We start from the raw sequence: 57,671 nt of genomic DNA, 5'->3' as shown, positions 1-57,671 counted from the left end.
TTCCTGGCTTAGAAAAAGCAGAAATGATGCGTGCTGGCTATGCTATCGAGTACGATGCAATCGTGCCAACACAATTGTGGCCAACTTTAGAAACAAAACGTATTAAAGGTTTATATACTGCTGGTCAAATCAACGGAACATCTGGTTACGAGGAAGCGGCTGCTCAAGGCTTAATGGCTGGGATAAATGCTGCTGCTAATGTACTTGGTAAACAAGAACTAATCTTAAGTCGATCAGATGCTTATATTGGTGTATTAATTGATGATCTAGTAACAAAGGGAACAAATGAACCATATCGCTTACTAACATCTCGTGCAGAATATCGTTTACTACTTCGTCATGATAACGCTGATTTACGTTTGGTAGAGCTAGGTTATAATGTGGGAATGATTACTGAAGGAAGATATGCAACTTTCAATGAGAAAAAAGAGCTAATTGAAAACGAAATTGCACGTCTTCGTGAAGTTATTATTAAACCAAATGAAGCAACACAAGCTACTATTCGCTCTGTAGGTGGCAGTGAGCTTAAAGATGGTATTCGTGGAGCAGATTTATTAAAGCGTACAGAAATGCATTATGATTTAATTTCTTCGTTAATTCCAGCAGACATAGAGCTTTCGGATGAAGTGAAGGAACAAATTGAAATTCAGCTTAAATATGAAGGTTATATAGAAAAAGCATTGCAACAAGTTGAAAAGCTTCATAAAATGGAAAATAAAAAAATCCCTGAAAATATTGATTATGACGCTATTTCAGGTCTAGCAACAGAAGCTCGACAAAAATTAAAACAAGTTACACCACTTTCCATTGCCCAAGCATCGCGAATCTCTGGTGTAAACCCAGCAGATATTTCAATATTACTTGTTTATATTGAGCAAGGTAAAATTGCACGCGTCAGCGGCGAATAATTAAGGACAGTTAAGTGAATAAGAGGCGGGCATACCTATGTGCCCGCTTCCTATTTTTAGTCACTTTTCAGCGGGTGTCCAAGCATCTACTGAAATAGAGGAACTCAGTCTAAGAACGCCACGTCCTGTGGCAACGACTGAGTGACCAACTTCATGTAGTTGCTGTCGCTTCGCTTTCGCACAAAAAACATCTGCAAGCCTAAGCACAAAGCCGATTCTGGACGCAATTATGCCGAGGCATAATTGATGGCTATGCTATTTTTACATAGTTGATTTTAGGAGCGAGCGAATACATGCTTACAAGTCAATATAGGGATAGTAAAGCCATATAGAAAAAGGAGACTTTACATGAACGAACAACAATTTATAGAGGCTTTAAAGGAGAAGGGCATCGAACTTTCTGAAAAACAGATTGCTCAATTCAAAAAATACTTTGAGTTACTTGTTGAGTGGAATGAAAAGATGAACTTAACGGCTATTACCGACTTAGAAGGTGTTTATTTAAAACACTTTTATGATTCCATTAGTGCCTCTTTCTATTTTGATTTTTCAAAAGTGACGACAGTGTGTGATGTTGGAGCAGGTGCCGGTTTCCCAAGTATTCCAATTAAAATCTGTTTCCCACATTTACATGTAACAATTGTCGATTCTTTAAATAAAAGAATTACATTTTTAAATCATTTAAGTGATGAGTTACAATTAGAGAATATGCATTTTGTACATGCCCGTGCTGAGGAATTTGCTCAAAATGCGAAATATCGTGAGCAGTTTGATGTTGTAACAGCTCGTGCAGTAGCCCGATTATCGGTCTTATCAGAATTATGTGTACCACTAGCAAAACAAGGTGGCTATTTTGTTGCTTTAAAAGCAGCAGCTGGTGCAGAAGAGTTAAAAGATGCAAAAAAAGCATTGGCAACATTAGGAGCTGCACTAAAAGAAGAATTTTCTTTCCTGCTACCTGTTGAAGAAAGTGACCGCACTTTATATATCTTTGATAAAATAAAAGGAACACCGAAAAAATATCCGCGTAAACCAGGTGTACCAAATAAATCGCCGATTCAATAATTAGTGTTTCATGTGAAACTTCTCAAAGTAGAAAATATTTTTTCTATTTTGAGCATACATACTAGTTATGGATGGTTCACGCAAATGACATCTACGAACTATATACATTTTAAGAAATATAATAAATAATAATAGAAATGAAACAGAGCAAGATAGTTACTTAAAGGTGGTGCCACTTGGATGAAAAGTCCTTTTTCACGTTTTTTTGGAGGCGGGAATAAAACTGAGCCTATTGTGAAAAATGAAGTAGAACAAGCAGAGACGGTTCATGCAGCAGAAGAAGTTATAAAGCTGCCAATAGATCAAATTGTGCCTAACCGTTTTCAGCCACGTACTATTTTTGATGATGAAAAAATTGAAGAATTATCAAGAACCATTCATACGCATGGTGTAATTCAGCCAATTGTTGTACGTAAAACAGCAGAAAATCGATATGAAATCATTGCTGGTGAGCGTCGTTATCGAGCAATGAAAAAGCTACAATGGACAGAAGTTCCGGCAATTATAAGAAATTTAACTGATAAGGAAACAGCCTCTATCGCGTTAATTGAGAACCTACAGCGTGAGGAGTTAACAGCAATTGAAGAAGCAGTTGCCTATCAAAAACTATTAGAGCTGCATGAGCTTACACAAGAAGCTCTAGCCCAACGACTTGGAAAAGGACAATCCACGGTAGCCAATAAATTACGTTTATTAAAGCTGCCTGTAGAAGTGCAGCGAGCTATTATGAAGCGTGAAATCTCTGAACGACATGCACGTGCATTAATTGCAATTAAAGATCAGCCATTACAGCTAGAAGTTTTACAACAAACGATTGAAAATGATTGGAATGTTCGTCAGCTAGAAGAACAGATTTATTCTTTATTACATCCGGAGGCAGAAGCTCAAGAAGAAGCGGAGCCAAAGAAAGTAAAACCGAAACGTAAGGCCATTAGTAAAGACGTACGCATTGCTTTAAATACGATTAAACAATCGTTATCTATGGTAACAAAGAGCGGTATAACAGTTAAGACTGAAGAAGAAGACACAGAGGAATATTATCAAATTACAGTGAAAATACCTAAAAAGAAAAAGTCTTAGTACGTGGTGCAAAGTTATTTTTAAAAAATAATTAATTAATTTTTATATCTCATTACCAAATGTTGAGGGTGACATTTGGTCAAACGCATGCTGTTTAAATAAGTTGATTGGAGTGGAAACTGGGTGCCTCCAAGAAAGCGCTCGGTCTGAACGGAAATCAACCCCACATGATGGTCATAAGCCACTTTTATATCTTTATAAAAAGGAGACATCTCAGTAATCTTTCTGAGATGTCTCCTTTTTTGCATATATTCTTAATATTTTATACAACTATTTTCTGTTTTTTTGATAGAATGAAAGTAAGATAGAGTATTGAACAGTGATTTTACAAATGATTTGTCAAAGTGAACTTTGATAGATGAAAGCAGGTGCTTTTAAATGGGTAGAATTATAGCAATCGCCAATCAAAAGGGTGGCGTAGGAAAAACAACGACATCGGTCAATTTGAGCGCTTGTCTAGCATACTTAGGGAAGAAAGTGCTCTTAATCGATACTGATCCACAAGGAAATACAACAAGCGGACTTGGCGTTAATAAAGGAGAACTTCAAGGCTGCATCTATGATGTATTAATTGATGATGAAAACGTTGAAAATGTCATTCAACAAACAAATGTAGAAAACTTAGCAATCGTTCCAGCAACCATTTCACTAGCAGGAGCAGAAATTGAGTTAGTTTCGACAATTTCCAGAGAAGTACGTTTAAAGCATGCGCTTCAAGATGTAAAAGAAGACTATGATTATATTATTATTGATTGTCCGCCTTCGTTAGGGCTACTAACAATTAATGCTTTAACTGCTTCAGACGCGCTTATTATTCCTGTACAATGCGAATATTATGCACTAGAAGGGTTAAGTCAGCTATTATCAACTGTCCGTTTAGTGCAAAAACATTTAAATCAGCAATTATACATTGACGGTGTATTATTGACGATGCTTGATGCACGAACAAACCTAGGCTTACAAGTTATTGATGAAGTAAAAAAATATTTTCAAGATAAAGTATACAAAACTATAATTCCTCGTAATGTGCGATTAAGTGAGGCTCCAAGTCATGGGCAGCCAATTATCATTTATGACGCAAAATCAAGAGGTGCAGAAGTGTATTTAGAGATGGCGAGGGAAGTGATTAAAAATGGCTAAAGGTTTAGGAAGAGGCATTGGTGCATTATTTCCTGGAGAGTCTTTAGAACAAAGTGGGCAAGTGGAAGAAATACAATTAGAACTTATCGTCGCAAACCCATTTCAGCCTCGTAAAATCTTCGATGAAGAAACTTTACAAGAATTAGCGGACTCTATACAAGAACATGGTATTTTACAACCAATTGCTGTACGAAAAAAAGGACGTAAGTATGAAATTGTTGCTGGGGAACGCCGTTATAGAGCAACTCAATTAGCAGGGTTAGAGGTTATTCCAGCTATTATAAAAGAGCTATCAGATGCGCAAATGATGGAACTAGCTATTTTAGAAAATCTGCAGCGTGAAGATTTGACAGTTATTGAAGAGGCTGAGGCATATCAAAGCCTAATGGAAAACTTACATTTAACACAGGAGGAGCTATCCAGGCGATTAGGAAAGAGTAGACCACATATTGCCAACCATGTTCGTTTACTCGCATTACCAGAGGAAGTTCGTGAGTTTATGAACGATGGAACACTATCGATGGGACAAGGACGAGCATTACTTGGCTTGAAAAATAAAAGAAGAATATCTGAAGTGGCAAATAAGGTCATTAAACAAGGTTTAAATGTGCGGCAAGTTGAAATGTTAGTACACAGCTTAAATGAAGAAGTTTCACGTGAAACAACTCAGCCAAAGAAAAAGGATATTTTTGTTGCAGCTAAGGAATCACAATTGCGTGATCATTTTGGTACAAATGTACAAATTAGGAAAACTAATAATAAAGGAAAAATTGAAATTGAATTTTACTCTGAAGATGATTTAGAACGCATTTTAGAAATACTAAATTTACAGGAAGAGTAAGAGCAATATTAATAACGTAATCAGAGCGCCGAACTACAAGGCGCTCTCTATTTTTCTAGAGAGAAGGAAGGTTAGGACGTGGTATTACTAGGGGCATTAATTAACGCCATGCTTATTATGGCAGGTGCATTAGTAGGACGCATTTTCAAAAATATTCCTGAATCGATGAAGTCTACTGTTTTATCGATCATTGGTTTAGCAGTAGCACTTTTAGGGATTAAAATGGGCTTTGAGAGTGATAATTTTATTATTTTAATGATAAGTTTAGTAGTAGGTGCAGTAATTGGTGAGTGGTTAGATTTAGATAAGCAAATGAATAGAATTGGACAATGGGTAGAATCTTTATTCAGTAAAAATCGTACTGATAATAATCAAATTAGCATAGCGGAAGGTTTTGTAACGGCCTCTTTAATATTTGTAGTTGGTTCTATGGGCGTAATTGGTGCACTCGATAGTGGTCTGCGTAATGATCATAATGTACTGATTACGAAAGGATTAATCGATGGATTTATATCGATCATATTAACATCTACATTAGGTATTGGAGTGCTGTTATCTGCATTACCTGTATTCGTCTATCAAGGATTAATTGCACTTTTTGCAGGTGTTATCAGCTCTTTTATACCAGATGCTGCACTACAAATGTTTATTCATGAAATGACTGCTGTAGGCGGTGTTATGATTTTTGCCATTGGTTTAAATATTGCAGGCTTAACTAAGATCAAGGCTGCTAACTTGTTGCCAGGTATCATCGTTGTCGGTATTGTGGTTGCTATTTTCTATATTTTTCAATGAGTAACGATGTGCAGCGAGCAATAGAGCTCTTGAAAGTTTTTCAGCCATTGCATAGGAAATATGAAGTCTTGTATTTTGTAAAACAAGCATTTCCATAAAGCCTCCAACATTGACTATTCCTTTAATGGAAATGTCACCGATTGGAGGTAATTGTTTTTTTACAGCTTTTCCCGGAAAAATAGGTCCACTCTGTACAGAAATATGTCCAACATTTTGTTCACTTCCAAGACATGCATCAATCGCAATAATGAAAGGTTTTATAGTATGATTGTGTAGCTGTTGCATAGTAGTGTCTAAATTAAGAGCATGCAAAGGATTATCTAAAGAGCCTACAATTTCATATGGAAAACTAACAGACTTATTTAGGAAGCTACCTGTTAACGGCCCGAGTGTATCACCTGTACAACGGTCACTTCCAATACAACAGAAAATAAGGCGTTCATGATGAAAGGGTATATGTTCTAAAAATAATGTACTTAACTGCCAAACGGTATTTTTACTTTCATGATGAAGAGAATAAGGGAGTAACAATTTTGGTATAGTATTCATAAAAAAACTCACTTTCCTTTTTATTTGTAAGAAGTGCTCGATTTTTATGCAGTATACGCAAATTTTTAGCAAGTTATTCAAGAGGTGGTATTAATGGATTACTTTAATGAAAAGGTATTAAAGTACTATTGGGACAAGATGACGTCAGAGGAGTTGTGGCAAGAAGTAATAAATGCTTCAATTAAGATTACGATTATTTTGATAGCATCGTGGCTAGCTGTACGATTTGGTAAAAAATTTATTAAAAAAGTGTTTTTAATGCGAATGAGTTCACCTTTAAACCACTCAGAACGCCGACAAAAAACAATTTCAAGATTATTACAAAGTGTCATCTCCTATGTCGTTTATTTTTCAGCAATCATTGCTATTCTTTCTATCTTACACATTAAGATAGCAGGGTTATTGGCGGGAGCAGGGATTGTCGGTTTAGCCATTGGTTTCGGTGCACAGAGCTTAGTGAAGGATGTCATTACTGGATTCTTTATTATTTTTGAAGATCAATTTGGCGTTGGAGATTATATAAAAATAAATGCAGCAGAAGGAACTGTTGTAGAAATCGGTTTACGTACGACAAAGATTAATGGTTCTACAGGAGAGCAGTTTATTATTCCAAATGGTTCAATTGGTGAGGTTGTAAATTACTCTATAAATAACTCTAAAATTTTTATAGATTTACAAATGATGACTGATGCAGATTTTGAAAGGGCAGAAGCTATTATTAAAAAATATTTAGAAACTCTACCAGATATTCATAAAGAGCTTGTAGCAGTACCAGTCTTTTTAGGTGTACAAAGTGTTAAGGGTACAGAGGTAACTATTCGTATAGTCGCAGAAACATTGGCACAACAACAATATGGAGTGGCGCGTGCAATTCGTCGTGATGTTACAAGACTCTTTGAGGAAAATAATATACCAATGGCTCATCCGAAAATGATGTTGTATGGTATTAATGGAAAGAATGAGGGGGGGAGTGAATGATATGGAAGCGAAAAAATTTGGTCTAAATGATATCGTTGAAATGAAAAAACAGCATCCATGTGGCACAAATAAGTGGAAAATTATTCGTATGGGGGCAGATGTACGTATTAAATGCGAAGGCTGTCAGCATAGTGTCATGATTCCACGCCGCGAATTCGAGAAAAAAATGAAAAAGGTTTTAATTTCGGCTAGTGAAGACTAGCTTCGATGTGTATTAGACTTTTTATGAGTGAATCAATATAATAGATAGGGTTATACAGTGATTAATCTGTGAGGCATTCTGTAACCTCACAGTATCCGTTAGTACGGGAGCAAATTTGAACAGATCATAGAAAGGTTGTGTCCATTCATGGCATTAACAGCTGGAATCGTTGGTTTACCTAACGTTGGAAAATCAACATTATTTAACGCAATTACAAAAGCGGGCGCATTGGCTGCAAACTATCCATTCGCAACAATCGATCCAAACGTCGGTATTGTTGAAGTACCAGATGCACGTTTAGATAAATTAACAGAATTAGTAACACCTAAAAAAACAGTACCAACAGCATTTGAGTTCACAGATATTGCTGGGATCGTAAAAGGCGCTTCAAAGGGTGAAGGGTTAGGGAACAAATTCCTTGCTCATATTCGTGAAGTAGATGCAATTTGCCAAGTTGTACGTTGTTTTGTTGATGAAAATATTACGCACGTATCAGGTGGAGTAGATCCAATTGACGATATTGAGGTCATTAATTTAGAGCTTGCACTTGCTGATTTAGAATCTGTTGATAAGCGATTACAACGTGTTGGCAAAATGGCAAAGCAAAAAGACAAAGAAGCAATGATTGAAGAACCAATTCTTGTAAAAGTTAAAGAACAATTAGAAAACGGACGACCAGCACGTGCTGCAGAGCTTTCAGAAGACGAGCTAAAGGTTATTAAAGGACTTCATCTTTTAACAATTAAACCTATGCTTTATGTGGCGAACGTTTCAGAAGATGAAGTTGCTGACGCAGATAATAACGAATATGTGCAAAAGGTACGCGAGTATGCAGCTACTGAAGGAGCTCAAGTTATCACAATTTGTGCAAAAATTGAGGAAGAAATTTCTGAACTTGATGATGAAGAAAAAGCAATGTTCTTAGAAGAACTAGGCATTAAAGAATCTGGTTTAGACCAATTAATCCGTACTTCATATGATTTACTAGGGCTAGCAACTTATTTCACTGCTGGGGTACAAGAAGTACGTGCATGGACGTTCCGTAAAGGCATGAAGGCACCACAATGTGCTGGAGTCATTCATACAGATTTCGAACGTGGATTTATTCGTGCAGAAACAGTTGCTTTCGATGATTTAGTTGAAGCTGGATCTCAACCTGCTGCTAAAGAAGCTGGTAAAGTACGTCTTGAAGGTAAAGAGTATGTCGTGCAAGACGGCGATATTATGTTATTCCGTTTTAATGTGTAAAATACAAAAAAAGGCAATCTTTTTATGGATTGCCTTTTTTGTATATGTACTTATCTGAATTTTCAATCCGGAGGTTAGTATGAACATATTACAAATAAAAGATCGTGGTTTAGAAATTGAGCAGCTAGGTAGATTACCAGAAGATATATTAGAGCTTATTTATGAGCATCAATTGTTTAAGTTATTCACAGCCAAGGAATTAGGCGGTAAAGATTTAGATCTACTAGAGGGCATTAAAGTATTCCAACAGATGTCTGCACTTGATGGCAATTTTGGCTGGCTTGTCACAATAGGGACAGGTGGAAACGCATTTATTCCAACATTGAACAAAGAGGTTTGTGAAAAAATATTTTTACCAAGAAATGCAGTCATAGCAGGTAGCGGCTATCCCACGGGCACAGCAGTAAAAATAGATGGGGGTTATCGTGTAACAGGTCAATGGAAGTATTGTAGTGGAGCAGATTATGCTACAACTTTTACGATGAATTGCTTTGTTGAGAATGAGGGTATTAGAACAGATGAAATCATTAGTTGCTCAGTGAATGTTGATCAAGTAGAGGTTCTTAACGATTGGCGAGCAATGGGCTTAAAAGCGACAGCTAGTCATACGATTCGTCTGCAAAATGTTTGGGTGCCACAAGAGGAAACGTTCCAATTGGGCACAATTAAAAACAAGTATGAAAGTGCAGTACATAGTTTTCCGTTTGGCGCATTTGCGGAAGCTTCTTTTTTAAGTGTTTGCCTTGGGATAACAGAAAACTTCTTAGAAGAGACAGCTATTTTAGTAAAGGATAGAAACCATGACCCAAGCCGTACTGAACGTATGGGTGCCATACAATTTTTATTGATGCAGCAACAGAAGAACTTTAGACAGCTTGAAGAGCAATTTTATTTAATGTTGAATAAATACTGGCAAAAACATAAAGAAGGTCATGAGTTGGTTGATGAAGAACTACAACTATTTTCACGAATGAGTAAAGATATTGCAGCAGCTTGTGTAGACATTACCAATAGTTTAATACGTAGACTTGGTATGGATGCAATTACGGAGACATCTTCGATTAATCGTATTTGGAGAAATTTATATACGGCTGCACAGCATGGTTTTTTAACGCCATAACTTTGTTTCAATAATAGAATCTGCTTGGATTCAAGCAGATTCTATTTGTAAGATGACTTCCCTCAAAGTTATCACTTTTCATCAGGCATATATACATAAAGCTTAGGTAAATGAGGATCATCCTTTATTAACGCATTTTTGGGATATTTGCGCAATTCTTTATACATGGAAAAATCACCTATAGCTCCAGCTATTAAAAAAGCCCCCACTAATACTAAAACAGTACTGTTAAAGTAGAAACCAGCAATTGTCGGGAGGACACCGGTTGTCCAGAACGGAAGTAATAAAGCTTTTTTCATTGCATGATTTGGTAACGGTTGATCGGTTGTTGCGTACGCTATGCCAAGTTCTAAATTCAGGCCATATTTTAACGATTTAAAGGGCACGCCTCCGAAGACCATAAAACCAATTAAATGAAAGGCTTCATGTAAGACGATGAAAACAATATACAGAATGACAAAAAGAATGGATCCAATAATCATATTCCAAAATGAAAAATCAAAGTCTTTTAAGCAAATATATTGAATAGCTACAAATAATATGACAAGACCACTTGTGATAACAATATTGTCCATCATTAGTTTTTTTATATCCAACTCTATTACGATTGGTTCTTTATCTGGTAGCATGAAAGATCCTCCTTTCATTCATGAATTAAGTTCATTATATAGAAAGAATTGTTTGTTTGCGACTTGAAAGACATGCGTCTATATGTTACAATTCATTGATGTGAGTAATATTATTACTTGCTCCTTGCTCCCTGTGTACAGGAGAGCCTAAGTCCATAAGGAGGTGTAAACAGATGAGAAAATACGAATTAATGTACATCGTACGTCCGAACATTGAAGACGAAGCGAAGAAAGCTTTAGTTGAACGTTTCAACGAAATCTTAACTTCTAACGGTGCAGAAGTCATCGAATCAAAAGAGTGGGGCAAACGCCGCTTAGCTTATGAAATTCAAGACTTCCGCGAAGGTTTCTACCAAATCGTGAAAGTAAACGCTACTTCAGATGCAATTAACGAATACACACGTCTTGCTAACATCAGCGAAGATATCATTCGTCACATTGCGGTTCGCCAAGAAGCGTAATTATTTATTTTTAACAAAATGCTGAAAAGGAGGTTGCATTTCTGATGATAAACCGTGTCGTATTAGTTGGAAGACTAACAAAAGATCCTGAGCTACGCTATACGCCTAATGGTATTGCGTCTACAAGATTTACAGTTGCTGTGAATCGAACATTCTCAAACCAACAAGGTGATCGCGAAGCTGATTTCATTAGCTGTGTTGCTTGGCGCAAACAGGCTGAAAACCTTGCGAACTTCATGCGAAAAGGAAGTTTAATTGGAGTGGAAGGCCGCATTCAAACAGGCAGTTATGAAGGACAAGATGGTAAACGAGTATACACAACAGATGTAGTGGCAGATAGCGTACAGTTTTTAGAACCTCGTAATGGCGGCGGTGCTCCTGCATCACCTCAATACGGTGGACAGACATACGGTAATAACCAACCGTCATATGGCGGTGGTCAACCACAACAACAGTTTGGTGGTGCTATGCCAGGGCAGGGTTCATTTGGCGGCGATGCTTATCAGCAAAATCAACCACCTATGAATCAGCCGAATTATACACGTGTAGATGAGGATCCATTTGCTAATAGCAAAGGACCGATAGAAGTATCTGAGGATGATTTACCGTTCTAATACTTCTAAAATAAAAAATGATAAGGAGGAGACACACTATGGCACCACGTCGCGGAGGCCGCAAACGCCGTAAAGTTTGCTACTTCACTGCTAATAACATTACGAATATCGACTATAAAGATGTAGATTTATTAAAAAAATTCATCTCTGAGCGCGGTAAAATCTTACCACGTCGCGTAACTGGCACTAGCGCTAAGTACCAACGTAAATTAACTTCAGCTATCAAAGTTTCTCGTATCATGGGATTACTTCCATTCGTAGCAGAAGACAAATAAGATATAAATAAAGGCACAACAAGGTTTAATCGCTTTGGTTGTGCTTTTTTTATTTGTAAAATCAGGTACGTTGATGAATCATTTTTATCCATACTAATTAATTGCTCCGTGCAGGGTCTCGTCTGTCTGGCTTTCCTCGCGGGAGTCGAGTAGCCTTACGCTACAATCAGTTAAAAATGGGTATACATTAGCAGAATAATAATCCCGCTCTATATATTACCATTTGCCATTAGTATAAGAATTTATTACACTTTTAAGTGACATGAATAAAGAAAAAATAAAATGTTAGAGATTGAGAAACAAAATGCTATCGTATTTCTGAAACGTATGAATGAGAAGAACAATCGACTAAGTAACATTTTTAAAAACAAAACGGCTTATAATCATTTCGATTAAAAGCTTTTTTTTATGTATGAATAACTGTCGTAAGCTGCTCGTTTTTTTGTAGTTCAATATATAAGAATCTATATCAATGAATGAATTTGTTATGCTTTTTCGGTAAAAAATCTCCTATATAGCTATGTATTTTAAGCTTTAGTCATTGGTTCTACAAAATTAATGACAAAGCATATAGTTGTTCTTAGCGTTTTTTGTTCACTAACCCGAAAAAATGGTACAATAAAGGTCAGTAAGTTTGACTGAAAAAAGGAAGGTTTTCAATGCCGAATAATCAAACAAAGGCGCTTGTACAAGGCTCAATGATGGTCGCAATCTTTACGATTCTAATGCTGATTTCTGCATATGTACCATTCATTTTTATAGTAGGTCTCATGTTTGCTCCACTACCGATTGCTTGGTATAGCGCAAATTACAAGCGTTCCTCATCAATACTCGTAGCAGTAGTAGGCTGTATCTTAACCACTTTAACGAGTGGCATAACTATGTTACCATTTGCCTTTATTTTGGCATTACTTGGTGTCGTAATAGGAAGTGCAATTAATCTAAAGAAGAGCAAACTTTACCTATTCATGTCATCTGGAGTTGCCGTTCTTCTGTCAATGGCAATTGTCTATGTAGCTTATGTTCAATTTGCTGGTATCAATATAATTAGCATGAGCACAGAGCTTTTACGCGAAAATTATGAGCAATCAAATGAACTTGCAAAAACTGTGACAGGTCAAGTAATGTTTCAGCCAGAGATAATTGAGGCTATGTTAAAAACAATTGAGCTGACAATACCTGCAACAGTAACAATCTCTGCATTTATGACAGCATTTATTATTATAACGTTAAATTTACCTGTATTAAAACGTCTTGGTTTAGACGTACCAAAATTTGCACCGTTCCAAAACATGCGTCTACCACGATCTATTTTATGGTATTACATGATTGTTATATGCGTTAATTTATTTGTGCGTCCAGAATCTGGATCTACATTAGGTATTATTGTTTTAAATGTTTCTTATATTTTATGGATGTTATTAATTCTGCAAGGGATTTCCTTTTTACATTACTTTATTTCTAGAAAGGGAATGCCCGATGGTGTCAAATGGATTGCTACTTTGTTAGCCTTACCACTATCATCCTTTATGATATTGATAGGCATTGTAGATTTAGGTTTCGACGTACGTTCACTTGTGAAAGGGAAAACTAAAGAATGAGGGGCTGATGTAATGGGGACTTTTAGAAAACGACCAATCCGCTATCCGCTTTTTGTTCTTTCCATTTTTGGCATTGTGACGTTCGTGCTTCTATGTATTTGGAATATCGGGATAGGTATCGGTTATGGAGTAGGTTTTGTTCTATTAATGGCCTATACGTGGAAGGTAGAAAAGGTTACCTTTGATGAAACAGAAAGGCATATTGAATCCATCTCTTTCCGCATGAAAAAAGTAGGGGAAGAGGCATTACTTGAAATGCCAATTGGGATTTTACTTGTCAACGATCAATATGAAATAGAATGGTCGAATCCATATATGCAAGGCGTTTTAAATATGGAGAATTTAGTGGGTGAAGGGATCGTTAATATATCTGACGACATTTACGTGCTAATGAAGACCGAGGAGACAAACGAAGAAACGATAACGCTCCGTGATCGTAAGTATCGAGTTTATTATAAAAAAGAAGAGAATTTATTATATTTCTTTGATATCACTGAGCAGATAGCTATTGAAAAACAATACTTTGCAGATCGTACAGTTATTGCAATTTTATTTGTTGATAACTATGACGAAATTACGCAAGCAATGGATGATCAGCCACGTAGTTTAACGAATACGATGGTGACATCAATTGTTAATGATTGGGCGGCAGAGCAAGGGATATTTGTGAAGCGAATATCATCCGATCGTTTTTTAGCTGTATTAAACGAATCTATTTTAATGGAACTTGAAAAGAAAAAATTCGCTATTTTAGATACAATTCGAGAAAAAACAGCACAAAAAAATATGTCATTAACATTAAGTATTGGAGTTGGCGCAGGATCATCTTCATTAGTAGAGCTTGGTGAACTAGCACAATCAAGTTTAGATCTTGTTTTAGGCCGTGGTGGTGATCAGGTTGCTATCAAGCAACCTTCAGGGAAGTTAAAATTCTATGGCGGGAAAACTAATCCTGTTGAGAAACGTACACGCGTTAGAGCACGTGTTATTTCCCATGCATTACGTGATTTAATTCAGGATAGTGACCAAGTATTTGTTATGGGACATAAAAACCCTGATATGGACTCTATTGGTGCCTCTGTTGGTGTACGTAAAATGGCACAAATGAATGATGTGAAGGGCTATGTGATCGTAAATTTTGAAGAATTAAACGGAAGTGTAACACGTTTAATGAATGAAATTGAGAGTAAATCGGATTTCTATGAACATTTCCTAACACCAGAGGAAGCTGCGGCAAAAATGACAGAAAAATCATTGCTCGTAATTGTCGATACGCATAAACCGGATTTAGTCATAGATTCACACCTATTGAGGTTGGCAGAAAAAGTTGTGGTAATTGATCACCATCGTCGAAGTGAGGATTTTATAGAAAATCCAACGCTTGTTTATATGGAGCCATATGCATCGTCCACTGCTGAACTTGTGACAGAGTTACTCGAGTATCAACCAAAACGTGCGAAGATTAATATGCTAGAGGCTACTGCATTGCTGGCAGGAATTATTGTCGATACGAAGAGTTTTACATTACGTACAGGAGCCCGTACGTTTGAAGCGGCTTCTTATTTACGGACAAATGGTGCCGATACAGTGCTAGTACAGAGATTATTAAAAGAAGATGTAGATACGTATATTGAACGTTCTAAAATAGTGCAAACTGTTAAGTTCGTGAAACCAGGTATTGCTATTGCTGTAGGTGAGGAAGCGAAAGTGTATGATTCTGTGCTAATTGCGCAAACAGCAGACATTTTACTAACAATGAAGGATGTTGGTGCTTCTTTTGTCATTGCGCATCGTTCAGATGGCAAAATCGGCATAAGTGCAAGATCACTTGGCGAAGTAAACGTGCAGCTTGTTATGGAGAAGCTAGGCGGCGGCGGGCATTTAACTAATGCAGCTTGCCAAGTCGAATCAAATTCCATTGCTGGAGTAAAAAAATATTTAGAAGAGGCCATAAATGAGGTACTCGAAGGGAGTTCTGAATCATGAAAGTAGTATTTTTAAAAGATGTTAAAGGAAAAGGGAAAAAAGGAGAAATAAAAAATGTAGCTGATGGCTATGCACAAAACTTCTTGATTAAAAATGGTTATGCTGCTGAAGCAAATGCACAAGCATTAAGTCAATTAGATGGTCAAAAGAAATTAGAAGCTAAAAATGCAGCAGCAGAATTGGCTGAAGCGGAAGCATTAAAAGAAAAATTAGAAGCTTTAACAGTAGAGTTAAAAGCAAAATCAGGTGAAGGTGGTCGCCTATTTGGTTCAGTATCTTCAAAGCAAGTTGCCGATGCACTTCAAAAAACGCATGGCATAAAAATTGATAAACGTAAAATGACTTTAAGTGATGGAATTCGTGCACTAGGCTTTACAAATGTACCTGTAAAACTACACCATGAAGTATCTGCAACATTAAAAGTTCATGTAACGGAAGAATAAGGGGCGACGATCCATGAACGAACCGATGATGGATCGCGTTCCACCGCATAACCGGGAAGCGGAGCAATCGGTTATCGGTGCAATTTTCCTCGATCCTCAATCGTTAATCACTGCATCTGAAATTTTGCTAGCAGATGATTTTTATCATAATGCACATAAGACAATTTTCGAAACGATGCTACGTTTAAGTGATCAAGGAAAAGCGATAGATGTTGTAACAGTTACTGAAGAATTATCAGCTAAAAAAGAAATTGAGGATGTTGGCGGGCTATCGTATTTACTAGAGCTCGCCAATGCTGTCCCTACGGCTGCTAACGTCGCACACTATGCGAAAATTGTCGAAGAAAAGGCTCTATTACGTCGTTTAATTCGTGTAGCTACTAAAATAGTAGAAGATGGCTATACACGTGAGGATGAGGTAGAGGCATTACTAGGTGAAGCAGAGAAGAAAATGATGGAGGTAGCCAATCGTAAAAATGCGGGTGATTTTAAGCATGTTAAAGACGTTTTGGTGGAAACCTTTGATAACATCGAAAAGCTTCAATCACAAAAAGGTGATGTTACAGGTATTCCGACAGGCTTCCGTGACTTAGACAATATAACAGCTGGCTTCCAGCGCAACGATTTAATTATTGTAGCGGCACGTCCTTCTGTAGGGAAAACAGCCTTTGCATTGAATGTCGCACAAAGTGTTGCCGTTCAAGCACGTGAAAATGTTGCGATCTTCTCATTAGAGATGGGTGCTGAGCAACTAGTTATGCGTATGCTTTGTGCAGAGGGAAATATAGATGCACAAGTTTTACGTACAGGTGCTTTAACAACGGAAGATTGGGGTAAACTAACTATGGCAATGGGGAGTTTATCGAATTCCGGAATTTTTATTGATGATACACCAGGTGTACGTATCAATGAAATTCGAGCAAAATGTCGACGTTTAGCACAGGAGAATGGCCTCGGGATGATTTTGATTGATTATTTACAGCTCATTCAAGGTAGTGGTAAGCCAGGGGAGAACCGTCAGCAAGAGGTATCTGAGATTTCACGTTCATTAAAAGGCTTAGCACGTGAGTTAAAGGTTCCAGTTATTGCATTATCACAGCTATCTCGTGGCGTTGAGCAACGTCAAGATAAACGACCAATGATGAGTGACTTACGTGAATCGGGAAGTATTGAGCAAGATGCTGATATTGTTGCCTTCTTATATCGTGATGATTATTACGATAAAGAATCTGAGAGTAAAAATATGATTGAAATTATTATTGCTAAACAGCGTAACGGTCCAACGGGTACAGTTACACTTGCGTTTAAAAAAGAATTCAATAAATTCATTAATGTGGATTGGTCGCAAATGCCGCCACCACCGCCACGTGATTAAATATTTATTTGGCTCATCACCAATAGTTGGAGATGACATTTGTTAAAACGTCTGTCATGTATATAAGTTGATTTTCGTTATGGTAATGAGATAAATGCAAATATAGTTCTTTTCATGTTTGGCCAAACACTGATTGAAAAAGAGGAATTTAATGTTTGCGATTATGCCGAGACAGAATTAATCTGAATGTTAGATAATATTCATATCATTCTGTTATTAAACACGAACGTTGAATCATATTTTTTGATTTTATGTTCGTGTTTTTAAGTATTTTTGTTGACTAGGCGTTTCTATCATTGTTACAATAATTAACGGCTTAAAAATTGAGATACAAATCGTATCTAACGGAGGTGCTGACTATGACATCAGTTGTAGTTGTAGGAACACAGTGGGGAGACGAAGGAAAAGGTAAAATTACGGATTTCCTTTCACAAAAAGCCGATGCAATCGCTCGTTTTGCAGGCGGTGATAATGCAGGACATACTATTAAATTTGATGGTGAAACTTATAAGTTACATTTAATTCCATCAGGTATTTTCTATAAAGAAAAAACTTCAGTAATAGGAAATGGTTTGGTTGTTAATCCAAAGTCATTAGTTACTGAGCTTAGAGGCTTACAAGAGCGTGGAGTTGATACAGATAATTTACGAATTTCTAATCGTGCGCATGTTATTTTGCCATATCATATAAAGCAAGATATCGCTGATGAGGAAAGCCGAGGCGATAATAAAATTGGTACAACTTGTAAAGGGATTGGACCATGTTATCAGGATAAAGTAGCACGTATCGGTATCCGTATGGCTGATTTACTAGACAAGGATGTATTTGAAGAAAAACTACGTCAAAATTTAGTAATTAAGAATAAATTATTTGAGAAATTTTACGAAGTTGAAGGCGTAACATTCGAAGAAATTTTCGAGGAATATTACAGCTATGGACAAGAAATCGCAAAATATGTAACAGACACGTCGAAAATCTTAAATGATGTATTAGATGAAGGCGGAAAAGTGTTATTTGAAGGAGCACAAGGTATTTTACTTGATGTCGATCAAGGTACGTATCCATTTGTAACATCATCAAATCCTGTTGCCGGCGGTGTAGCGATTGGTGCTGGTATTGGTCCTTCACGAGTTTCAAATGTTATTGGTGTATCTAAAGCCTATACTTCTCGTGTTGGCGATGGACCGTTCCCAACTGAATTATTTGATGAAGTAGGTCAACAAATTCGTGAAGTTGGTCGTGAATACGGTACAACAACTGGCCGCCCACGTCGTGTAGGTTGGTTTGATACGGTAGTTGTGCGCCACTCACGCCGAGTAAGTGGTATTACGCATCTTGCGCTTAACTCAATTGATGTTTTATCTGGTTTAGAAACAGTTAAAATTTGTACAGCGTATAAATATAAAGATCAAACTATTACTGAGTATCCAGCAAATCTTCATATTATTGAACAATGTGAACCAATTTATGAAGAGCTTCCAGGCTGGTCAGAAGATGTTACAGGCTGCAAAACATTAGAAGAGCTACCTGAGAATGCACGACGCTATGTAGAACGCGTAAGTGAATTAACTGGTATTGAAATCGCTACTTTCTCTGTTGGTCCTGCACGTGAACAAACGAACGTTTTAGTGGACGTTTGGGAAGCATAATAATTGTAATTAAAAAGGACGTGCCATAAACGGTACGTCCTTTTTTATAGTATTGAAAACAAAATGTTCAGGGGAATATTGTCTATAAGTTGTAGCGATTTTTATATTTGTGTAGCTACGCTTTGCAAAGAACATCTTTTATGAACGCTATGTTTTCCTATATTATCACTATAAATTAGAGTGAAACTATGCTAGAAGATACAATGCTAAGTGAAGCGGCTTATCGGACGCCCCAGGAAGCGCGAAAGCGAAGCGGCAGCGATAAAAGCGCTCAGTCAGAACGGAGATCAACCACTCGTTTTGCCGAAGAGCCATACTTTATTTGATAGATGTTACAACATTAAAAGGTCGTGCCATATACGGTACGACCCTTTTGTCATTAGTGAATATCTCTCTTCTTGAAGCGACCGCCTTTAACCTCTGCAATATTACCAATTGCTAGGAATGCATGATCATCAATTTCAGCGACGATTGATTTAAGCTTCGATTCCTCTAATCGAGTAATGACAGTAAAAATAACTTTTTTATCATTACCAGTATAAGCCCCCTCACCATGAAGGAATGTTACACCTCGACCAAGTCGGTCCATAATGGTCTGTCCGATTTCATCAATTTCGTCACTGATGATATAAACAGATTTTGATTCCTCCATTCCTTGAATAACGATGTCAATCATTTTATAAGCAATATAGTATGCCAGGATAGAGTACATTGCTTGTTCCCATGTGAATACGAATCCTGCTACCGTAAAGATAATTAAATTGAAGAACATAATAATTTCACCAACAGAGAACGGTGTTTTTCTGTTAAATAAAATAGCTAAAATTTCTGTCCCATCTAACGAACCACCATAGCGAATGACGATGCCTACACCAATACCTAAAATCATGCCTCCAAAAACTGTGGCCAATAGCGTATCTTGAGTAAACGGGTGAATGTTATGTAAGAAAAGTGTTGTTAATGAGAGTACTGTAATTCCGAGTCCTGTGGAAAGTGCAAAAGTTTTACCAATTTGTTTATAGCCTAAAAAGATAAAAGGTAAGTTTAAAATGAAGATGAAAATACCAAGAGGTAAATTTAATAAATGAGAAGTGATAATGGAAACACCTACGATTCCACCATCCATAATGTGATTTGGTACTAAAAATAGCTCCAGCCCTAGTGCCATAATGACTGCACCTAAAGCTACCATAATGGTCCTAATTATAAGTTTACGAACTGTATTCTTACGGTGAGGCTTTCTTTCTTTAGGGGTTATTCCAGAGGTTTGTGAATCATTCAAATTAATCGCTCCAATCAACTAGTCTATCCTACTTCTATTTTATCTGAATATTACAAAAGTAAAAAGTAATAAGTCTAAAATCATAGTAAAAATAAATGAATAGAATACACGGGTTTATTTAAACGCTACAAAAATAGGAATTATGTAACAATTAGTAGAGAAATAATACATTTACATTACAAAAAGATGAAAAAAGTCAAACCATATTTTCTTTATGGTACATTATAGTGGTGCAAAAAATCTTTGTGGGTAATTAATCCTACAATAGGTTAAAGTTGGAAGGAGCTTTATTGATGAGTTCGTCTTGGTTTCGAAAAAAGAAAAACAATAGATTCAATGACAATTTTTCTTCAATTAAAAAGGTATCAATTATTACAGTTTTAATGACAAGTTTAACGTTAAATGTAGGTTTTGCAAAAGAAAATCATAAAGAAGATTTAAATAAAATTTATCACGTTTATGTGGGAAATAAATATATAGGTGCAGTCTCTAATGAGAAAGCTATCGAAGAAATCATTTCTTCAAAGGAAAAAGAAGCAAGTCAACAATACAAAGAGCTATCTATCGATGCTAGTTCTTCTGTTAAAATAATCCCAGAAAAAGTATTTAGTAATCAAACTAAAGACGTGGAAATTTTGAAGAAATTTGAGCAATCTTTAGTGATTCAATCTCCAGCTTTCACATTATTTGTAGATAATAAGCCTATAGTTTCTTTGAAAGATGCAAAAGCCTATGAAGATACTATTCGTATGCTAAAGCTACAATATGTTTCACAGCAAGAGCTAAATAGTTTATATGTTAACCAGCAATCTACGAGTATTCCACCTTTACAGACTGGTGAAGAGCGACTTTTAGATGTTTCTTTTAAACAGGATGTATCTGGTGTGACACAAAAAGTAGCACCAAATACTATTGTAACGCCTGAGGAAGCTGTGAAATATGTAATGACAGGCTCTCTTGAGCGAGAAACTTATAAAATCCAATCAGGTGATGTTTTAGGCTCGGTTGCCCAAAAACATGGATTAACTACAGCTGAGCTATTAGCGTTAAATCCTAGTATCACTGTTGATACAGTTTTACAGATCGGACAAGCATTAAACGTTACAGTCGCTAAACCATTTGTAACGCTTGAAGTAAAGCAGGAGAAGAAAGTTACTGATAAAATTCCGTTTAAGAAAATAATTGAAGAAGATCCGACAATGTATAAAGGTGAAAAAGTGATAAAACAACAAGGCGTTAATGGAAAAAAAGAAACATCTTATTTATTAACGTCTGAAAATGGCACTCGTATATCCAAAGTAGCGTTAAAAGAAGAAATCATACAACAACCCGTAGAGGAAATTGAAGTAGTTGGTACGAAAGTGATTTCTTCACGGGGTACAGGTGAATTTACTTGGCCAACAGTAGGTGGCCATATTTCAAGTGGGATGGGTCAACGTTGGGGCGAATTCCATCGTGGTATTGATATTGCCCGTCCTAGTAATTATAATATTTTAGCTTCAGATAATGGTGTTGTTGTCGCAGCTGGTGTCTCTGGTAGCTACGGTAATCGTATCGTGATTAATCATAATAATGGCTATACAACGCTTTACGGACACCTATCTTCAATTAAAGTGGAAGTAGGACAAGTGGTAGAAAAAGGTTCTGTTATAGGTATTATGGGCTCTACTGGAAATTCAACAGGTACACATCTACACTTTGAAGTTGAGAAAAATGGCTCTTTAGAAAATCCATTATCATATGTAGGGCGTTAATCAATTCGAATAGAAGACAGTCCAAAATAGGGCTGTCTTTTTGTATACTTCGTATATAAATTTATTTTATTTCCCGAGAAATATTTGTCGAAATATAGTTCGATACAATATCGTATAATGTCTTATGATTTAGAATAATGCATAGAAGCTAAAAGCATGGTAGAGTTAAGAGTAGTAACTTTAAAAATACACAACGTTTAATAATAGATAAATAACGAAAGGGAGAAGAGAATATGGACAAAACAATTTTAGTTGTTGATGATGAAAAACCAATCGCAGATATTTTACAGTTTAATTTAATAAAAGAAGGCTACAAAGTTATTTGTGCCTATGATGGAGATGAAGCACTAGTAAAGGTTGAGGAAGAGCAACCAGATTTAATGCTTTTAGATATAATGTTACCTAAGCGTGATGGAATGGAAGTTTGTAGAGAAGTGCGAAAAAAATATGATTTCCCTATCATTATGCTAACTGCAAAAGGCTCTGAGATTGATAAAGTATTAGGACTAGAAATGGGCGCAGATGATTATGTAACAAAGCCATTTAGTACACGTGAGCTTATTGCGCGTGTAAAAGCAAATATGCGTCGCTTACAGGTAGTAGCCCCTACCGCCGAAGATGCTGAAGAAGAATCCAATGAAATTGTAGTAGGCTCTCTTGTTATTCAGCCAGATGCTTACTTAGTATTGAAGCGTGACGAAGCAATTGAACTAACGCATAGGGAGTTTGAACTATTACATTACTTAGGTAAGCATATCGGTCAAGTCATGACGCGTGAACATTTACTACAAACTGTGTGGGGCTATGACTATTTCGGCGATGTACGAACAGTAGATGTAACTATTCGTCGTTTACGGGAAAAAATAGAAGACAATCCTAGTCATCCAGCTTGGATTGTAACACGCCGTGGTGTAGGTTATTATTTACGAAATCCTGAACAGGAGTAAAAAGGAATGCAGAAAGTAAGCTTCTTTAAATCAATTCATGTCAAGTTAGTACTAATTTATATTTTATTAATCCTGCTTGCTTTGCAAATAATAGGTATCTATTTTGCACGTGAATTAGAACAAAATTTAAAAACCAATTTCCGAGAATCCATTTTTCAACGAGTTGATTTGATGCAATATAGCATTCGTGAAGAAATGTTAAAAGAACGCGATGAAAGTATGCCAACTCTTGAAGAGAGCTTAAAAAAAATTGTAATGGAGTTTTCCACGGGGTTGAAAGAAGTTTCTAATGGAGATATTTTAGAAATCCGTGTCATCGATAATAGACAGCGTATTCGAGCCACATCTGAGATAGACAATCAAAATTTGATTGGACAGCGCTCGAACAATGACCTCGTACGTCGTGCAATTTCTGCAGAAACATTATTTGAAAACATCAAACTTGATAATAAAACAAGGAATCGAGTGTGGGTGTTAGCTTCGCCAATTCGAGATGGCGTAGGTCCTGATGATGAAATTATTGGGGTACTCTACATTGAAGCTAATATTGAATCTGTTTTTGAACAAGTGAATGACATTAACCGTATTTTCCTTGGTGGTACAGCAGTGTCCTTGGTGATTACAATCTTTTTAGGAATCTTAGTGGCACGAACAATTACACAGCCAATTGCAGATATGCGTAAGCAGGCACAAGCGATGGCAAAGGGTAACTATTCCCGAAAAGTGCGGGTTTATGGTACAGATGAGATAGGGCAGCTAGCTATTACCTTTAATCATTTAACCAATCGCTTGCAGGAGGCGCAATCTACTACAGAGGCAGAACGACGAAAGCTCGATTCGGTCCTTAGTAATATGACGGATGGTGTTGTTGCGACAGATCGAAAAGGGCGCATCATTCTTATTAATGATCCCGCACTAGAGCTGCTGCATATTTCAAGAGATATTACATTAGGTCGTCCGATTGCATCTGTCTTAGGTATTGACCAAGAGTATAGTTTTGAGGATTTAATTCACATGAATGATGCGGTGAATTTAAATTTCAGTACAGCTGACGCACCGTATATTTTACGTGCGAATTTCTCTGTTATTCAAAAAGAAACGGGCTTTATTAATGGTCTAATTACCGTACTGCACGATATTACGGAGCAGGAAAAAATAGAGATGGATCGCAGGGAGTTTGTATCAAATGTGTCACATGAATTACGGACACCATTAACGACGATGCGTAGTTATCTAGAAGCGTTAGCAGATGGTGCATGGAAAGATGAAAATATTGCTCCAACATTTTTGAATGTCACACAAACAGAGACAGAGCGTATGATTCGCTTAGTGAATGACTTATTGCAGTTATCACGAATGGATAGTTCAGATTATGAGTTGAATAAAGACATTGTTCTATTCAATTCATTCTTTAACCGTATTATCGATCGCTTTGAAATGTCTAAGTCAGACAAAGTGATGTTTGAACGTTTATTCCCGGAGGCATCCTATTATGTAGAGATTGATACGGATAAGGTGACACAGGTTATTGATAATATCATTTCCAATGCTATTAAGTATTCACCAGATGGAGGTAATATTCGCTTTGGCTTTACAGCACAAGGAGATATGCTGAAAGTTATGATTTCTGATGATGGAATGGGAATTCCAAAGGAAAATGTAGGACGTATTTTTGATCGTTTCTATCGAGTAGATCGAGCTCGAGCTCGTTCTATGGGAGGCACAGGTCTAGGGCTAGCTATTGCCAGGGAAATGATTGAAGCTCATGGCGGTAAAATATGGGCTGAAAGTGAGGAAGGACATGGAACAACAGTTTTCTTCACATTACCACTTAATTTAGATGATTTTGACGAGGCAGGTGAGTGGGAATGAAATATATAGAACCAGTTAAATCAGTTGTTTTATTCTTACTCGTTATGCTAAGTGTGGTTTTAACCTTTATAATTTGGACATACACACCAGATTATAAATTTATTGAACAGACTGAAGGAAAAGAAATCCTAGTTGGACCTCAAAAAAAAATGGAGGATGTAATTCGTCCATATAAAGCTATTTACCGTTTTGATAAGGAATTTACGGGTACAGTTTCTAATGGCGTAATGGAAGATATTATGGAAGCACTTCAGGGATGGAATATCCTAGATTTAATGCCCGTTAACAATAACATTACGGCCGACTCTGTAAACGAGATGATTCGTACTAATAATTGTATGACTGTCTTTTTTACCGGTGAGATTCCTTATTCTGCCTTTAACTCAATTTTTCAGTTTTCCGATAAGGAGCTACCTGAAACAACCTTTAATCGTATGATTATAGATTGGAGTAATTATAATAACAAAGATTTACAGGTGTTTTTCATTAGTAGCAATAATGAATTATTGATGCGTTCACATGTAAGTCTAGAAAATGCTAATCAATTTGTACGAAATATTATTGAGCCAGCGAAAACTTACGGCACTTTTAAAGAAGTGGAGCGAGATGGCTTTACCTCACTATATATTGCTAACGATAAAATTGAATCAGCAAAATATACGTATTTTATCGAAGAAAAACCTGAATTATTTAAAAATGTGTTATTTACAAATCTAAACAATGTCTTGCGCACTGATGAAAGTGCAACAACTGAAAAATATCAAGATGGAATGTCACGGATGATGATTGATTCGAAATTGAAATCATTGACCTATGTATATCCAGCTGCAGAAAGTAGTGTAAGAATAGAGCCATCCAAGCTCTTGACGGATAGTTTTGAATTTATCAATGAACACGGAGGTTTTACATCGGATTATCGATATGTATCAACAAGTACAAGTAATAACCAATTAGATTATCAGCTATATTTACATGGATTACCGGTTTATAGTGATCAGGCAATAAACCGAATTACAACTGTTTGGGGAGATAATCGTATTTTCCGCTACAAACGTCCTTACTTTTCTTTTGAGAAAGACATTCCATCCGAAAAAGAGAGGAAAGAACTTCCGTCAGGGTCGGAAATCATTGAAAAGATTCAAAAGCTTAATAACATTGATTTATCAGATATAGATGACGTTGTTGTAGGTTTCAATTTAACTCATAATCAAAGTACAATAGTGACATTAGAGCCATGCTGGTTTGTTATTCGTAACGGTATATCAACGAAACTGACACCTGAATTATTAGGAGGTGTCAAAAATGGATTGGAATAGAACAAAGTCTATTTTTATATTCGTTTTTTTAATTTTAGATATCTTCTTGTATTCGATGTATTTAAATCGCTATAATGAAGCGCAGAGCGTGGAAATACTAGGTGAAAAAACAATAGAAGCCCGTTTAAAAGATGATAATATTACGTATGGAGCGCTGCCAAATAGTAATGAATCTGCTACTTACATTACAGGCAAAGTGCACATTTTTAAAAATGCTGATGATTTTACTGATGACAATCAGCGAATAAGTTTCACAGATGAGACACATGCACATGTACGTGCTACTTTTATCAATCCTGTGAAATTACGAAATATTGATGATTCAAGCTTTACCGAATTTGTCCATACAAACGTTAAAGATGGAGATTCTTATGCATTATGGAAGGTAGATCGTGAGGAACGAGTCGCAATTTTCTTCCAGAAAAAAAATAATCGAATGTTCTATTACAATGAGAGTGCCTTATTAAAAGTACGGTGGAATACAGATAATGAAGTGGTAACGTATGAGCAATCAATGATTGACAATATCGAAGAGATGGAGCAACAGGAAACTGTTATTCCACCACTTCAAATTTTCCAGACTCTTTATAATAAAGGGCTATTAAAGTCAGAATCTCGTATTACGCAAGTGAAGTTAGGTTACTCGACATATAGTAATTTAACGCAAACGCAAGTGTTAATACCAACTTGGGAAGTACAAGTGAAACTATCGGATGGCGAAATAGAAGAGTACTTCGTTGATGCTATTGATGGAAAAATTGTTGAAATCCAAGGAGACAAGAAAAAAGGCGAAGAGGAAGACTGGGGAGTTGAATGATGCAATTTAGTGTTTTAGCAAGTGGTAGTACAGGGAATTCGATTTATGTAGAGAATGATGATCATGCATTTATTGTCGATGCTGGTCTCAGTGGCAAAAAGATGGAGCAACTATTTACAAAAATCGACCGCAATATGAAACAGCTAAGTGGCATTTTTGTTACACATGAGCATAGTGATCATATTAAAGGAATAGGTGTATTAGCACGAAAATATAATGTACCTATTTATGCCAACGCCAAAACGTGGCAGGCGATGGACGGGCTAGTCGGTGAAATACCTTTAGAGCAACGTTTTGAATTTGAAATGGATACTGTAAAGCATTTTGGTTCATTAGCTGTTGAATCCTTTGCCGTATCACATGATGCAGCAGATCCAATGTTCTATAGCTTCCATGAAAATGGGCGCAAGCTTGTTGTTATTACGGATACAGGCTATGTCAGCGACCGTATGAAGGGTATCATTCGAGGTGCTGATTCCTTTGTATTTGAAAGTAACCACGATGTGAATATGCTGCAAATGGGGCGCTACCCATGGTCTATAAAACGTCGTATTTTAAGTGATGTAGGGCACGTTTCAAATGAGGATGCAGCAATAGCAATGAGTGAGGTAGTATTTGAAAAACCAACGAATATTTATTTATCACATTTAAGTATGGATAATAACATGAAAGAGCTTGCGCGCATGAGTGTCACACAAACTTTGCAATCTTGCGGCATTATTGTCGGAGAGTATTTAAATTTATTTGATACAGATGCAGAAGAGCCGACGAAATTAGTAACAGTTTAACTTCTTTCAGCAGATGTTATTTGTAGCGAAAGTAAAGCGTCAGTTACAAATAACGTGCGTTAATAATATCGACTTTATACAATAAAAAAATGAGGCTGTTCAATCACATTTTATAGAAAATGTGTTGAACAGCCATTTTTATGTCCATTTTATTTATTTTTCATCTAATTTTAATGTTTGAATCGTAATATTAGGGTAACAACTAACCAATACTAATAAGGGAAAGGATGAGGAGAATGAGCTATTTTCAAGATGATGATAAAAACAATGATTTACTAAAAAATGATGAAATACAGAAGTCACCTCTTCAGGAGCGACTCGAACGAGAGGAGAGAGAAATGCAAGATAAGCGTCATAAAAAGAAAGGCGGTGGCGGAGGTAAGGGTGGTTATTTTTTCACTGGTCTTATCGGTGTCATCATAGGCGCTTTACTCGTTTGGCTCATGATGCCTGGACTTGTCAATCAAATGCCAGGTACAACGACAAGTAACACAGGTAAAACAACCATTAATCAAGTTGCGACAGAAGTGACAACGGATGTTACGAAAGCAGTAGATAAGGCTTCTGGTGCTGTTGTAGGGATAACGAATATTCAAGAAGTGACAAGCGGCGGATTCTGGAGTCCACAATCCACATCAGACAAGCCTGCTGGAAGCGGCTCAGGTGTTATTTACAAAGTTCAAGGTAATAAAGCCTTTATCGTGACAAATAACCATGTTATTGAAGGTGCAAAACAGTTAGAAGTAACAATGCCAGATGGTACGAAAGAAGTAGCACAATTAGTTGGTCACGATGTTTGGACAGACTTAGCTGTCATTTCAATCAGCTCTAAAGATGTTAAGACAGTAGCGACATTTGGTAACTCAGATGTATTAAAACAAGGCGAAACAGTAATCGCGATCGGTAACCCACTTGGTTTAGAATTCTATGGCTCTGTTACTACAGGCGTTGTTTCTGGTAAGGATCGTTCTGTACCAGTTGACATCAACAATGATGGCACAATAGATTGGCAACAAGAAGTGTTACAAACAGACGCAGCCATCAACCCAGGTAATAGTGGTGGTGCACTTGTTAACCTTGCTGGTGAGCTAGTTGGTATTAACTCTATGAAAATTGCGGAATCCTCTGTTGAGGGGCTAGGCTTCTCAATTCCGATTAACTCAGCAATTCCAATTATCGAGGAATTAGAGAAAAATGGTGAAATGAAACGTCCAACAATGGGTATTCAATTAGTAGATTTAACGGATGTTCCATCATTCTACCAACAGCAAACGTTAAAATTACCAAAAGACTTAACAACAGGTGTTGTTATTACAGATGTAGTGGCTAACTCTCCAGCTTCAAAAGCGGGCGTTAAACAATACGATGTTATTGTTGAAATGGATGGCAAAAAAATCGAAACAGCAATCGATTTACGTAAACATTTATATAACGACAAAAAAATTGGTGATAAATTAACGATGAAAGTATATCGCCAAGGTAAAATAGTGGATCTAACACTAACATTAACAAATAGCGATTCATTATAAATTAAAAATCAGTGGGGATTATAGGTCCTCACTGTTTTTTTGTTTTTGAAAAAAGTATGGTTCTTCGGCACAGCGAGTGGTTGATTTCCGTTCCAGTTGGGCGCTTTTATCGCTGCTGCTTCGCTTTCTCACAGAATACATGCAGGGTCTCATCTTGACGCTGTGATCTGATCCCTAAGGAATCGCACAGTCTCTACTCAACTATTTCACTTAGCATGTACCTTCTTGCATGTCACTAATTTGTAGTGATATGACGAAGCTTCGATAACAATACTTGATTTGTATGAAAGTGCAGTGCTAACGAAGCGGCGGCATTTATGTTGATCATGATGAGTAGCGAAAACGTTCACTTTTGAAATGCATAAAATTTATAAAAGTTCTACCCTTTAGCCGCAGTGCAAAGCTTCTGCGGTAAGCAAGTAGTCTGTAGCAAAGTATACCCTAGCCACAACATTCACAAAGACTTCCTTGACCATTTTTTGTGGACAGAAATATGTTTGAAAGAAAAGTCGACTGAACTAACAAGAATGATTTAGAAAATATTGTGGATAACTAGAAAATTTTGAATAATAACATTTACACGGCGAGAGGCGGTAGAAAGCCTATTCTTCCATACTCGCCTGTCCTTTGTTACAATAGATTGTGGATAACATAGACTGAATTGTGAATAAGTTTGTGGAAATTTCGGAAAATAAGAAGAGGTGTAAAAATGGAAAAATACAGCTGTGAAAACCATATAGAACACGCTTTAGACATGTTTGTGGCAGAGCAAAAAGAGTTCCCAATTATGGATAAAATCGAAGAGAATAAAAAGTTATCCACAAAATGTAGCTACTGTGAACTACCTGCAGAATATCTTGTATCAAGTAAATAACTTTACACAAGATATAGGAATCACTTGTGGATATGTTGATAACTTTTGTGGATAATTTGTTTGTAAATGAATTGTAAAGGTGGATAACGTGTGAATATAACGATTGTATCAGTCGGAAAACTAAAAGAAAAGTACTTAAAAATGGGAATAGATGAATACGTAAAACGTCTCGGTGGCTATGCAAAAATGGATTTAATTGAAGTACCAGATGAAAAAGCACCCGAGCAGCTAAGCGAAGCAGAAATGGAAATCGTAAAGAAAAAAGAAGGTGAACGTATTCTATCTAAAATCGGCCCAGATACATACGTTATCGCCTTAGCCATTAACGGCAAAATGAAAACCTCTGAACAAATGGCGGCAGACCTTGAATCCCTCATGACCTACGGCAAAAGTAAAATCGCGTTCGTCATTGGCGGCTCCCTTGGTTTACACGATGATGTGTTGAAACGAGCTGATGAGCTACAATCCTTTGGAAAGATGACATTACCGCATCAGCTAATGAAGCTTGTTTTAGTAGAGCAGATTTATAGAAGCTTTAGGATTATGAAGGGTGAACCGTACCATAAGTAAAGTCGGTTTTTGCTTAAGCTGATATTTCAGCTTAAGCTTTTTTATTTTGAAATGAATATAATTTACAGCGGCATGGGAGAATCATCTAAGGAATCTACTGAAAGGGGCAGTGGATACGATATGGCGATTGGATGGTTTTTCAATAGAAGCTAACATAGATATTCTCCTAATTATTGATTGCTTGAAATAGTCTAGTGACGCCTAGTTCAATTTCATTTTTTTGTAAATGACCGTAGCCAATAATTAATTTGTTATTATAAATTCCCTTCTTGATTGTATGATCCTCTACAGGGTAAACCTTTACACCAAATTGTTCAATTTTCAGTAATAAGTTTTGCGTAAATTCTATCTTCTCAAACTCTGCAATTAAATGCATACCTGTAGAGTAGCCGAATATCTTTACTTTATGTGAAAAAGTTAATTGTAAACATTGAATAAGAAAATCACGTTGACTTTTATAAAACTTTTTCATTTTTGTGATATGTCTTTCCATGTAGCCCTCCTGGATAAAACGAGAAAGGGTAAGTTGGTCCAAGGAAGGTGTGTGTAAGTCTGTAAACCATTTCAATTGGCGACATTTTTCGATAAGCTGTGTTGGAAGGACAATGTATCCTATTCGTAGTGCCGGAGAGAGAATTTTACTAAAAGAGCCGATGTAGAGAACAAGCTCTGGATCAAGGCCCTGCAAAGAGCTAACAGGTGGGCCTTCGTAGCGAAACTCACTGTCATAATCATCCTCAATTAAAAAGCAATGATTCTTTCTAGCATACTCAATTAATTGAATTCTACGTTGAATTGTTAATGTACTTCCTAATGGAAATTGGTGAGAGGGTGTTAGAAAAACTAGTTTAGGGTCCATATTGTCTGGTAATAGGGTTGTTTTCATTCCCAATTCATCTACTGGTATTGGATAGATTGTGGCACCAGAATTCTTAAAGATGGTTTGAATATCATTCGTAATAGGATCTTCCATAATAGCTATATCATTAGGTGATAACAGCAATCTCGATACAAGCATCATTGCTTGTGTAGCACCAGATGTAATGATAATTTGCTCTGGATGACATTCAACGCCCCTTGTTTTTAATAAGTAATATGCAAGAGTTTGCCTTAATTCTATGCGCCCCTCTGGAACTCCATATCCCAAAGTGGAGGATTCACTATCGTGCCAAAGTTGATGACTTATCTTTGCCCATGTTTTACGAGGAAACAAGTTGAGTGCAGGGATACCCGAGCGAAAATTTATAACTTCTTTCCCTGCTATTAAATCTCCTACTTTATTTGTAATAAAAGGCTTTGTCTGTTGTGTTAATAACGCACCCTCTGCAACAAATGTACCAGCTCCTCTTCGTGCAATTAAAAACCCTTCGGCCAGTAACTGATCGTAAGCTTCTAAAATGACATTCCTTGATACTTTTAATTCTACTGAAAGCTCGCGTGTTGATGCTAGTTTTTCACCTGCATGGAGGTGTCCACGTAAAATTTTTTCCCGTATTTGTTGATAGATTTGACGATTTAAAGGAATATCTAATGCTCGATCAATAGGTATCCATAACATTTTTCATTCCTCCTATTTGAAAGTGGTACCTTTAAAATCTCCTTAAAGTGGTTCTACAGTAACCAATTATATCATGATAAAGTATTTATCAATATCCAAGAGGAGGAATAAATATGAAAAAAGCAGAAGAATTAGTGATTCAAGCCTTAAAAAGCGCAGCACGAGATGAGCGCTTGAAATATGCTGTGCAACAATCAACGGAGCTCTATCCGTTATTATGGAAAGCAGCAAAAAGATATGTAACAGGAGAAAAGAGAGAGGATGTCATCACGGTTGCACGTGAATATCTCGATGATAATTATAATATCTCCATAGAATATATTGGGGAAAATACAACCGATTTATGGGAATGTGAAAGGGCAAAGGATGAGCTTTTACAAGTAATTGAGGAAATGGGGAAATTGTCTTTGAAGCAAACTGTATCATTTGATTTATCTCATATAGGCCTTTCTATTAACGCTGAGATTGCATATAAGTACCTTGAAGAGCTTGCACAAAAAGCTCAGCGGTATGGAATAACTTTGATGATAAGTATGGAAGAATCCTCTAAGACAAGTGATATTCTCACTCTTTATAAAAAAATAGCAACAAACTATACAAATGTTGGAATAACTATACAAGCTCATCTTTATCGTACAGAGGTAGATTTACAAGAACTTATTCAATATCCAGGAAAAATAAGACTTGTAAAAGGGGCTTTTCAAGAGCCTGTTGATATAGCCATGATCAGATCAGAAGAACTGAATAGCCGTTATCTTGAGTATGTTGAACAGTTAGTGAATGCGAATCATCCGATATCAATCGCTACGCATGATGAAATGCTTATTCAAGAGATAGAGCGACGTCAATACCTTGATAAATCGAATGTTGAAGTAGAGATGCTTTATGGTGTACGTCCAGAGTTACTCAATGAGTTAAGAACGAAGGAATATCGTTGTAGAGTCTATTTAACGTATGGGAGTGAGTGGTATTTATACCTTTGTCATCGAATTGCAGAACAACCAGAAAATTTATATTTAGCAATAACTGATATTATTAATGAATCTATTAGAGCAAGTAGTGTAGTAGATTGAATAGATGGATTTGTACTAACAGTTTAATCGTAAACTCTTTGCAATTTCTGATAATCGGAGTTGTTTATGTCTGAATGAGGACAAAAATAAAGACAAGGTGTTAATAAATCAGACCAGATACGGACAAAAATATGAAAAACTTGTCTATAAATAAGAATCTAATGTAACTCAAATAAAAACCTCACTTATCCTTGTTACGGTGAACCGTATCATAAGTAAGTGCGGTTTTTTTGAAAAATAGTACAGCACCTCCCAAATAGTGGAATAAGTGTTTTTTTTGTTGTTTGGCCGTATAAAAAGAATGAACTCCTTATGAGAACAGAATAGTGGTAAAGCAGAGAATAGGAGTTCCTCTGGATAGCAAGGTTCTAAAAAAATTGATTTAAACTAAAGAGTTCCGTCAAAATGACATTGATGATTCGCACTTATTGGAGCGATATGTGAACAATTTATTGGATAATGAGATTAGACATACACCTCGCCATGGGAAGATTTTTGTAGAATGCTATACACAAAGATATTATCCAAATAATACTGTAGTAAAATTAATGTATTTGACTATATCTAATTTTCTTCTTCGAATAAGATATATTATTCTAAATTGAAAAGAAGGTGGTATAATGTCAAATCAACGAGGTCATAAAGATAGTAATGATGAGTCTAATTCCAAGGAATTACAAAGCGGTGTGGAAAGTAAAAATGAAAAAGTAAGGATTATTGTAAAAAAAGATGGAGAAGAAATTAGGACTGATGCTCCTGTATCAGATAAGTTAAAGGTTGTAATTGTAATAAATAATCAGTTCACTAGTGCACCTAATACCACGCAAATTGCAAGTGGGGCCGGAAGAAATAGTGCAGCTGGTAGTAATGCTGCAATAGATTCCTCGAATACCGATCAACAGCAAAGTGTGGGAGCACAAGGGGTAGCTAGAAACAGTGGTATGGAGGGGGAGCAGACTGAACCTCACGAACAGCATAAAGACTGGGATGGTGACGAAGAAATTGTTATCATCATCAATAATCAGATAAATAATGGTCAAAAACAGTCGTCAGCTACTCAAGTAGCAAGCGGAAGCGGTTTAGATAGTACGGGAGGAACTAATTCAGCCATAGGAAGTTCTAATACGAAGCAGCAGCATGCGGTTGGTGGGGGCGGTCGTGCAATAAATGAGGGTGAGAATGGTGATCAAGAGGAAAAGTAACAATTCATTGGAAAAGTTAAAAAGGATTAAAATATAATTATCTACGTAAACTAAAAGAGAATTGATCCCATAGCTTATAGATAGTTAAAAATCAGTTTTTTATTTAATCAGAAGGATAACATCTGGGCCATATCATATTTCTAGTTTTTTAGACTCTGCAGTAAAGTTAACCATTGAAAGAATAGGTAGCAAATATTTATTCACCTTTTTCATAGAATGAATATTCAATGGTTTTTACCTATAGGAAACGTAAATGTTCTGTTCTATCTCTCTTTTTAGATGATAGTAAAGCAGCGTCTAATAGCGAATAGCTGACATGCGTAGGGCCAGAATAATGTATGAGTACATTTGATCGAAAACCTCATTTAGATACGTTGCGGTGAACCGTATCATAAGTAAGTTCGGTTTTTAAATGAACCACCTGGAACGTTGAGAAGAAGTAAGTGAGACAATAACGAACCTATTGGAAGAGCTGAAAAAAATAAGCAAAAAAGAACCTAATCTGGTTCTTTTTTGCTTAGTATAAGGATTCAAGTCACCTTTTTGTTCATATATATAAAATCCTAAGGATAGGATGGGAATAGAAGATATGTTAGTTTAATATTGTTACCTTTAATTGTTTTACTCCAAAATTGATTGCATCCTGTTGAGTAGGGAAAAAGACATCGATTCGATTTCCTTTAATGGCTCCGCCAGTATCCCCTGCGATCGCTTCACCATAGCCTTCTACATAAACTTTACTACCAAGTGGAATGATAGTTGGGTCAACTGAGATGACCTTTGCATTTGGGTTTGTTTTAAGGTTTATTCCAGTAGCAGTAATACCGGAACATCCCTCACATGAAGCCGTATAGGCTGAAGCTTCCACTATAATTTCCTTTGAAGCGGTATTAGTTGTTGCTGGAGCAGTTGCTTCAGGTGCACTATCCTTTGAAACGGTATTAGTTGTTGCTGGAGCGGTTGCTTCAGATGCACTCTCCTTTGAAGCAGTATTATTTGTTGTTGAAACAGTTTCTTTATGTTTACTCTCCATTGAAGTTGCATTATTTGTTACTGAAGTTGTAGTTTCCTTTGATTCATGTGCTGCAGGCTTCATTGGTTTGTCAGTTACAGCCGTACTAGTTTTTGTACCATCAATGATGGATAGATTTAAACCTGGATGAATGAGGTCTGTATGTAATTGGTTCCATTCTTTAATTTGCGAAACGGTTACTTGATGATCAACGGCTATGTCCCATAATGTATCACCTTGCTTAACGGTATATTGTTGTGCAATGGTAAGGACATCACCAGGGTGAATAAGGTTAGTAGTAATTTGATTCAACGTTTTGATATTTTCTACAGATGTATTATGTGCACGGGATAAATCCCAAAGGGTATCCCCTTTTTGTACGGTAATCGTTGCAGCTTGAACATTAGCACCTAAAGTTGCCGAGAGCATTGCAACTGGTACAATTGAAATAATTTTTTTAAGCATTCATTAATCCTCCATGTTCGTTCTTAGTTGTTAATTTAAAATAATCGTAACATAGTTTTTTCTGAGAAAAAGAACAAGGAGGTGTTAATTTGTTTACGTTCATGGCATTTATATTGCAATAATATTGCTAATATTAAACGATACTATCTCCTAGATGAAGATACCTATTATCTAAAGTATGTTCGTAGGTTTAATGCAAAAATGAAGAGGTTGAATTTATTTCGTTAACAGATTCGTTAAAGGTTAAATGTGATAATGTATATACATAAAATAAATTTGATAAATGAGGGATAATCATGTCAGTTGTGAACCTGTTAGCTTCTCAACTGAGTCGGAATGATGAAGTGCCAAATATTGAGCTGGCACTTAAATTAGCTAATGAAGAAAATTATACGGACATAGAGGAAATAATTGAAAACCTAACTTGCAAAGATAAAAAGATTCAATACGATTGTATTAAAGTAGCGTACGAAAATGGGCAAGTTAAATAGCCATTTCTAATCATACAGAGATAAATCTGGACGATGAAATGACCTATACTTTTAATGGTGGGAGATATGTATTATATTCTTTTGATGAGCCTGTTGAGTATAGTGAAAGAAGTATGTTGATCGAATGTTACTTATTGCTATTCTCGTTCAAGCGACTAGTTCAAATAGTTTGTTAGAAGGTGCTGCTGTAGGAGGTATTATTGGCATTCTTATTTTAATTGTTTATTTGAAAAATACATTATTTGGACTTGTAAATAAGAGGAATTTTTTAATTGCGATTGGTGACCATTTTATCATTTTTACCTTACTAGGAGCACTCCATGGTCTTTTTGTCTAATCGTATCGATTTTATAGATTGAAACGAGTAAAAAGAAGGATCTCTCAAACATATGGGATCCATTTTATCACAGTGAACCATATCACAAGTGATAGTAAAGAGAAGTTTGAACTTAAAAAGTGAATAAACACAACGAAAGTCGCCTCTTGGGCGACTTTTTTGTTGTAGGTCTAAAGATGGGAGATAATTAGTATTTAATAGAAATATTGACATTTATTTTTCAGACAACTAAGCTTAATGGAAAATAGTGCTGGGGAGGGGACTGCCAGTGGAATTCATTAAATTAAATTGTCCGAATTGTAATGGAAAAATTGAATATAAAGAGGGGCAATCATTCAAATGTCCTTTTTGTGAGACTGAAATAATGTTGAAAGAGAATAAAGTCTATTATGTTGATCAGACGATAAATAATTATTATGGTACAACTCCTGCGAATAAAGCTACACGTCCAAAACCGAATTTAAAAGCGCTTTTAATGATACCGATTGTAATCCTTTGTGCATTCCTTGGCTATTTTATTTTGAGCGGTAATCAAACAGAATACGGCAATAATGAGAAATTACCTGTTCGGAAAATGCCTGAAAGCGAAGTCCTTTTATTCTTTTTAAAAGATATTTTTGATAAAGGTGAAGCAATGCCGACTAAAGAAGAAATCACAAGTATCCGTTATTTGAAGGCATACTATTCTGAAGATCAATGGCATTTTGATTACAGTCTTGACGATCCGTTTACAAATAAGAAAGCCGAAATTTCTAACTATATTGTTATGGATAAGTTATTAAATACACAAAAAATCGAACAAAAAGATTTTGAAGCCTTTACTGGTCTGACGGTGTTGAATTTGATGGGCGATTATGAAATATCACAAAGTGAAAATGTAAGCTTCCGACATCTGGAAGGTTTAAAAAGTTATACAGGTAGCTTTAATGAATCATTTAGTAAAATTGCTGAATATTTTAGCGATAAGTCTAATGTTGTAGAGCTCTCTGTCCAAATTCGAAGTAATGATGAACTTGCTTTATTATTAGCGTTTCCTAATCTTCAATCACTTGAAATTTCGTATCACACCGAGACGGTTACAGACTTCCCTCTTCTGAATAAACTGCCATTAAAATCATTGTCTTTAAGATTTGCCAATGATTTGAAGTGGGTGTCTTCATTAACTGATTTAGAGTCATTATCAATAGATATGAGTGAAGCGACAGATTTTAGCTCGTTCTATTCACTGAATCAATTACAAGAATTGAAACTTACAGCGGTAAAAAATTTAAAAACGCTTGATTTTATACAAAACATGCCCAACTTACAATCGCTTGATCTTGAAAATATGGATATTACGAATGTAGAACGCCTGAGAAATAAGTCTTCATTGACAAAGCTGCGTTTAGCTTCTCTTTATAAATTAGAATTGCTTGATATTGTGAACAGCCTGACTTCGCTGACCGATTTATCGATAACTGGTTATAGTGGCCAAATAGCATCGATTGTAGCACCCCATTTAAAAAAAGCGGAATTAAAAAATACATTCCTATCCAAGTTAGAGGCACCTGCTTTAAAGGATTTGACTGTTGATATAAGTGGGGCACAGTCGTATTTGAATGGAGCAGAATTACTAAAATACCCACAGCTAGAACAACTTACATTGATGGAGTCTGGCGATTTTACAGGCATACGTTCTTTAAATCGTTTACCCAATCTGCAAACAATAAATTTAAATGAAACAGCTTTTTATGAAGAGACGAGTGAAATATTCAATTTACAGCATGTAAAAACGTTAAATTGTAATGAATGTAGGTTTCAAGTTAATAGTCAAAATTCGTTTAACAACAACATACTGGAACATTTAACTTTGAATGACGTATCCTTTCGAATAGATAATAGTGACTGGGTGCATGAAGTTGATAAGATTATGCCATACTTTGCTGGCCTTTCAGCTCTGCGTTCATTCACTATACAAGATAGTTCACTACAATCATTAAATTTTATGGAAAATTGGCAACAAATTGAGGTGCTTCATTTGGAAAATAACGCTATTTTAAATGTAGAGCCTTTAGTGAATTTGCCCAATCTGAAGAAGCTATATATTTTAGGGAATCAGGTGCAAAATAAATCTGTTCTAGACAATGGAATTGTGATTTATTGAGGTAACGTGCTTTTTTAATATAGACTATGTTCAGTTGTTATTGCAACGTTTTAATGGAATGTCCTACAACAGTAAACTAGCAAAAAGTAGGTGCAAGAAAAAATCTTGCACCTACTTTTTTTATATTGTCGCAATTTCCGTAACTTCTGCACCCACATGTACGGGTGGTTTACGATCTTTCCATGGAGCAGATTCTTCTAATTGTTTCCCGAGCTGTAGAAGGGTTAACTCATCTGCGAAGCGTCCTGTAAATTGCAGCCCGATTGGTAATCCTGACGCACTCATCGCAAGCGGCAATGATAACGATGGTTGACCTGTTGCGTTAAACAAATTGGTAAACGGCGCGTATGTGAAAATTTGCTCCGTCCATTCAATCGCAGAGATATTTGGATTATCCGCATTTAGCTCACCAATTTTCGCTGGCAATGTGCCGATTGTTGGGCTTAAAAGCACATCATAATCTTCAAAGAATGTCGCTACTTGACGTGATACAAGTGCATTCGTATTAATGGCTTCTAAAAGTGCGCTAGCTTTTAAGTTTTTGCCATATTCATAGCATTGCCAAATGGCTGCTTCAATATTATCGCGTGAAGGTGTTTTACCTGTTAATTCTGCTGCTCCCATAATCATTTTATAAATATTCGCTGTCCAAATATTTACCGTTGCGCGTGAAAATGGTGCTTGGTCGTAAACTGGTCGGGCTTCGACTACTTCATGCCCTAACTCTTCTAATAATTTTACGGCCTTATGTACGGCCGCGATGCATTCTGGATCAACGAATGCACCAGAATTTGTTTCTGTTGTCCAGGCGATTTTCAGTGGACGTACATTTTGCTGAATTGCTTTACTGTAAGGTATTTCTGGGCTTTGAATAATCGAGTAGCATCCTAAGTCTGGCCCAGCTACTTGGTCCAATAATGTAGCGGTATCACGAATGGTTTTTGTCAGCGCAAATTCAATTGCTAGCCCATTTAATGCCTCACTATTATATGGCCCCATTGGCACGCGACCACGTGAAGGCTTTAAGCCAACGATACCACTGCATGATGCAGGAATACGAATGGATCCGCCTCCATCATTACCATGCGCGATTGGGACGATACCACTTGCGACAGAAGCGGCTGCACCGCCACTTGAACCACCAGGGCTATGGTCTAGATTCCATGGATTACGTGTTGGACCATAAATGACAGCTTCGGTTGCGGCATTATAGCCGAACTCTGGCGTTGTGGTTGTACCGCTTAACACAAAACCAGCATTTTTAAAACGTTTCATTAATTCACTATCCACAGACATTACCGCATTTTCTGCAACACGACTGCCCATACTATGTGGCACATCTTCCGCATGGAGTACAACTTCTTTAATTAAAAATGGAACTCCTGCAAATGGTTGATTATCATTTAAAGTTGAAATCGCGTTGTCAGCCTGTTCCTCTAACACGCTGACGACGGCATTAATCGAAGGGTTAACCTTTTCAATACCTTGTAGCGCTAATTTTGTAAGCTCTTGTGGTGTCACTTGCTTTGTCTTTACTAACTCCGCTAATCCAAGACCATCATATGATGCATATTCTTGTAAATTCATCTGATCACCTCATTATAGTTTTGACTTACAAATTCATTTTAGATGGAGATGAAAAAAATTGATATTACCAAAAAGGATAATTCGTTTTAAACGAGAATATATGGATTTAAAATAGAGGAAAAGGTGGGTTAATATTGTGTGAGCATAAAGAGTTGAAGTATTTATTAGAAGCAACGGTTCAGATTTCAAATATGAATATGCAACAAGCAAGTGAAGACTTTAAATTGAATATGTTGCAAGTATTGAGTAAATGTTTTCAATATGAGCATACGGTATTTTGGGAAGTGGCAGATGGGGAGTTAAATGAACAGCCTGTCTGTTTCAATGTAGGGACATATATGATACAAAATTATCTAAATGAATATAAATATTATGATCCTTTACACCCAGTGAATATGAAAAACCAACCCGATATTCAATTAATGCAACGAAATGAAGTAATATCGATGAAGAAAAGGCGGCATTATGTGGAGCGTTTTTTACAATTAAATGATTTTATAGATGAAATGGGTATGTATCTCTACAATCAGCAAAAACCAATAGCGGTTATTGGCTTTTTGCGAAAAAAAGGGGAAATACCATTTACAGAGCAAGATAGTCAAAAGCTTTCGTATGTAAAGCGGATGATTGAAAATGTTTATTTATTACATCAATATGTTCAGCCAGGCGAGTCATTGCAAATTACACAACGTGAAAAAGAATTGTTATTGTATTTATGTAAGGGATTTAAAAATGCAGAAATTGCTAGTTATTTATATGTCAGTGAAAATACAGTAAAGAAGCATCTGCAAAATTTGTATCGGAAATTTCAAGTAACTTCCCGAACACAGCTTGCATTAAAATATGCAGAAAGCTTTCGAGCGTAAAAATAAACTGTTGGCAATCGATAAAAGTCGAGTGCTATTTTAACCCGAACAATCCCACCTTTCTTAATCTATCAGACCTATCAATTTTTTACAGCATTTATTAGACGTTTAATGGAGAAACGTATCATAAATAAGCAAGGTTTAAAATATTGAGCCTAAGATAATGCATTTTTATGCAATCTTTCTTCCCAATAGAGAAAAATACATGTCACTCTCAAAGAAATGTTGAAGTTACAAAGTTCATTCGACATTTCTAAAGGAGTGACATGGATAATTTTTTATAATTCTATTTCTAGTCGCCACGTTTTTCTAGATTTTTAGCAGTTTTACTTTGGGCAACATCCTTTTGGTTTTTAAAGGTACCCATGAGAAAATCGTAGGCTGGGTTCGTAACACCATACCAGTAATTTTCGTTTTTGAAATGATGCAACAAATGAACTTTTTTCATCCAACGCCCCCATGGAGATATTGGCTGAAGGGGGCGATGGGCGATATAATGCTTCCACTCATAAAATAATAAAAAGAACATGATGCCTGCAATAAATGCGTTTGTTAATACAAAGCTAGATGAAAGAAAATAAAAAATAGCTCCTACAATTGCAATATTTGGCACACTATACCATAAGGGTAAAAATAATAAATGTAATTCATTCGGACTTGTATGATGGTCATAATGTAAGCGTTTAAGCATTTTTAATAAAAATGCATTCTTAGGTGGTTTCAGATGAAAAAGAAACCTGTGTGTAACATACTCAGCTAATGAATACATAATCATTCCTAGAATAAAAGCACCCAAAATTTTGATAGAGGTTAAATGTAGAATCATAAATCCAAAGCTAATGAGGAATAGAAAGCTCATGATTAATATATCAGGGTAGGAAAAATATTCTTTAAAATATTTCAATTTCATTTATCACGCCTCCAGCAATCTTTATTTTTTTCTATCTTTCCAGAGAGCCAAGCTTTTCTCCATTGTTGTCTTAGACAACCTTTCCGCTTCCATTGCATCTCCCTTTAATGCAGCTTTCAATAAGTCGTGGTAATAGTTGAAGGACAACTTGCGATGATCTTTTACAGAAAAAAATCTTTTCGCCATATCTATATAAATGGAATCGAAGCTATTTAAAATGAGTAGAAAGATTGGATTGCCAGCAAGGCCAGCACACTTTTTTTGCAAATCCCAATCAAATGCTGCATAGCTTTCTGCACTATCTTCAAGCTGCTCTAGATTGGCAAGAAGAGCAACCACTTTAGGTTGATTAAATGTAACAGCATCACGCATATAAGTCGGAGTCAAAGAACTTCTTAATTCTAATAAGTACATGATAAATTCATCTGTAATGGTATGATGATTTTCAACAATATTAACAAGTGTTGTTAGATTCCCATTGCGCCAATAATCATTAACAATCGCAGGCATTCCTTTTCTCCCTGTTATCCATCCACCCCTTCCTAAACGTTGAAGTACCTCCCGAATAGTTGGACGACCAACACCAAATTCTTTTGCAAGCTCTCTTTCCGGCGGTAAAGTACTTCCTACTGAATAAACACCAGCCAATATGGATCTAATTAATTCATTCTCAATTTTATCTGAGGAGCGTTCCTTTTCTTTCAAATCCTCTTCCCCTTTGTTTTGTGGTAATACAAATTAAATACAGTGGTAATACCAAAAATTATATATTGAGTTTGAATTTTCTGTCAATAGAAAAGTGGCGAAGTTCATGGGGATTCAATAATTAAAACATAGCCAAATGATTCTTGCTCAAAGGAGATGAGAAGAACTAATAAAGATTTAATATGAAACCGTTTAATTAACTATATATCTAATAAATTTTAGATTAAGGAAGTTATAATATAAATGAATAAAATAAGCTGTATAGAAAGTTTGATTTTTAATAACCTCTATACAGCCTATTTTTTTAATCCTTATATAATGTGCCATAAAACATGCATTTTACTTCATCGATCAACACTCTAAAAAAATCGACCATGTATGCCACGAATCTGTACTGGGCATAAACATGAGTCAATATGCATAGAAAGAGTTATTAACGTTAACTTTTTATAGCTAGGCCACTAAAAGAGATTGGTCCAACAATGTTTGCTTGTGTGTTGGGGGTAATATTCTCAACAAAAACCTGATAGAAGTTAGCGCCAGCTACTAAATTGGAATCAATAGCTTGGAATGTAAAGATGTAATTTAGTTCTGAACCAGCTGATTCTACTCCATCTTGCGTATTATAGATTTCTTTCCCGTTACGGAAGACTCTAAATACAAGTTGGGAAATACCCGTAACTCCTGCCACACCAATACTTGCAAGTAGCTCAACGTGATTATTTCTTGAAGCGGTACCTGGGATGCTTATTTGAATCGAAGCTAAAAGAACTCTAAATGGAGCCTGTGGAATTGGAAAAGCAGTGTTTGGGTTAAACGTACTTAGAGGTTCAGTAGCTTGGTAATCAAGAACTTGCGCCATTTTTTCACCTCCTGTTGCTAGGATACATAAGATATGTTCTATATTAGAGTTTGATTGTGTAGTAAACTAAGCCGTGCTAATTTTTATCTTTGTTTAGTTGACTGTTCTAGTTCTTTTGGAATTGTAAGCTTTCAATATAGATTTATTATTATAAGTTTGAGGTAATAAAATATGTGAAAAGGTATGTGAACATAGTTGTTTTGCATACCTTTTTAGATGAAGTGGGTGAAAGAAAGGCGTTTAAATTTGAGGTAACTCTTCTTTTTGCATTGAAATGAGCCAAATAAAATCATCCTCAATAATAATTTGAATGTCTTGGCCAAGGCTAATCAATTTCTCGGCTTTTAATTGTTTCGTACTTATACTCCGACGTTTGTCCCCAAGAATAACGAAATCTGTATCTTGTGTCACAGTCCCTTGCATTATCCCTCCACAAGCTCTTACTCTTTTCGCAGCTTCTGAACGTGTCATAGCGGAAAGAGCACCTGTAAAAACGATTTGTTTATTATAAAACGGATGCATCAAGCACTCTGATGGGTCAGAAAGTAAGATGATTTCTGTGTTGTCCTTATTGTTGTTCATGTTGACTCTCCTTGATTGAAATGAAAGATTTCTAACCTTCATGGAGAATAGTATCATATTAGATCTCTTCTTCATGAATACTTGTATCAATAGATAAAACTAAGAGTTTGTGAAGTTTAAATAGATTTTGAATATTTTCCTAAAAGAAGGATTTCGTAAACGCAACTCGAACTATGGAATAGTGAGGAAAAAAAATTAAAGCTTTTGTTCGACAAGTTTGCTTATTAGCAAGGGAAATAAGGGGAAAAGGATGGGTTTATAGTGATTCAATTCCAAAAAAATAATATTACGGTTTTTCAAAGTGCATTATATATGACTACTTCAGCAATCATTCAAACTAATGAAGCAGTAATTATGACAGACCCTAATTGGTTACCTACTGAGATTGAAGAAATTAAGAGCTATATCAACAAGATTAAAGGTGATAAACAACTATTCATTATTTACACACATAGCGATTTTGATCATATTATTGGATCTGGGGCATTCCCAGAAGCTAAGGTAATTGCATCTAAACAATTTGATGAAAATCCTAACAAAGAAGACAGCGTTAGAAAAATTAAACAATTTGACCAAGGATATTATTTGAATAGAAACTATTCACCTGTATATCTAACTGTAGACATTGTTGTTTCAGAGGATGGGCATATATTAGAATTAAATTCCCTAACCATGACATTTTATCAAGCACCTGGTCATACGAATGATGGTTTGTTTACAGTTATAGAGCCTTATGGTCTGTTTCTTTCTGGCGATTATTTGTCAGATATTGAGTTTCCATTTATTTTTAGCAACTATGAAGACTATGTAAATACGGTCAATAAAGCTGAAAATATTTTGCTGAATCATCATATAACGACCCATATACCTGGACACGGTTCGACAACACAAAATCAACAGGAAATTCAAAAGAGAATAAACGATTCGAAGTATTATTTAGAAAAGCTTCCTCATGATAATGGAGAGTTAGAAAGATATTTAAGTCTAGAGTATCCATTTTTTGAAGGAATGAAAAGCATCCATACTGACAATAAGAAGATGGCTAAAGAAAATGTGTAAGAGGCTGATAAAAAGGAGACCAATCATTTTAGACGATCTCGTTTTTTCTTAAACTTGCCCTTCACTTATTAATGCATGAGTATTATCTTCTGTGTTTTTAAAAAATAATATACGCGTTTCTGTTTGTTCCATTTAGATATTCGTTAACTTCTGCGTACATATTTTCTGCACATATTCCAATACTATATCTAGATTATTTATCAAATTTGCAGGAAGGGAAGAGGCAAAATTGGCTAAGCACTCAGATATGAGTTGGAAACAGGATCATCCGAGCACTTTATTTGGGAACTCTGTTCAAAAGGCGGAGCGTTTGTTGAAGCATGCAAAGTCACACCCGGAGGAGATAGCGATTGAGCATGCTTTCAATCAAATCGAACATGCAGAAAATGCATTTATGAATGCAAAGCAATATGGTGAACATTTGGATACAGTCCAACAAAATAAAGCATACTTAGAGCAGATCAAGCGGCAATTACACGAAATGCAAGGCAATATAGAGAATCAATAAATTACATTGGTTCTGAACAGTAGGCTGAAGCGGCTTAAACCCCATAATCAAGGGGACTTAAGCCGCTTAATTATATTCCACTTGTTTGCTTGGTAGTCAATTTTTTATGTGAAATGTTGTGCAGATGAAGGATTAATGTTTTCAATCACCAAATGTAGCCCGTCGGTTTACTCAATGTAGTTAGTAAAGAGCTTAACACTGATAATTGAGACCTTTCCTGGGAAATATATTCTATTATTTTTAACACCAAACAATTATTTTATACGGTGTGGTTTGTGCAGGAATACTTCTTGTAGTAGGCCCATAGATAACAATTAGGTTTCGGTTTGCGGGGCTTTTTGAAAAAGGTTGCCCATTTTTGAGCAAGATAAGTGTATAAGCAGAAAGATTTAGTTGTAATTGGCCATCACTACTCACTAATTGGTTATTAAAAAAGTCGACTTTGACATTTAGATAGTTATTTTCCTTTACAACAACGAGTGCTCGATATTGAGGAGGATATATCAAAGGAACAGGTGCATCCCCATCATAATAACCAGTAATTTGATCACCGAGAGTCACAATTTCTTGATTTACAAAATAAGTAGACGGTGAGACGACAAAATTGACGATGCCCCGCGTACTATCTTCTACCGTCATAAGTTTATAGCAACCTTCCCTTTCTCCATTTTGCCCGACCGAAAAATCATCAATCTGTGTAACGATCCCACGAAAAGATTTAAAATTTACCATAGCCATTCCTTTCTTTATAAAATCTAAATTGATCATTGGTGAGAAAAAGCTCCGTATGATTATTGTTTATCCAAATGAACTAATTTGAAGTCAAAAGAAAACCAATCTTACAATAAGTATTTGAGTACAGCATCTTTTAATTTATGTAACATTTCCAATTTGGGTGACAGAGAATGATTTTATTATTAAAAGGGTAGGTTTATATATTACATGAATCAATATATACTTAATTTGCAAACTATAAACGTTATTTTTTAAGAGGAGGGGAGCCTATTGAAGTGGATTTCTAAAAATAAGAAACCCCTTTTGATATTCATCATTATTATTATTTTCATTGCAGGTATACTCGATATCAAATATGAAGGATTGTTCTTTCAAATATTACCAGAGTCTATTCAAAACTATTTAGCTAATATTTTCAAATAAGTAGAGACTGGCTAAAAACTCATCTATTCATAGTTGGAATTGGATTTTTATCCAATTCCTTTTTTAATCTCAAGCAAAATTTGCGAACAGAAGAATTAAAGGAGTTGAGGTAAGAATTGCTTCTCTTCGTAAATCTGTTGACATGGAGTTAACTCCATTTTTTAAAGTGAAAGTATTAAAAGAATGAGGTGATGTGAATGGCTATTATTACTTATGTATTGATAGGGTTATACGCATTATTAACAGGGTTTGCAGGTTTGCATCAATGGAAAGAGAATGGATATCAAATACGAGTATTTTTATTTGTGGTCTTATCTATCAGTATACTTGTAACGATATTTATACCAAACAAAGCTCTGGTACTGATGTTACTAATTCTTGAATTTGTTCTGTTACATGTATTAGCAATTGCTGAAGGGCTATTAACAAATAAACAGCTTAGATATAGTCACCATTTCGTTCGCTTCATATTCCATTGTATACTACTATTAATGGTTTATAAATTTGTTAAATAGTAGGTGATTATCATAAAAATCGGTGAATTTGCTATATGTACTAATCTTAGTAAAGATACCATCCGTTATTATGAAAAAATGGGCATATTACATCCAGAAATAAAAAACAAACATCGTGAGTATAACGAGGGTCATATTGAAATAATTAGTACTATCCTAAAACTAAAGCAATGTGGTTTTTCACTTCAAGAGATTAAAATGCTTTTTGAATGGTCGCAAAATACTGATGAAAATGATGAATTGACAGAAGCGGAGATCCAAAACCTTCAACAGCTGAAAATATTATTTCAAAATAAGTATAAGCAGATGACTCAAAGAGAAAAAGAGATTCAACAAATAAAGCAAGTATTGCTACGTGCTGATTATAAAATGGAGCAGCTATTAGAAAAAAATAAAGGTTAGGATAGGTGTTCTAATAAGAATTATGGCATTATTTTAGAGACATTTGAGATAATCATCAAATTGAACAAATAACCTTGTAAACGACGAATATATTTCCTTATATTCAAAGGGAACATCAATAAAAAAGATAACATTTTATAATTTAACGCAGCTAATTAGGCTGTGTTTTTTTTATATACAAAATTCATTTTTCCGAAAGGTCTTCTTTAATAAATCTTGAATATATTGTGGTATTCCAAAGTGCAATTTTTAAGAAAGGTGATAATAATTTTATGGAAGAATGGGAAGTGGCTCTTGAAGAGTTTTTAAAAGATTGGAACAACCTAAATGATGTTGTAGGGGCACTTGTATGTGGGAGCTTTATTACGGGAGACCTTCAAGGCGTTCTGATATAGATGTACATATTATTTTATCTGATGATGTTGATTGGCGAGAGAGAGGAAATAGAATTATTAATGGTTTTCTTATAGAATATTTCACCAATCCAAATTCGCAAATAGATGGTTGGAAAATAAAAAGTCCTGTCGAAGAATAGGATGAGATTTGACTGGTTAGAATAAAGAAGAAATAATTTTAAAATAACACTAGAAAATATTGAGAAAATTCGGTATATTTTTATATGTAGTGGAGCTGGTGCAAATACAGGACTGGTTCCATATTTTTATGTTATTATATAGATATAATAATTAAAAAACTCTCATTATTATATGAAAACGCTAGCCAATTTTGGGCGAATTATTCCAAAAAACTTAAATAAAGGTTGGGTTTCTTTGTGAGGGAATAGGAGGTTTTTCTCTTGAATTATTAAGGGGAAGGCTCGAAAAATGCACATAACTCTCATATGGATAGTTAATATTTTAATCTTTAGGTAATTGTGATACACTGCAATAAGGTAATAATTGATACAGAAAAGGTGTACTCCTTGGTTACTCCATAGCTTCTAAGCAGGAGAACTTACATCCTTTCTGCAAATCTTAATATATAAGGAAGGTAAAAATGAGTAACAGACAAATTAAATCAGATGTTATCTTAATTGGTGCCGGAATCATGAGTGCTACTTTGGGGACAATGCTCAAAGAATTAGCGCCAGATTGGAAAATTACAGTGTTTGAGCAGCTCGATAAAGCTGGTGAAGAAAGTTCTCACGAATTAAATAATGCGGGAACTGGGCATGCGGCACTTTGTGAGCTTAACTACACTTCAGAGAAAAAAGACGGATCAATCGATATCAGTAAAGCGATTAACGTTAATGAACAGTTCCATGTTTCAAGACAGTTCTGGTCTTACCTTGTGAACAATAAACTGATCAATAATCCACAAGACTTTATTATGCCTTTACCTCATATGAGCTTAGTACAAGGGAGAGACAATGTAGAGTTTCTAAAAAAACGTCATGAAACGATGACAAAAAATCCTTTATTCCAAGGCATGGAATTTTCTGATAACCCAGAAAAACTAAAGGAATGGATTCCTCTTATTATGCAGGATCGTTCAGCAGATGAAGCTATCGCTGCGACAAAAATTGACACTGGTACAGACGTTAACTTTGGTGCATTAACACGTATGTTATTCGACCACCTAAAAAATAAAGACGTTGATATCAACTACAATCATAGTGTTCAAAGCATGAAACGTACTAGCGATGGTTCATGGGAAGTACGAGTGCACGACAAAAATGGCTGCAAAATGGAATACCATACAGCGAAATTTGTCTTCCTTGGAGCTGGTGGAGGAAGCCTAGAATTACTACAAAAATCAGGTATTCCTGAAGGAAAACACATTGGTGGATTCCCAATCAGCGGATTATTCTTACAATGTAAAAACCAAGAAGTTACTGAACAACATCATGCGAAAGTATACGGAAAAGCTAAAGTTGGTGCTCCACCAATGTCTGTTCCGCATCTTGATACACGCTATATTGATAACAAAAAATCTTTACTATTTGGACCGTTCGCAGGTTTCTCACCTAAGTTCTTAAAAACGGGTTCAAATATGGATTTATTTGCTTCTGTAAAACCGCATAATATTACAACGTTATTAGCGGCAGGGGTTAAAGAAATGGGATTAACAAAATATTTAGTCCAACAACTTATGCTATCTAAAGAGCAACGTATGGAAGAGCTACGTGAATTCATCCCGAATGCTAAGAGCGATGATTGGGATATTATCGTAGCTGGTCAACGTGTACAAGTTATTAAAGATACTGAAGCTGGCGGTAAAGGAACACTTCAATTTGGTACTGAAGTTGTAAGTGCTTCTGATGGATCAATCGCTGCATTACTTGGAGCTTCTCCAGGTGCTTCTACTGCTGTACACGTTATGCTTGAGGTAATCAATAAATGTTTCCCTCAACATGTTCAAGAATGGGAATCTAAAATTAAAGAAATGATCCCATCTTATGGCAAGTCATTAGCAGAAAACCCAGAGCTTCTTAAGGAAATTAATGCATCAACAGACGAAGCGCTTCGTTTAAAATAAAATCTGATGTAGAAACAATAATTTAAGCGTTTGTTTCTACAAAATATAATATAGAACCTTCATTCTAATTTTGGATTGAAGGTTCTATTTTTTTATTTCATAAATCGTAGTATGAATTTTCAACCATATTAATTAATATATTTAAAAAGGCATTATTTAATGACAAAATCACAACGATTGAATGAAAAAAGTTGAATGGAGGGCAAGATGAGAAAAATACTAATGAAGTATATGACGAAGTATTCGTCTCTTAGTGAAGAACAACAACAAGCGATTGTTGAAGGGATACAAATCGAAGAATTTAAAAAAGGAACAATCCTCCTTAGACAAGGAGATGTTCCAACTAAATGTTATTTTGTATTAAAGGGATGCATTAGGCAGTATGCTGTAGATGAAACGGGAAAGGAAGTCACATCCAATTTTTATACAGAAGAACAAGCCATTTCAAATATTAATCGTCATAAACAGGATAAGTCATCCTCATACACTTTCTATTGTTTAGAGGACTGTACATTGGTCGTAGGTGATCTTGTAACTGAAAAAGATATGTATCACAAATATACACAATTGGAAGCAATGACACGCAGGATGATAGAGCATAGCTTTGGTGAGATGCAAGATGAGTTAGCTTCATTTATTGCATCTACACCAGAGGAACGCTATAAATCATTATTACAGAAAAGACCTTATTTAGTTGATCGCGTGCCCCAACATCAATTGGCGAGTTACCTTGGTATTACTCCAGAATCCTTAAGTAGAATTAAGAAGCGAATTAATAAATAAATGTCAGGAGGATGCGGCTTTAGAGACTTTTCCTCCTCTTATTAGCAACCAAATACCAAAGCCTAACTCTCCTAAAACCATCGGTACATTAAATATAAGTTTGAGAATTGAAATGATCTCCTCATATTGCGAAAAAAACGTGATAAATAGATTAGTAATGATGTAGCCTATTGCGGCAATCAACAACAAGATGCTAATGATTTTAGGGATTTCGGAAGATTTGAAAGCAATATAGCCTATAACCATAAGATGCCCTCCAAAAATAATTAAATCCATAGCCCAGATTGTTTCAAATGCTTCAAGAAACAACATGACATGTGCCTGAAGTTGATCAATAGTAAATGTACCACTAGATAGAAGTAATACAACGACCAAATTTAGAATGGCAATGCCTAATATCGTCGTATAGGTAAGACGGAGCCATGCTGCGAGCAATGCAAGGCTTCTATTAAGGGGCTCTAAAAAAATATAAAACGCCCAGGTAACTATAATGTCAGTAATTAGGATGATAATCCAACCCAAAATTTCAGCTTTGAAAAGCCTTATTGATGACTTTAAGTTATTAAAAGTTGCACTAGCATTTTCATGTAATACAAGGTTTTCATGGACAAATCCATAGGAAAAAAATGCGGCAAGTGCCATGATGATGAGAGCGGTTCCCCCAATTAAAGCCGATTTTCGTCGGTTGGAATGTCCGTGTATTGTTATATTCATATCAATCCCTCCCTTTTAAAGTTGCTTTTATTTTAAAGGGATGATCATGATGTAGCATTGACTTAAATCAAGGATTAAAAATATAACGATACTTCTAATCACGACGAAATCCTCGAGAGGGGGGCACATCTTTTGATTAACTAAAAGATGTGCACTCTAAGCTTCGAGATAGAGCGTTTAACATATATTGAGCAAAAGAACAAGAGTAAGGATACAAGGAGGGCTAGGGGAATACTGAAGATGACTGGAAGCTCAACGCCATACCAAATGCCCATCTGTATTTGCTCAAGACCTAATGTTCGTAAAATACCTGCTAGTATTGACAATAATGCGCTTAAGACCAAACCAACATAGAGTACAGATAACACAAGGAGTGCCATTGAGTAAAAAAAAGACTGAATGATTTTTGCGAATATCATTCCTTCTCCCTCCTTACAGTTTGTTGCACTTTAGCATTTGGAGCAATTGAATAACTATCAGTATAATAAAGTGTTTTTATTCTACAATTACTTCCTACAATGACAACATCGCCTTCGACAACTTCCGCATTTGTATAGGAAAGACGTACATTTTTCCCTTTTATGCAATGACAAATCAATTTTTTCTTTAATAAAGAAAGAACAGAAATCTTATCCTTTTCTATACATATTTCATCTGCAATAAGCTCCCTAATTCTACTTTCACCAGACAATTTTAAATGAAAATGTTTGGCTAGTATTTCTTCTGCTTTTACAATGCCGATTGCATCCACAGTTTCAGCCTCTAAACTTTGCGCAATGGTCATCTTCCCAGAACTACTCAATTTTTGTACTTGCCCATTACGTATATTTAAGCTCCCGGCATTTTTAATCTCATTAATTTCACAAAAATCTTTTATAAGACAGGATCCTGTACTATTTAAAATCTGCGCTTCAACGTGAAAATGAAAAGAACTATGACCATGAGTAGAGATTTTTTTTACGCGTACCTCTTGATGTAAAGTAACTGATCCACGAATATTTAATTGCTCACAGTCTGCTGCCAAGTCTTTAATATTGCCATTTGTAAGAGTTATCGTGCGTAGTTTTTGAACCAAAATAATCACCCCATATATTTTAATTGATATATATTTTAATTATTAAAACATATATTTATTAAAGTATATGTAACGCCATTTTGTCAAGAACTAATAAAGTGGAAATTGCCTAAGTATGCGTCAAATGGGTACTAGCATATTTTCTGGGCAATAAAAAAAGGACTTCAATTTTATGAAATCCTAAAAAATTTTTTTCATTAACTGATTAACCTCACGCAATATTGTTGCCATGTCTATCAGTTTTTCCTGTGGGAATTTTAAAAATAAATCTTGAACCTTCATTTCACCGTTATTAGTTAAAATCATTTTTACAACACGACGATCTTCTTTCTCTCGAATTCGCTCTACTAATTCTAATTTTTCCAGCTTATCGCACATCGATGTAACGGCTCCAGGTGTCACACTAAAGAACTCAGCAATTTCTGTTGCTTTCATACTACCATTAATCTTTAGCTGAAGTATGAGGATCAGTTGGTTTTGAGATAATGATTCTCCCTCAGATAAAAGATTTATAAACATTTTCGATGTATGCTGTATTTCAAGCATCTCGCTCATAATGATTTCCACATTGTGCAATTGATCATTTTTTGACATAATATCACAGCCCGTTAAAATATTTAATAACTAAATTATATAGTAAATAAATAATAGGGGCTACTATAGATATTCTTAAGGGAAATGATTTCTTGACATTGTAAAAATACTGAAGCTGTCATCGAGAAAGATAGGAAGTTAATTAACATGATGTAAAATGTTGTACCGGACATGAGATTATGAAATTAACACAACTGTATTTATTTCTGCTCATCGGACGCCCCCAGGAAGCTTTGCTCTGTGCGAAAGCGAAGCGGCAGCGATAAAAGCGCCCAGCCGGAACGAAAATCAATTCCCTTTATAGTGGAGAGTCATTTATTTCAAAAACGTATCGCACATCCATTCATAAAATTTTTCCTTCTCTTCAAATTGCGGATAATGTGCTGATTGTTCAAATGCAATAAATTCTTTTTTATCGGCTTCAATCATATCAAAGTATTTTTTTGCTGCATTAGATGAAGTGTTATAATCATATTTACCCATAACAAAATAGAATGGTAATTCAAGTTTTTTTACTTTAGTAGGTAATGGGTTTTGGTTTTTCGTTAATTCCTCAAGTAGAGTTTTTTGAGAATAGGATAGCCCATAGTTGTAACGAATCACATCTAATAAGTTATACTCACGACTGAATAACATAGTATTTATGATATTCCCATCAGGGTTATCAATAAGTCTCGAAGATCCACCATATTTTGCAACATAATTCCGTGGAGTAATCAGCTCACCATTTTTAATTTGTTCAGTTAACTCTTGTAAATATTGAACATCATCTGTATTGCCAGCTTTTTCTGCTTGCTGAATAACGTAGTTCAAACCGTCAATTTCGCTTCCTACTATATCACTTATCTGTCCAATTCCAACATATGCTGTATATTTTTCAGGAGCTTTAGAGGCAGCTTGAGTTGCAATATACGTACCATAAGAATGGCCAATTAATATTACTTTTTCTTTGCCAAGACGATCTGATATATAATCCGTCAAGGCTAATAAGTCATCTACGAGTAAGTCTGATGAAAGATTAGAATAATCCTCAAAAAAATGATATGATTTTCCGCTTGCTCTTTGGTCATAATTCACGACCGTAAAATTGTTTTCCAATAAGTTTTGATACTTACTGGCATACGGTATTTCCGAACAGCCAGGCCCTCCATGGACAAAAATAATAACGGGATTATCCTTATCTTTGCCACGTATCATAACTTCATGATTACTTCCATTTATCTTCACTTGCTCTAAGGCACTTACACTGTTATTACCTTTTATATGGGAAGTCCATGTAGGAAATAAAAGCGCTGTTACGAGTAATACGATAGTAATTATTCCAGTATATTTTATAAATTTCATTATCTGCTTCATCTAATCACCTCTGTGAATGTGAATTATAATCGCAATTTTTAGACTTTTTTAGGAAGAGTTGTTGATCTGTACATTTTTCTTTTATAAACATAAAAATACATGCTAAGGGGCCACCAGAGAACTACAAAGATTGGATAAAACGCCCATATTACTCCTGGTGAAGAGACAATATTTACTGTAATAAAAAAGATGCTAATAAGAACTGTAGCGGTAACAGAGAATGCTACAAACGTTTTTCTTTGTGCGTGGTATAAAGCTAAGGGCCACCAAATTACTAAAAAAGATGGATAGATCGCCCAAGGGTATGGATGGGATAAAATAATATTTAATAAGGAGTAATAAATAATGGTACTTGCACAGCCGATCAGTGCAATTTTTAATGTTTTTGCTTTTTCCTCTAAGTACATAAGAATTGGCCACCAGATGATTGGATAAATCGCATAAATGAACCATATATAATCGGGCGAGTATAAATAATTCTCAATGATAAGAAAAGCAATAATCAGTGTGCTACAAACAAGAGAATATTGTTTATACATTCTTTTAGACATAAAGAATAACGTTATCGGCCATAGCAAAACAAGTAAGCACGGATAAATAAACCAAAGCTCCTGAGGTGACGTCGTATAATTGACGATCCCTAAAAAAATCATTGTCATCAAACAACCTACAATCGAAAAGTTAATCAAGTTTTTCATGTTCATTCACTCCATTTCTTACGTGACCAAACGAAGTACATAGATAATGGCCACCATAATATTGCGAAGATCGGATAGATTGCCCAAATTGTATCTGGTGTATAGTAAAGATTAATAAAAATAAAAAATGCAATAATTAAGCCACTACCCCATATAGAGAATTCTAAATTTAATTTAGACATGTTTTTCTTTCTGGGCCCCTTCACGCCTAATTCCTTTTTTAAATCCTCAATATCTCCAAACTCCACGATGGCTTTGTTGATGGCATCCTCTTGTTCTTTCCCTTGATCCATCAAATAAAATACTTTTTCTTCAAGATTTTGAATGATTTCTTGTTTAACCATCTCAGTTTCTTTATTACGAGGAATGTCTTTAAAAAGCTCATCAATATGATTTTTTATTTTTTTCATTCTAAGCCCTCCATAAATAAGTCGATAATTTCTTTTACTTCCGACCACTCTTTTACTAGCTCATTTAAATAAGCTTTACCTAATGGGGTAATACGGTAATACTTTCTTTTGCCTCCGTGTGAAACATCACCAAAATAGGCTTCAATAATTTCCTTTTTCTCAAGACGTTGAAAAACTGCGTATAAAGTTGCTTCTTTAATTTGAAAACGATTATTTGTGCGGATACTTATTTCCTGAGAAATTTCATAACCATAACGATCTTTCTCTAAAATTAACCTTAAAATAATGGAGTCCAAGTGTCCGCGGATGATGTCACTTCGAACCATAAGTCACCTACTTATTTTTTTATTGCTCTATCTGTCAGAGTAATATTAGCAAATATTACTCTGCCTGTCAAAGTAATTTTTCCAAATACGTCCATATTTCTGCTAAGAAGGATCATCATCAAAACGTGTGGTTGAATTCCGTTCCGGCTGGGCACTTTTATCGCTGCCGCTTCGCTTTCGCGCAGAGCAGAGCTTCCTGGGGGCGTCCGATGAGCCGCTTGGGCCAACAGATGTTTTTTGCGCGAAAGCGTAGTGCTAACGAAGCGTCAGCAAAGTGTTTTTGTCTGTGCGAAAGCGTAGTGCAACGTAGCGACAGCAACAGCAGGATGTTGGTCGCGAAGGCGTTATCACAGGACGTGATGATTTTAGCCTTCGTTCCTCTATTTGCTAATCCCCAAGAAGTCGCCCAGCCTCCAATCAACTTATTGACATAGTAGAGGTTTTAATAAAAGTCATCCTCGACTTCTGGTGATGAACTATCAAGAAGCAATCATTCAGAGGGTAAAAAATCCCCATTCACTTTAGAAGTAAAAGGGGATTGGGATATTTATTTAGCTTTGAATTGTGATGGTTAATCCGATTTCATAAACTGTTATCTCGGCTCTTTTTATTACATATACAATGCAGCAAGGAATATACCTAATGTCTCTTCATAAATATCGTCGAATTGGCTGAGCGGAAGAGGATTTGTACCACTACCTAATTCAACAGTGAAGCCAGGTCTACGCCAATCCTGAATAAACCAATCTTTATAGCCTGCATAACTGCCTGCTGAATTGATAGGCTCGTAGCCACTGACTCGGCTAAACTCATTAACAAGGATTTCTGACTCAGGTGGTTCGAGATTTTCAAAACCCCAATAAATTACTCTACCTTGTGTATGAAACGCAAGTACTCTGGCAAAATCACGCTTCTTTGTTAAATCAGCCATAGTAATGGCCTCTGGCTCGGACAAAGGTCGTTGTCCTCCAAAATCTCTTGGCCCAGGTGATTTCAGATTTCGTGCGCTTTCGAGCTCCCATTTTGCAGGAAACTGGTCGTTCAAATCAACACCATGTATATTTGCCTTCCAACCAGAGAAATCGGTACTACCG

The 57,671-nt window shown here is 35.7% G+C and carries 61 protein-coding genes (2 of these 61 cut by a window edge); 41 read left to right on the top strand and 20 right to left on the bottom strand.

Features of this window, described 5'->3' with window-relative positions:
- The 6 genes from mnmG to ACQKNC_RS15745 all read left to right on the top strand — a co-directional run.
- On the top strand, positions 1-908 hold the final stretch of the coding sequence (gene mnmG / locus ACQKNC_RS15770) for a tRNA uridine-5-carboxymethylaminomethyl(34) synthesis enzyme MnmG (RefSeq protein WP_427425737.1). It extends 988 nt beyond the left edge of the window; 908 of the gene's 1,896 nt are visible here — the last part of the coding sequence; the start codon falls outside the window, past its left edge; the stop codon is at positions 906-908.
- A gap of 348 nt (positions 909-1,256) precedes the next feature.
- Positions 1,257-1,973: a 16S rRNA (guanine(527)-N(7))-methyltransferase RsmG gene (rsmG, locus tag ACQKNC_RS15765; protein ID WP_427425736.1), complete on the top strand. Its 717-nt coding sequence runs from the start codon at positions 1,257-1,259 to the stop codon at positions 1,971-1,973.
- A 180-nt stretch (positions 1,974-2,153) separates the two neighbouring features.
- The gene (gene noc / locus ACQKNC_RS15760; RefSeq protein WP_427425735.1) at positions 2,154-3,053 is read left to right on the top strand and encodes a nucleoid occlusion protein; all 900 of its coding nucleotides are present in this window, start codon (positions 2,154-2,156) and stop codon (positions 3,051-3,053) included.
- A gap of 378 nt (positions 3,054-3,431) precedes the next feature.
- Positions 3,432-4,193: a ParA family protein gene (locus ACQKNC_RS15755; protein WP_049662596.1), complete on the top strand. Its 762-nt coding sequence runs from the start codon at positions 3,432-3,434 to the stop codon at positions 4,191-4,193.
- Positions 4,186-5,034, top strand: coding sequence for a ParB/RepB/Spo0J family partition protein (locus ACQKNC_RS15750; RefSeq protein ID WP_427425734.1), 849 nt, complete (start codon positions 4,186-4,188; stop codon positions 5,032-5,034). Before ACQKNC_RS15755 ends, ACQKNC_RS15750 begins: the two co-directional genes overlap by 8 nt.
- A 78-nt stretch (positions 5,035-5,112) precedes the next feature.
- Positions 5,113-5,829 carry a DUF554 domain-containing protein gene (locus ACQKNC_RS15745; RefSeq protein WP_427425733.1) on the top strand — a complete coding sequence of 239 codons (717 nt, stop codon included), beginning with the start codon at positions 5,113-5,115 and terminating at the stop codon, positions 5,827-5,829.
- On the opposite strand, the gene yyaC is transcribed toward ACQKNC_RS15745, so the two are convergent.
- Positions 5,746-6,378: a spore protease YyaC gene (yyaC, locus tag ACQKNC_RS15740; RefSeq protein WP_427425732.1), complete on the bottom strand. Its 633-nt coding sequence runs from the start codon at positions 6,376-6,378 to the stop codon at positions 5,746-5,748. The genes ACQKNC_RS15745 and yyaC overlap by 84 nt on opposite strands.
- Positions 6,379-6,471: 93 nt before the next feature.
- Here yyaC and ACQKNC_RS15735 point away from each other — a divergent pair, with 93 nt between their 5' ends.
- The 4 genes from ACQKNC_RS15735 (at position 6,472) to ACQKNC_RS15720 (ending at position 9,926) form a co-directional block, all read left to right on the top strand.
- Positions 6,472-7,356: a mechanosensitive ion channel family protein gene (locus tag ACQKNC_RS15735; protein WP_427425731.1), complete on the top strand. Its 885-nt coding sequence runs from the start codon at positions 6,472-6,474 to the stop codon at positions 7,354-7,356.
- A 1-nt stretch (position 7,357) separates the two neighbouring features.
- The gene (locus ACQKNC_RS15730; protein WP_370044020.1) at positions 7,358-7,558 is read left to right on the top strand and encodes a DUF951 domain-containing protein; all 201 of its coding nucleotides are present in this window, start codon (positions 7,358-7,360) and stop codon (positions 7,556-7,558) included.
- A 147-nt stretch (positions 7,559-7,705) separates the two neighbouring features.
- Positions 7,706-8,806 (top strand): redox-regulated ATPase YchF, encoded by a 1,101-nt coding sequence (gene ychF / locus ACQKNC_RS15725; RefSeq protein ID WP_049662606.1) that lies wholly within the window; start codon positions 7,706-7,708, stop codon positions 8,804-8,806.
- Positions 8,807-8,885: 79 nt separating this feature from the next.
- Positions 8,886-9,926 carry an acyl-CoA dehydrogenase gene (locus tag ACQKNC_RS15720; protein WP_427425730.1) on the top strand — a complete coding sequence of 347 codons (1,041 nt, stop codon included), beginning with the start codon at positions 8,886-8,888 and terminating at the stop codon, positions 9,924-9,926.
- A gap of 71 nt (positions 9,927-9,997) precedes the next feature.
- Here ACQKNC_RS15720 and ACQKNC_RS15715 read toward each other — a convergent pair whose 3' ends face one another.
- On the bottom strand, positions 9,998-10,555 hold the full coding sequence (locus ACQKNC_RS15715) for a DUF3267 domain-containing protein (RefSeq protein WP_427425729.1): 558 nt from the start codon (positions 10,553-10,555) through the stop codon (positions 9,998-10,000).
- A 173-nt stretch (positions 10,556-10,728) separates the two neighbouring features.
- Between ACQKNC_RS15715 and rpsF the strand changes: the two genes are divergently transcribed.
- The 8 genes from rpsF to ACQKNC_RS15675 all read left to right on the top strand — a co-directional run bounded on the left by rpsF (position 10,729) and on the right by ACQKNC_RS15675 (position 18,959).
- Positions 10,729-11,016, top strand: coding sequence for a 30S ribosomal protein S6 (gene rpsF, locus ACQKNC_RS15710; protein WP_068985806.1), 288 nt, complete (start codon positions 10,729-10,731; stop codon positions 11,014-11,016).
- Positions 11,017-11,060: 44 nt separating this feature from the next.
- Entirely contained in the window at positions 11,061-11,630 is a 570-nt protein-coding gene (gene ssb / locus ACQKNC_RS15705) for a single-stranded DNA-binding protein (protein WP_402783889.1), read from the top strand.
- 38 nt (positions 11,631-11,668) lie between these two features.
- On the top strand, positions 11,669-11,905 hold the full coding sequence (gene rpsR, locus ACQKNC_RS15700; protein WP_049662616.1) for a 30S ribosomal protein S18: 237 nt from the start codon (positions 11,669-11,671) through the stop codon (positions 11,903-11,905).
- Positions 11,906-12,564: 659 nt separating this feature from the next.
- A complete protein-coding gene (locus ACQKNC_RS15695) occupies positions 12,565-13,506 on the top strand; it encodes a YybS family protein (protein WP_427425728.1) in 942 nt (313 codons plus the stop codon).
- 12 nt (positions 13,507-13,518) lie between these two features.
- Complete coding sequence (locus ACQKNC_RS15690; RefSeq protein ID WP_427425727.1) at positions 13,519-15,492, top strand: DHH family phosphoesterase; 1,974 nt, start codon at positions 13,519-13,521, stop codon at positions 15,490-15,492.
- On the top strand, positions 15,489-15,935 hold the full coding sequence (gene rplI, locus ACQKNC_RS15685; RefSeq protein ID WP_427425726.1) for a 50S ribosomal protein L9: 447 nt from the start codon (positions 15,489-15,491) through the stop codon (positions 15,933-15,935). The genes ACQKNC_RS15690 and rplI overlap by 4 nt, the downstream gene beginning before the upstream one ends.
- Before the next feature lie 13 nt (positions 15,936-15,948).
- A complete protein-coding gene (gene dnaB / locus ACQKNC_RS15680; protein WP_427425725.1) occupies positions 15,949-17,310 on the top strand; it encodes a replicative DNA helicase in 1,362 nt (453 codons plus the stop codon).
- 359 nt (positions 17,311-17,669) lie between these two features.
- Complete coding sequence (locus tag ACQKNC_RS15675; RefSeq protein WP_427425724.1) at positions 17,670-18,959, top strand: adenylosuccinate synthase; 1,290 nt, start codon at positions 17,670-17,672, stop codon at positions 18,957-18,959.
- Between the two features lie 379 nt (positions 18,960-19,338).
- Here ACQKNC_RS15675 and ACQKNC_RS15670 read toward each other — a convergent pair whose 3' ends face one another.
- Positions 19,339-20,259: a YitT family protein gene (locus ACQKNC_RS15670; RefSeq protein ID WP_427425723.1), complete on the bottom strand. Its 921-nt coding sequence runs from the start codon at positions 20,257-20,259 to the stop codon at positions 19,339-19,341.
- 275 nt (positions 20,260-20,534) lie between these two features.
- Between ACQKNC_RS15670 and ACQKNC_RS15665 the strand changes: the two genes are divergently transcribed.
- From ACQKNC_RS15665 to rlmH, 9 genes are all read left to right on the top strand, one after another.
- Positions 20,535-21,995 (top strand): peptidoglycan DD-metalloendopeptidase family protein, encoded by a 1,461-nt coding sequence (locus ACQKNC_RS15665; protein WP_427425722.1) that lies wholly within the window; start codon positions 20,535-20,537, stop codon positions 21,993-21,995.
- Between the two features lie 233 nt (positions 21,996-22,228).
- Positions 22,229-22,942, top strand: coding sequence for a response regulator YycF (gene yycF, locus ACQKNC_RS15660; RefSeq protein ID WP_427425721.1), 714 nt, complete (start codon positions 22,229-22,231; stop codon positions 22,940-22,942).
- Between the two features lie 6 nt (positions 22,943-22,948).
- Positions 22,949-24,814 carry a cell wall metabolism sensor histidine kinase WalK gene (walK, locus tag ACQKNC_RS15655; RefSeq protein WP_427425720.1) on the top strand — a complete coding sequence of 622 codons (1,866 nt, stop codon included), beginning with the start codon at positions 22,949-22,951 and terminating at the stop codon, positions 24,812-24,814.
- Entirely contained in the window at positions 24,811-26,130 is a 1,320-nt protein-coding gene (locus ACQKNC_RS15650) for a YycH family regulatory protein (protein ID WP_427425719.1), read from the top strand. The genes walK and ACQKNC_RS15650 overlap by 4 nt, the downstream gene beginning before the upstream one ends.
- Entirely contained in the window at positions 26,117-26,947 is an 831-nt protein-coding gene (locus ACQKNC_RS15645) for a two-component system regulatory protein YycI (protein WP_427425718.1), read from the top strand. Before ACQKNC_RS15650 ends, ACQKNC_RS15645 begins: the two co-directional genes overlap by 14 nt.
- Complete coding sequence (locus ACQKNC_RS15640; protein ID WP_427425752.1) at positions 26,947-27,735, top strand: MBL fold metallo-hydrolase; 789 nt, start codon at positions 26,947-26,949, stop codon at positions 27,733-27,735. Before ACQKNC_RS15645 ends, ACQKNC_RS15640 begins: the two co-directional genes overlap by 1 nt.
- A gap of 236 nt (positions 27,736-27,971) precedes the next feature.
- Positions 27,972-29,264 carry a S1C family serine protease gene (locus ACQKNC_RS15635; RefSeq protein WP_427425717.1) on the top strand — a complete coding sequence of 431 codons (1,293 nt, stop codon included), beginning with the start codon at positions 27,972-27,974 and terminating at the stop codon, positions 29,262-29,264.
- A gap of 709 nt (positions 29,265-29,973) precedes the next feature.
- On the top strand, positions 29,974-30,138 hold the full coding sequence (locus ACQKNC_RS15630; protein ID WP_427425716.1) for a CxxH/CxxC protein: 165 nt from the start codon (positions 29,974-29,976) through the stop codon (positions 30,136-30,138).
- Between the two features lie 90 nt (positions 30,139-30,228).
- A complete protein-coding gene (gene rlmH, locus ACQKNC_RS15625; RefSeq protein WP_427425715.1) occupies positions 30,229-30,708 on the top strand; it encodes a 23S rRNA (pseudouridine(1915)-N(3))-methyltransferase RlmH in 480 nt (159 codons plus the stop codon).
- Between the two features lie 166 nt (positions 30,709-30,874).
- Here the strand turns inward: rlmH and ACQKNC_RS15620 are convergent, their stop codons facing one another.
- Positions 30,875-32,266, bottom strand: coding sequence for a PLP-dependent aminotransferase family protein (locus ACQKNC_RS15620; protein WP_427425714.1), 1,392 nt, complete (start codon positions 32,264-32,266; stop codon positions 30,875-30,877).
- 113 nt (positions 32,267-32,379) lie between these two features.
- On the opposite strand from ACQKNC_RS15620, the gene ACQKNC_RS15615 reads away from it, so the two are divergent.
- Positions 32,380-33,339: a proline dehydrogenase family protein gene (locus ACQKNC_RS15615; protein ID WP_427425713.1), complete on the top strand. Its 960-nt coding sequence runs from the start codon at positions 32,380-32,382 to the stop codon at positions 33,337-33,339.
- Between the two features lie 620 nt (positions 33,340-33,959).
- On the top strand, positions 33,960-34,541 hold the full coding sequence (locus tag ACQKNC_RS15610) for a hypothetical protein (protein WP_427425712.1): 582 nt from the start codon (positions 33,960-33,962) through the stop codon (positions 34,539-34,541).
- Positions 34,542-35,133: 592 nt separating this feature from the next.
- On the opposite strand, the gene ACQKNC_RS15605 is transcribed toward ACQKNC_RS15610, so the two are convergent.
- Complete coding sequence (locus ACQKNC_RS15605; RefSeq protein ID WP_427425711.1) at positions 35,134-36,018, bottom strand: LysM peptidoglycan-binding domain-containing protein; 885 nt, start codon at positions 36,016-36,018, stop codon at positions 35,134-35,136.
- Positions 36,019-36,314: 296 nt separating this feature from the next.
- Here ACQKNC_RS15605 and ACQKNC_RS15600 point away from each other — a divergent pair, with 296 nt between their 5' ends.
- The 3 genes from ACQKNC_RS15600 (at position 36,315) to ACQKNC_RS15590 (ending at position 38,989) form a co-directional block, all read left to right on the top strand.
- The gene (locus ACQKNC_RS15600; RefSeq protein ID WP_427425710.1) at positions 36,315-36,509 is read left to right on the top strand and encodes a hypothetical protein; all 195 of its coding nucleotides are present in this window, start codon (positions 36,315-36,317) and stop codon (positions 36,507-36,509) included.
- 124 nt (positions 36,510-36,633) lie between these two features.
- The gene (locus tag ACQKNC_RS15595) at positions 36,634-36,846 is read left to right on the top strand and encodes a hypothetical protein (protein WP_427425709.1); all 213 of its coding nucleotides are present in this window, start codon (positions 36,634-36,636) and stop codon (positions 36,844-36,846) included.
- 268 nt (positions 36,847-37,114) lie between these two features.
- Complete coding sequence (locus ACQKNC_RS15590) at positions 37,115-38,989, top strand: leucine-rich repeat domain-containing protein (protein WP_427425708.1); 1,875 nt, start codon at positions 37,115-37,117, stop codon at positions 38,987-38,989.
- Between the two features lie 120 nt (positions 38,990-39,109).
- On the opposite strand, the gene ACQKNC_RS15585 is transcribed toward ACQKNC_RS15590, so the two are convergent.
- Positions 39,110-40,576, bottom strand: a complete 1,467-nt coding sequence (locus tag ACQKNC_RS15585; protein ID WP_427425707.1) for an amidase — start codon at positions 40,574-40,576, stop codon at positions 39,110-39,112.
- 134 nt (positions 40,577-40,710) lie between these two features.
- Between ACQKNC_RS15585 and ACQKNC_RS15580 the strand changes: the two genes are divergently transcribed.
- On the top strand, positions 40,711-41,442 hold the full coding sequence (locus ACQKNC_RS15580) for a response regulator transcription factor (protein WP_427425706.1): 732 nt from the start codon (positions 40,711-40,713) through the stop codon (positions 41,440-41,442).
- A gap of 292 nt (positions 41,443-41,734) precedes the next feature.
- Here the strand turns inward: ACQKNC_RS15580 and ACQKNC_RS15575 are convergent, their stop codons facing one another.
- The 4 genes from ACQKNC_RS15575 to ACQKNC_RS15560 form a co-directional block, all read right to left on the bottom strand.
- Entirely contained in the window at positions 41,735-42,352 is a 618-nt protein-coding gene (locus tag ACQKNC_RS15575; RefSeq protein ID WP_427425705.1) for a sterol desaturase family protein, read from the bottom strand.
- Between the two features lie 21 nt (positions 42,353-42,373).
- Positions 42,374-43,057, bottom strand: a complete 684-nt coding sequence (locus tag ACQKNC_RS15570; protein ID WP_427425704.1) for a GntR family transcriptional regulator — start codon at positions 43,055-43,057, stop codon at positions 42,374-42,376.
- Between the two features lie 439 nt (positions 43,058-43,496).
- Positions 43,497-43,919 (bottom strand): exosporium protein C, encoded by a 423-nt coding sequence (locus ACQKNC_RS15565; RefSeq protein WP_427425703.1) that lies wholly within the window; start codon positions 43,917-43,919, stop codon positions 43,497-43,499.
- A 240-nt stretch (positions 43,920-44,159) separates the two neighbouring features.
- The gene (locus tag ACQKNC_RS15560) at positions 44,160-44,501 is read right to left on the bottom strand and encodes a BRCT domain-containing protein (RefSeq protein ID WP_427425702.1); all 342 of its coding nucleotides are present in this window, start codon (positions 44,499-44,501) and stop codon (positions 44,160-44,162) included.
- 261 nt (positions 44,502-44,762) lie between these two features.
- Between ACQKNC_RS15560 and ACQKNC_RS15555 the strand changes: the two genes are divergently transcribed.
- Both ACQKNC_RS15555 and ACQKNC_RS15550 read left to right on the top strand, forming a co-directional pair.
- Positions 44,763-45,560 (top strand): MBL fold metallo-hydrolase, encoded by a 798-nt coding sequence (locus tag ACQKNC_RS15555; RefSeq protein WP_427425701.1) that lies wholly within the window; start codon positions 44,763-44,765, stop codon positions 45,558-45,560.
- Positions 45,561-45,789: 229 nt separating this feature from the next.
- Entirely contained in the window at positions 45,790-46,068 is a 279-nt protein-coding gene (locus tag ACQKNC_RS15550; protein WP_427425700.1) for a hypothetical protein, read from the top strand.
- 240 nt (positions 46,069-46,308) lie between these two features.
- Here ACQKNC_RS15550 and ACQKNC_RS15545 read toward each other — a convergent pair whose 3' ends face one another.
- Positions 46,309-46,800 (bottom strand): hypothetical protein, encoded by a 492-nt coding sequence (locus ACQKNC_RS15545; RefSeq protein WP_427425751.1) that lies wholly within the window; start codon positions 46,798-46,800, stop codon positions 46,309-46,311.
- Between the two features lie 273 nt (positions 46,801-47,073).
- Here ACQKNC_RS15545 and ACQKNC_RS15540 point away from each other — a divergent pair, with 273 nt between their 5' ends.
- From ACQKNC_RS15540 to ACQKNC_RS15515, 6 genes are all read left to right on the top strand, one after another.
- On the top strand, positions 47,074-47,226 hold the full coding sequence (locus ACQKNC_RS15540; protein WP_427425699.1) for a hypothetical protein: 153 nt from the start codon (positions 47,074-47,076) through the stop codon (positions 47,224-47,226).
- Positions 47,227-47,423: 197 nt separating this feature from the next.
- Positions 47,424-47,741 carry a hypothetical protein gene (locus ACQKNC_RS15535; protein ID WP_427425698.1) on the top strand — a complete coding sequence of 106 codons (318 nt, stop codon included), beginning with the start codon at positions 47,424-47,426 and terminating at the stop codon, positions 47,739-47,741.
- Positions 47,742-47,744: 3 nt separating this feature from the next.
- The gene (locus tag ACQKNC_RS15530) at positions 47,745-48,143 is read left to right on the top strand and encodes a MerR family transcriptional regulator (RefSeq protein WP_427425697.1); all 399 of its coding nucleotides are present in this window, start codon (positions 47,745-47,747) and stop codon (positions 48,141-48,143) included.
- 272 nt (positions 48,144-48,415) lie between these two features.
- Positions 48,416-48,538 carry a hypothetical protein gene (locus tag ACQKNC_RS15525; RefSeq protein ID WP_427425696.1) on the top strand — a complete coding sequence of 41 codons (123 nt, stop codon included), beginning with the start codon at positions 48,416-48,418 and terminating at the stop codon, positions 48,536-48,538.
- A 601-nt stretch (positions 48,539-49,139) separates the two neighbouring features.
- Positions 49,140-50,621 (top strand): malate:quinone oxidoreductase, encoded by a 1,482-nt coding sequence (locus ACQKNC_RS15520; RefSeq protein WP_427425695.1) that lies wholly within the window; start codon positions 49,140-49,142, stop codon positions 50,619-50,621.
- Between the two features lie 207 nt (positions 50,622-50,828).
- Positions 50,829-51,404 (top strand): Crp/Fnr family transcriptional regulator, encoded by a 576-nt coding sequence (locus tag ACQKNC_RS15515; protein WP_427425694.1) that lies wholly within the window; start codon positions 50,829-50,831, stop codon positions 51,402-51,404.
- A 3-nt stretch (positions 51,405-51,407) separates the two neighbouring features.
- Here the strand turns inward: ACQKNC_RS15515 and ACQKNC_RS15510 are convergent, their stop codons facing one another.
- The 9 genes from ACQKNC_RS15510 to ACQKNC_RS15470 form a co-directional block, all read right to left on the bottom strand.
- Positions 51,408-52,118: a DUF4386 domain-containing protein gene (locus tag ACQKNC_RS15510; protein WP_427425693.1), complete on the bottom strand. Its 711-nt coding sequence runs from the start codon at positions 52,116-52,118 to the stop codon at positions 51,408-51,410.
- Between the two features lie 140 nt (positions 52,119-52,258).
- Positions 52,259-52,537, bottom strand: a complete 279-nt coding sequence (locus ACQKNC_RS15505; RefSeq protein WP_427425692.1) for a hypothetical protein — start codon at positions 52,535-52,537, stop codon at positions 52,259-52,261.
- Positions 52,534-53,202, bottom strand: a complete 669-nt coding sequence (locus ACQKNC_RS15500; RefSeq protein WP_427425691.1) for a hypothetical protein — start codon at positions 53,200-53,202, stop codon at positions 52,534-52,536. Before ACQKNC_RS15500 ends, ACQKNC_RS15505 begins: the two co-directional genes overlap by 4 nt.
- A 171-nt stretch (positions 53,203-53,373) precedes the next feature.
- Positions 53,374-53,787 carry a MarR family winged helix-turn-helix transcriptional regulator gene (locus ACQKNC_RS15495; protein ID WP_427425690.1) on the bottom strand — a complete coding sequence of 138 codons (414 nt, stop codon included), beginning with the start codon at positions 53,785-53,787 and terminating at the stop codon, positions 53,374-53,376.
- A gap of 315 nt (positions 53,788-54,102) precedes the next feature.
- Complete coding sequence (locus ACQKNC_RS15490) at positions 54,103-55,143, bottom strand: alpha/beta fold hydrolase (protein ID WP_427425689.1); 1,041 nt, start codon at positions 55,141-55,143, stop codon at positions 54,103-54,105.
- Positions 55,144-55,181: 38 nt separating this feature from the next.
- Positions 55,182-55,841, bottom strand: coding sequence for a hypothetical protein (locus ACQKNC_RS15485; RefSeq protein ID WP_134022197.1), 660 nt, complete (start codon positions 55,839-55,841; stop codon positions 55,182-55,184).
- 2 nt (positions 55,842-55,843) lie between these two features.
- Complete coding sequence (locus tag ACQKNC_RS15480; protein WP_427425688.1) at positions 55,844-56,251, bottom strand: permease prefix domain 1-containing protein; 408 nt, start codon at positions 56,249-56,251, stop codon at positions 55,844-55,846.
- Complete coding sequence (locus ACQKNC_RS15475; protein ID WP_049662700.1) at positions 56,248-56,577, bottom strand: PadR family transcriptional regulator; 330 nt, start codon at positions 56,575-56,577, stop codon at positions 56,248-56,250. Before ACQKNC_RS15475 ends, ACQKNC_RS15480 begins: the two co-directional genes overlap by 4 nt.
- Before the next feature lie 610 nt (positions 56,578-57,187).
- A protein-coding gene (locus ACQKNC_RS15470) for a M14 family metallopeptidase (RefSeq protein WP_427425687.1) crosses the window boundary here: on the bottom strand, positions 57,188-57,671 show its end. 707 nt of this gene lie beyond the right edge of the window; the window shows 484 of its 1,191 coding nt (coding positions 708-1,191); its start codon lies off the right edge, out of view; the stop codon is at positions 57,188-57,190.

Source organism: Lysinibacillus sp. NPDC094177 (assembly GCF_050279145.1).
GTDB lineage: Bacteria > Bacillota > Bacilli > Bacillales_A > Planococcaceae > Lysinibacillus.
This window is presented reverse-complemented; position numbering and strand designations above follow the sequence as displayed.

Excerpts from the sequence above, each read along its gene's own strand:
- rsmG (WP_427425736.1), top strand. The coding sequence starts at position 1,257 with ATGAACGAACAACAATTTATAGAGGCTTTAAAGGAGAAGGGCATCGAA.
- noc (WP_427425735.1), top strand. The coding sequence starts at position 2,154 with ATGAAAAGTCCTTTTTCACGTTTTTTTGGAGGCGGGAATAAAACTGAG.
- ACQKNC_RS15755 (WP_049662596.1), top strand. The coding sequence starts at position 3,432 with ATGGGTAGAATTATAGCAATCGCCAATCAAAAGGGTGGCGTAGGAAAA.
- ACQKNC_RS15750 (WP_427425734.1), top strand. The coding sequence starts at position 4,186 with ATGGCTAAAGGTTTAGGAAGAGGCATTGGTGCATTATTTCCTGGAGAG.
- yyaC (WP_427425732.1), bottom strand. The coding sequence starts at position 6,378 with ATGAATACTATACCAAAATTGTTACTCCCTTATTCTCTTCATCATGAA.
- ACQKNC_RS15735 (WP_427425731.1), top strand. The coding sequence starts at position 6,472 with ATGGATTACTTTAATGAAAAGGTATTAAAGTACTATTGGGACAAGATG.
- ACQKNC_RS15730 (WP_370044020.1), top strand. The coding sequence starts at position 7,358 with ATGGAAGCGAAAAAATTTGGTCTAAATGATATCGTTGAAATGAAAAAA.
- ychF (WP_049662606.1), top strand. The coding sequence starts at position 7,706 with ATGGCATTAACAGCTGGAATCGTTGGTTTACCTAACGTTGGAAAATCA.
- ACQKNC_RS15720 (WP_427425730.1), top strand. The coding sequence starts at position 8,886 with ATGAACATATTACAAATAAAAGATCGTGGTTTAGAAATTGAGCAGCTA.
- ACQKNC_RS15715 (WP_427425729.1), bottom strand. The coding sequence starts at position 10,555 with ATGCTACCAGATAAAGAACCAATCGTAATAGAGTTGGATATAAAAAAA.
- rpsF (WP_068985806.1), top strand. The coding sequence starts at position 10,729 with ATGAGAAAATACGAATTAATGTACATCGTACGTCCGAACATTGAAGAC.
- ssb (WP_402783889.1), top strand. The coding sequence starts at position 11,061 with ATGATAAACCGTGTCGTATTAGTTGGAAGACTAACAAAAGATCCTGAG.
- rpsR (WP_049662616.1), top strand. The coding sequence starts at position 11,669 with ATGGCACCACGTCGCGGAGGCCGCAAACGCCGTAAAGTTTGCTACTTC.
- ACQKNC_RS15695 (WP_427425728.1), top strand. The coding sequence starts at position 12,565 with ATGCCGAATAATCAAACAAAGGCGCTTGTACAAGGCTCAATGATGGTC.
- ACQKNC_RS15690 (WP_427425727.1), top strand. The coding sequence starts at position 13,519 with ATGGGGACTTTTAGAAAACGACCAATCCGCTATCCGCTTTTTGTTCTT.
- rplI (WP_427425726.1), top strand. The coding sequence starts at position 15,489 with ATGAAAGTAGTATTTTTAAAAGATGTTAAAGGAAAAGGGAAAAAAGGA.
- dnaB (WP_427425725.1), top strand. The coding sequence starts at position 15,949 with ATGAACGAACCGATGATGGATCGCGTTCCACCGCATAACCGGGAAGCG.
- ACQKNC_RS15675 (WP_427425724.1), top strand. The coding sequence starts at position 17,670 with ATGACATCAGTTGTAGTTGTAGGAACACAGTGGGGAGACGAAGGAAAA.
- ACQKNC_RS15665 (WP_427425722.1), top strand. The coding sequence starts at position 20,535 with ATGAGTTCGTCTTGGTTTCGAAAAAAGAAAAACAATAGATTCAATGAC.
- yycF (WP_427425721.1), top strand. The coding sequence starts at position 22,229 with ATGGACAAAACAATTTTAGTTGTTGATGATGAAAAACCAATCGCAGAT.
- walK (WP_427425720.1), top strand. The coding sequence starts at position 22,949 with ATGCAGAAAGTAAGCTTCTTTAAATCAATTCATGTCAAGTTAGTACTA.
- ACQKNC_RS15650 (WP_427425719.1), top strand. The coding sequence starts at position 24,811 with ATGAAATATATAGAACCAGTTAAATCAGTTGTTTTATTCTTACTCGTT.
- ACQKNC_RS15645 (WP_427425718.1), top strand. The coding sequence starts at position 26,117 with ATGGATTGGAATAGAACAAAGTCTATTTTTATATTCGTTTTTTTAATT.
- ACQKNC_RS15640 (WP_427425752.1), top strand. The coding sequence starts at position 26,947 with ATGCAATTTAGTGTTTTAGCAAGTGGTAGTACAGGGAATTCGATTTAT.
- ACQKNC_RS15635 (WP_427425717.1), top strand. The coding sequence starts at position 27,972 with ATGAGCTATTTTCAAGATGATGATAAAAACAATGATTTACTAAAAAAT.
- ACQKNC_RS15630 (WP_427425716.1), top strand. The coding sequence starts at position 29,974 with ATGGAAAAATACAGCTGTGAAAACCATATAGAACACGCTTTAGACATG.
- ACQKNC_RS15620 (WP_427425714.1), bottom strand. The coding sequence starts at position 32,266 with ATGTTATGGATACCTATTGATCGAGCATTAGATATTCCTTTAAATCGT.
- ACQKNC_RS15615 (WP_427425713.1), top strand. The coding sequence starts at position 32,380 with ATGAAAAAAGCAGAAGAATTAGTGATTCAAGCCTTAAAAAGCGCAGCA.
- ACQKNC_RS15610 (WP_427425712.1), top strand. The coding sequence starts at position 33,960 with ATGTCAAATCAACGAGGTCATAAAGATAGTAATGATGAGTCTAATTCC.
- ACQKNC_RS15605 (WP_427425711.1), bottom strand. The coding sequence starts at position 36,018 with ATGCTTAAAAAAATTATTTCAATTGTACCAGTTGCAATGCTCTCGGCA.
- ACQKNC_RS15600 (WP_427425710.1), top strand. The coding sequence starts at position 36,315 with ATGTCAGTTGTGAACCTGTTAGCTTCTCAACTGAGTCGGAATGATGAA.
- ACQKNC_RS15595 (WP_427425709.1), top strand. The coding sequence starts at position 36,634 with ATGTTACTTATTGCTATTCTCGTTCAAGCGACTAGTTCAAATAGTTTG.
- ACQKNC_RS15585 (WP_427425707.1), bottom strand. The coding sequence starts at position 40,576 with ATGAATTTACAAGAATATGCATCATATGATGGTCTTGGATTAGCGGAG.
- ACQKNC_RS15575 (WP_427425705.1), bottom strand. The coding sequence starts at position 42,352 with ATGAAATTGAAATATTTTAAAGAATATTTTTCCTACCCTGATATATTA.
- ACQKNC_RS15565 (WP_427425703.1), bottom strand. The coding sequence starts at position 43,919 with ATGGCGCAAGTTCTTGATTACCAAGCTACTGAACCTCTAAGTACGTTT.
- ACQKNC_RS15560 (WP_427425702.1), bottom strand. The coding sequence starts at position 44,501 with ATGAACAACAATAAGGACAACACAGAAATCATCTTACTTTCTGACCCA.
- ACQKNC_RS15545 (WP_427425751.1), bottom strand. The coding sequence starts at position 46,800 with ATGGTAAATTTTAAATCTTTTCGTGGGATCGTTACACAGATTGATGAT.
- ACQKNC_RS15535 (WP_427425698.1), top strand. The coding sequence starts at position 47,424 with ATGGCTATTATTACTTATGTATTGATAGGGTTATACGCATTATTAACA.
- ACQKNC_RS15525 (WP_427425696.1), top strand. The coding sequence starts at position 48,416 with ATGGAAGAATGGGAAGTGGCTCTTGAAGAGTTTTTAAAAGATTGGAAC.
- ACQKNC_RS15520 (WP_427425695.1), top strand. The coding sequence starts at position 49,140 with ATGAGTAACAGACAAATTAAATCAGATGTTATCTTAATTGGTGCCGGA.
- ACQKNC_RS15515 (WP_427425694.1), top strand. The coding sequence starts at position 50,829 with ATGAGAAAAATACTAATGAAGTATATGACGAAGTATTCGTCTCTTAGT.
- ACQKNC_RS15510 (WP_427425693.1), bottom strand. The coding sequence starts at position 52,118 with ATGAATATAACAATACACGGACATTCCAACCGACGAAAATCGGCTTTA.
- ACQKNC_RS15505 (WP_427425692.1), bottom strand. The coding sequence starts at position 52,537 with ATGATATTCGCAAAAATCATTCAGTCTTTTTTTTACTCAATGGCACTC.
- ACQKNC_RS15495 (WP_427425690.1), bottom strand. The coding sequence starts at position 53,787 with ATGTCAAAAAATGATCAATTGCACAATGTGGAAATCATTATGAGCGAG.
- ACQKNC_RS15490 (WP_427425689.1), bottom strand. The coding sequence starts at position 55,143 with ATGAAGCAGATAATGAAATTTATAAAATATACTGGAATAATTACTATC.
- ACQKNC_RS15485 (WP_134022197.1), bottom strand. The coding sequence starts at position 55,841 with ATGAAAAACTTGATTAACTTTTCGATTGTAGGTTGTTTGATGACAATG.
- ACQKNC_RS15480 (WP_427425688.1), bottom strand. The coding sequence starts at position 56,251 with ATGAAAAAAATAAAAAATCATATTGATGAGCTTTTTAAAGACATTCCT.
- ACQKNC_RS15475 (WP_049662700.1), bottom strand. The coding sequence starts at position 56,577 with ATGGTTCGAAGTGACATCATCCGCGGACACTTGGACTCCATTATTTTA.